Below are 45,489 nucleotides of genomic sequence, written 5' to 3' on the forward strand. Positions count from 1 at the left end.
TCGACCCGTGCGACGCCCGCGTCCGGCTCATCTCGGTGACGCCGTTCGGCAACGAGCGGCTGCAGATCGTCCGCTACCCGTTCGTCGACCGGCTCGAGCAGGCCACCGCCGAGTGGACGGTCGAGTCGATGGAACGCCTGTCCACCCTCGTGCAGGCCCTCGCCGCGACGATCATCACGCCGCAGGAAGACGACGCAGCACCCGACGCCCCTCACTGATCACCTCGGCGGCGACGGCGTCGAGCAGCGGCGACCGGAGGTTCCACTGCTGCCAGTAGAGCGGCACGTCGACGGGATCGCCGCCCAGACGCACGAGAGACCCGTCGGCCAACCCCTCCGCTGACTGGAACGGGGGCAGCAGCCCCCACCCCATGCCGAGCTGCACGGCCCGCGCGAAGTCACTCGACGCCGGAATGTACTGCCGCGGCGGCGCGACATCCACTCCCCGCCCCCTCAGCCACGCGGACTGCAGCTCGTCACGCCGGTCGAAATAGACCACCGGAGCCTCGCTCAACGCCTGCGCGGTCACGCCGTCGACGAGCCATGTCTGCACGAACCCCGGTGTGGCGACCGCCTCGTACCGCATCGCCCCGAGCGGTTCGACCCGGCACCCGGCCACCGGCTGCGCCCGGGAGGTGACGGCGCCCATCACCGTGCCGCTCTCGAGCAGGCTCGCCGTGAAGTCCTGGTCGTCGCGATGCAGATCGAACACGACGGGATGCCGCTTCATGAGCCGAGCCAGCGGATCGAGGAACCACGTGGCCAGCGAATCGGCATTGACCGCGAGCGGGATGCTCATCCGCGCCGCGTCGTCGCCGAGGCCGGCAAGGGCGTCGTGCTCGAGAAGCGCGAGCTGTCGGGCGAGGCGCACGATCGCGTCTCCCGCGGGCGTCGCCCGCGCCGGCTTGGTGCGGATGAGCACGACCTGCCCGAGCTGCTCTTCGAGCGCTTTCACACGCTGGCTGACGGCGCTCGGGGTCACGTGCAGGCGGCAGGCCGCGGCATCCAGCGTCCCCTCGTCGATGACGGCGGCGAGGGTCTCGGCGAGCTCGAACGGAATGCGCATCATCAGCCATGCTAATGGCACATAAGGATCATGAGCTGTACTTCATCACCCTGGGCTCGTAGCGTCGAAGAGTGCTCAGCTCCGCTCTCGCCGGCCTCGGTCTCGGCCTGTCGCTCATCATCGCCATCGGCGCGCAGAACATGTTCGTGCTGCGGCAGGGGCTGCGTCGCGAGCACATCCTCGCCGTGGTGCTGATCTGCACGGCGTCGGACGTCGTGCTGATCCTGCTGGGCGTCTCGGGCATCGGGCTCGCACTGCAGGCGCTGCCCTGGCTCGTGGAGGCGGTGCGCTGGCTGGGAGCGGCCTTCCTGCTCGTGTACGCCCTGCTCGCCGCGCGGCGCGCGATCCGGCCCACCGGCGAGGCGCTGCGCGCGGCATCCCCTTCTCCCCCACCCTCCTCCGCCGGCGGCGCGGTCGCCACGGCGACCCGCACATCCCTCGCCCCCGTCGTGCTGACCTGTCTGGCCCTCACCTGGCTGAACCCGCACGTCTACCTCGACACCGTGTTCCTGCTCGGCACGGTCGCCAACTCGCACGGCGACGGCCGATGGGCGTTCGCATTGGGCGCCGCCTGCGCGAGCACGCTGTGGTTCTTCGGTCTGGGGTTCGGGGCGCGCCTGCTCGGGCGCGCTCTGGCCGCACCGCGCGCGTGGCGGATCGTCGACGGCGTGATCGCGGTGATCATGGCGGCGCTCGCGGTGAACCTCGCGCTGGGCGCCTGACCGCTGGCACGATGGACCCATGCGACGGGTGCACGTGATCGTCTCCGGCGAGGTCCAGGGCGTCGGGTACCGCTACACGATGCGCATGGAGGCCGACGAGGCGGGCGTCGCCGGCTGGGTGCGCAACCGCCGTGACGGCACCGTCGAGGCCGAGGTCGAGGGCACCGACGAGCAGATCGACCTGATCCTCGCGTGGATGGCCGAGGGACCTCCGGGCTCGCGCGTCACGGGCGCGCAGGTGCGGGATGCCGCAGCCACCGGCGCCCGCGGATTCGAGGTGCGTGCCACGGCGTGAGGTGCGGCATCCACTCTCCGGACAATGCGAAACGCCGGCCCCGCCCGAAGGCGGAACCGGCGTCTCGTGAGAGTCAGACTCAGATGGCGTTGACGTCCAGCGGGATGCCGGGGCCGAACGTGGTCGACACGGCGCCCTTCTGGATGTAACGGCCCTTCGAGCTGGCCGGCTTCAGACGCACGATCTCTTCGAGCGCGGTCTTCAGGTTCTCGTCGAGCTGCTCAGCCGTGAACGAGGCCTTGCCGACGATGAAGTGCACGTTGGCGTGCTTGTCGACGCGGAACTCGATCTTGCCGCCCTTGATCTCCTCGACGGCCTTGGCCGGGTTGGGGGTCACGGTGCCGGTCTTCGGGTTCGGCATCAGGCCACGGGGACCCAGCACCTTGCCGAGACGACCGACCTGGCCCATGAGCTCGGGCGTGGCGACGGCGGCGTCGAAGTCGGTCCACCCACCGGCGACCTTCTCGATGAGCTCGGTCGAGCCGACCTCGTCGGCGCCGGCGGCCAGAGCCGCCTCAGCGGCCGGGCCGTTCGCGAACACGATGACGCGAGCGGTCTTGCCGGTGCCGTGCGGCAGCATGACGGTGCCGCGCACCATCTGGTCGGCCTTGCGCGGGTCGACCGAGAGCTTCAGCGCGACCTCGACGGTCGAGTCGAACTTCTTCGACCCGGTCTCCTTCGCGAGCGCGACGGCCTCGGTCGGGGTGTAGTACTTGTCCGCCTCGATCTTCTCGGCGGCAGCCTTGTAAGCCTTGGACTTGGTAGCCATGTTCGTTACTCCCCTCAGTCCTCGACCGTGATACCCATGGAACGGGCGGTGCCGGCGATGATCTTCGAGGCGGCCTCGATGTCGTTCGCGTTCAGGTCGGGCTGCTTCGTCTCGGCGATCTGGCGCACCTGGTCCTTGGTCAGCTTGCCGACCTTGACCGTGTGCGGCGTGGCCGAGCCCTTCTGCAGGCCGGCGGCCTTCTTGATGAGCTCCGCGGCCGGCGGGGTCTTCAGGACGAAGGTGAAGCTGCGGTCCTCGTAGACAGTGATCTCCACGGGGATGACGTTGCCGCGCTGCGACTCGGTCGCCGCGTTGTACGCCTTGCAGAACTCCATGATGTTGACGCCGTGCTGACCGAGCGCAGGCCCGATCGGCGGCGCCGGGTTGGCGGCGCCGGCGTTGATCTGGAGCTTGATCAGGCCGGTCACCTTCTTCTTCGGTGCCATGTGTTTTCCTTTCATCGAAGCGGATGCCGTCGGCATCCGTTCTCCCACGCATCCGGATGGACGGTGGTGTCTGTGGGACGCGCAGAGCGCGTCAGATCATCTTGGTGACCTGGTCGAACGACAGCTCGACCGGCGTCTCGCGCTCGAACAGCGAGACGAGGACGGTGAGCTTGCCACTGGCCGGCTGGATCTCGCTGATCGTACCGGGCAGGCCCGCGAACGAGCCGTCCTTGATGGTGATGGTCTCGCCGACCTCGAAGTCGACCTCGGCGGGGATGACGCGCGCGGCGACCGGAGCACCCTTGGCGGCACCGCCCTTGGACGGGGCGACCTCCTTGACCTCGACGAGCGACTTCAGCATGTTGAAGGCCTCTTCGAAGCGCAGCGGGGTCGGGTTGTGCGCGTTGCCGACGAACCCGGTCACGCCCGGGGTGTGCCGCACGACCGACCAGGTGTCTTCGTTCAGCTCCATGCGCACAAGGACGTAACCGGGGATGCGCACCCGGTTGACCATCTTGCGCTGGCCGTTCTTGATCTCGACGACGTCCTCCATGGGGACCTCGACCTGGTAGATGTCGTCCTCGACCTCGAGCGTCGACTTGCGCTGCTCGATGTTGGCCTTCACCTTGCGCTCGAATCCGGCGTAGGAGTGGATGACGTACCACTTGCCGGGCTGCAGACGCAGCTCCGCGCGGAAGGCCTCGTACGGGTCCTCTTCGTCGGCGTCGGCCTCGGCCTCGTCGACGACGGCTGAGGCGGCATCCACCTCTTCGACGAACTCGTCGTCGAGGACGGGGCGGTCTTCTTCGCCGTTCACGTCGGGACCGTCGTAGGGGGTCACCTCTTCTTCCGCCTCGGCGGCGCGGCGCTGCTGCTCGTCAGCGGCGTCGTCGCTGAGGACCTCGGCCGCAGCCTCGGCCTCGGCCGTCTCGTCGATGTGCAGTGCGTCGTTCACGATCGCGTCCGCCTCCGGGTCGTCGATGTCGATGTCGTCGAGTTCTGCCGAGTCGTCGTCTGCGCCCTCGTCCTCGACATGGAGAGCCGTGTGCTCGGCGGCGTCGGCAGAGCGCTGCTGCGCCTCGAGCACGTTGCCCTCCTGGGCCTCGTCGTCCTCACTGGACTGCTCGGCGGCGGTCGCCCAATCGGCGTCGTCGGTGTACTTCTCAGACACTTGGTTCTCTTCCGTTCGTAGAGGCGGCGGACCCGCGGGTCACACGCCGCCCGGGTTGCCGAACACCCAGTTCGTCACCATCGTGAACAGGAGGTCGAGCCCCCACACGATGGCCATCACCACGACGACGAACCCGATCGAGACCAGCGAGTACTTGATCAGCTCCTGCCGCGTCGGAACGACGACTTTGCGCAGTTCGGCGAAGACCTGGCGGATGAAGATGGCGATGCGTGCGAAGAAGTTGGGCTTCTTCTCGCCCTTCGCGCGCGGCCGGTCGGTTGCGGCGACGATCTCGCCGTTCGGCTCGTCCTGGACCATCGACTCCACCTGAATCGTCTTCGTGATGTCAGCATGCGCTGACGCGCAGGGCGGACAGGAATCGAACCTGCAACCTGCGGTTTTGGAGACCGCTGCTCTGCCAATTGAGCTACCGCCCTAGAGGCCCTCGCGGGCCTCACAGTGATCGCATTCCGGCGCCGTGTCGGTGACCTGCAGGGTGTTGCCCGAGACGCCGGGCACGGCGAAAGAATGCAGTTATCAACTGCCCCTCCAGTGTACGGCATGCCCTCGGTCGACGCGAACCGACCCGGGCCCGACACCGTCAGGGGCCGACGCGCACCAGCTTCTTGTTGACGAACTCGTCGGCCGCGAGCAGCCCGAGTTCGCGCGAGGTTCCGCTGCGCTTCACGCCGCCGAAGGGCAGCTCGGGGCTGTCGGCGAGCACGAGGTTCACGTAGACCATGCCCGCGTCGATGCCGTCGGCCACGCGCTGCGCCTGCTCCGGATCGGTGGTGAACACGTACGACCCGAGTCCGAACGAGGTGTCGTTGGCCAGGGCCACCGCCTCGTCCTCGCCGGCGACGCGGTAGACGACCGCGGCGGGCCCGAACAGCTCCTGCCGGTACACGTCCATCTCGGGCGTGACGTCGGCGAGCACGGTGGGCGCGAAGAACGTGCCCTCGCGCGTGCCGCCGGTCAGCACAGTCGCGCCCTGCGCCACCGCGGTGTCGATCTGCTCCTGCAGTCGCACGGCCGCCGCCTCGGACGAGAGCGGGCCGAGCACGGTCTCGGCGTCGGTGGGGTCGGATGCCGCCACCGCCGCCATCGCGGCGGTGAACTTCTCGGCGAACGCGTCGTAGAGCCCGTCCGCGACGATGAACCGCTTCGCGCCGTTGCAGCTCTGCCCGTTGTTGTCGAGCCGGGCGTCGACCGCGGCCTGCACGACCGTGTCGAGGTCGTCGGTCGAGAGCACGATGAACGGGTCGGAGCCGCCGAGCTCGAGCGCGACCTTCTTCAGGTTGCGCCCGGCGACCTCGGCCACCGCGGCGCCGGCACGCTCCGAGCCGGTCACCGAGACACCCTGCACGCGCGGATCGGCGATGATGCGGGCGGCCTGTTCGTTCGTCGCGTACACGTTGACGTACGCGCCGTCGGGCAGCCCTGCGGCCTCATAGATCTCCTCGAGCAGCGCCGCCGACTCGGGGCACTGCGGCGCGTGCTTGAGCAGGATCGTGTTGCCGAGCACAAGGTTGGGCGCCGCGAACCGTGCGACCTGGTAGGCCGGGAAGTTCCACGGCATGATGCCCAGCAGCACGCCCAACGGCGCGCGGCGCACCACGGCGGTGCCCTCGCCGAGGATGTCGATGGGCCGGTCGGCCGTGATCTCGTCGGCGTGGTCGGCGTAGAACTCGATGATGTCGGCGGCGAAGTCGACCTCGCCCTCGGCGGCGGCGATCGGCTTGCCCATCTCGCGCACGATGATCGCGGCGAACTCGTCGCGGCGCTCGCGGTGCAGCTCGGCGATGCGGCGCACGACCGCGGCCCGCTCGCCCACCGGCGTGCGCGCCCAGGTGCCGAAGGCGGTGTGCGCCTTCGCGATCGCCTCGTCGACCTGCTGGTCGGTGAAGGTGTCGTAGGTGGCGAGGGTCTCGCCGGTGGCGGGGTTGACGACGGCGTAGTCGGTCATGGATGCCTCCTGCTCTCAGTCCGTGGGGATCATGGTGTACTTCGTGGACAGGTACTCGTGGATGCCCTCGGCACCGCCCTCGCGGCCCAGGCCCGACTGCTTCACGCCGCCGAACGGGGCCGCCGCGTTGGAGATGACGCCCGCGTTCAGGCCCATCATCCCCGACTCGAGCCGATCGATCATCCGGTGGCCGCGGGCCAGGTCTTCGGTGAAGACGTACGACACGAGTCCGAACTCGGTGTCATTGGCCAGGCGCACAGCCTCATCCTCGTCGCGGAAGGTGGCGATCGCCAGCACCGGGCCGAAGATCTCCTCGCGGAGGATGTCGCTGCCGGCCTGCACGTCGCTGATCACGGTGGGCTGGAAGAAGGTGCCGTCGGAGGCGATGGCCTCTCCCCCGGTGCGCACGATCGCGCCGCGGGCCGCGGCATCCTTCACCAGGGCTCCTGCCTTCGCGACGGCGTCGGCGTCGATGAGGGGGCCGATGGTGACGCCCTCTTCGGTGCCGCGACCGATCTTCATGGCCTTCACGCGCTCGGTGATGCGGGTCGCGAACCGCTCGGCGACGTCCTCGTGCACGATGAACCGGTTCGCGGCCGTGCACGCCTGCCCGATGTTGCGGAACTTGGCGGCAAGGGCCCCCTCCACGGCCTTGTCGAGGTCGGCGTCCTCGAAGACGACGAACGGGGCGTTGCCGCCCAGCTCCATCGACACGCGCAGCACGTTCTGGGCCGCGTCGGCGATGAGGCGCTTGCCGACCTCGGTCGACCCCGTGAACGACAGCTTGCGCAGGCGCGGGTCGGCGATGATCGGGCCCGAGACCCGCCCCGACGTGGTCGTCGACACGATGTTGACGACGCCGGCGGGCAGACCCGCCTCCTGCAGCAGCGTCGCGAAGAACATCGTCGTCAGCGGCGTCAGCTGGGCGGGCTTGACCACGACCGTGCACCCGGCGGCCAGCGCGGGACCGATCTTGCGGGTGGCCATCGCGAACGGGAAGTTCCACGGCGTGATGAAGAACGACGGACCCACCGGGCGCTGCGAGACGACCATGCGGCCGGTCCCCTCGGGGTTCAGCCCGTAGCGGCCCTCGATGCGCACGGCCTCCTCACTGAACCAGCGCAGGAACTCGCCGCCGTAGACGACCTCGCCGGCGGCCTCGGCCAGCGGCTTGCCCATCTCGAGCGTCATCAGCAGCGCGAGGTCGTCCTTGTGCTCCTGGACGAGCTCCCACGCCCGGCGCAGGATGTCGCTGCGACAGCGGGGCGGGGTGGCCGCCCAGGCCTCCTGCGCAGCGACCGCGGCGTCGAGGGCCCGGATGCCGTCGGCGGGCGAGGCATCGGCGATCGTGCGGATGACCGCGCCGGTGCTGGGGTCGTGGACATCGAAGGTCTTGCCGCCCTCGGCGTCGACCCACTCTCCTCCGATGAAAAGCCCCGCGGGGATGCGGCCGAGCAGCTCTGCTTCCTGTTCGGCGGTCATTTGCTCTCCTTGCTCTCGGCGATGATCTCGGCGGCGACGCTGCGGCCCATGCGGATCGCGCCGTCGACGTGCTGGAAGCCCGCGCCCGCGATGTCGCTGCACGCGAAGTGGATCGGTCCCACGGCCGCGCGCACGTCCTTCTGATAGCGCGCGAGGCCGCCCAGGTCGAAGCTGGCCGCGTAGGCGCCGCGCGTCCACTCCTCGGTACCCCAGTCGCTCTCGTAGTAGACGACGGGGTTCTTGGCCTCGGGCCCGTAGTAGTGCGCGAGCGACTCGAGGATCCGCTCGCGGCGCTCGTCGGCGCTCAGCTCGAACACGTCGTCGGCGAGCCGATCGGAGACGAAGCCGACGAGGGTGCCACGCTCCTCTCCGTGGTTGGTGTTGTCATAGGCCTCGTGCACGAGCTCGTACGGGCTGAACGCCGTGGCCGACAGGCCCTGCTCGCGCCAGAACGGACGGTCGTAGACGGCGTGCACCTTGATGACCAGGCCCATCGACAGGTGCTGATGCAGCTGCTGCTGGCGGCGCGGCAGCGGCGGGTCGAACGAGATGCGGCTGTACAGCACGGGGGCATGCGCGAGGACCGCATGCCGGGCGCGCACGGTCATCCCGTCGGCGCGCGCCACGACGCCGTTCTCGTCCCACTCGAGGAAGCGCACCGGCTGCTCGAGGAAGACGTCGTCGCCCAAGCGCGCGGCCAGTCCCTGCGAGACGGACTGCATGCCGCCCACGACCCGCTTGTCGAGGATGAAGTCCGCGTCGACGAGGTCGGTGAAGCTGCCGGCGGATGCCGCCATCTGCAGCGCCTGCAGCGCCGAGAAGGCGTGCGGCGGCTTGGTGAGCATCATCGCGCCGATGAACAGTCCGATGTTGTCGATCGCCTCTTGGTCGGAGGTCTGCTCGCGCAGCCACGCCTCGAACGAGATCCTGTCGAGCGCATCGGCGTCGGGAGCCTCCCACACGCGATCGGGGTCGACCTCGGCGACCATGGCATCGAGCTTCTCGATGAGCGCGATCATGGTCTTCTCCGTCTCCGGCGCCACCGGGAAGATGTCTCCGGTGAAGCGCACGAGCCGGCCGTCACGGCCGATGTAGACCGACTCGCCCTCGCGGTAGCGGCTGTAGGTGCGCAGCCCCAGGTCGTCGATCGTCTCGAGCAGCGCGGTCTGATCGGGCGAGATCCACTGGCCGCCCAATTCGAGCCAGGCGCCGTCGACGGTGTTCGTCCAGGTGCGGCCGCCCACGCGGTCACGGGCCTCGAGCACCGCCACCGACAGGCCGGCCTCCTTCAACGCGGTCGCCGCGGTGGTGCCGGCGGGGCCGGCGCCGATGACGACGACGTCACGGGTGATCTCGGTCACGATGTCTTCCTTCATCCGATGCGCTGCTCAGTGCGCGGCCAGGGCTGCGGCGACGACGTCGAGGCCCTCGTTCAGCAGCGCGTCGTCGATCGACAGCGGCGGGAGGAAGCGGATGACGTTGCCGAACGTGCCGCAGGTGAGCACGACCACCCCCTGCGCGACGCAGTCCTTCGCGATCGCGCCGGTCAAGGCCGAGTCGGGAGCGCCGGTGGCCGGGTCGACGAACTCGACGGCCACCATGGCACCGCGGCCGCGCACGTCGCCCACGCGGGGGTCGGAGGCCTGGATCCCGGCCAGTCGCGGCAGCAGGATGTCGCCGATCCGGCGCGCCCGCTCGACGAGTCCGTCGTTCTCGAACACGTCGATCGCGGCGAGCGCCGCGGCACAGGCGACCGGGTTGCCGCCGTAGGTGCCGCCGAGGCCGCCCGGGTGCGCGGCATCCATGATCTCGGCACGGCCGGTCACGGCGGCCAAGGGCAGGCCCCCCGCGATGCCCTTGGCCGTCGTGATGAGGTCGGGCTCGATGCCGAACAGCTCGCTGGCGAACATCGCGCCGGTGCGGGCGAAACCGGTCTGCACCTCGTCGGCGATGAACACGACGTCGTTCGCACGGCACCATTCGACGAGCGCCGGCAGGAAGCCGTCGGCGGGGACGATGAAGCCGCCCTCGCCCTGGATGGGCTCGATGAGGATCGCGGCGAGGTTCTCGGCCCCCACCTGCTTCTCGATCTGCGCGATGGCGCGGGCCGCGGCATCCTGTCCGCTCAGTCCGTCACGGAACGGGTACGACATCGGCGCACGGTAGACCTCGCCCGCGAACGGCCCGAAGCCGCTCTTGTACGGCATCGACTTTGCCGTCAGCGCCATGGTGAGGTTCGTGCGGCCGTGGTAGCCGTGGTCGAACGCGACGACCGCCTGCTTGCCGGTGTGCTTGCGGGCGATCTTCACGGCGTTCTCGACGGCCTCGGCGCCCGAGTTGAACAGTGCCGACTTCTTGGCGAAGTCACCGGGGGTGAGGCGGTTGAGGGCCTCGGCGACCGCGATGTACGACTCGTACGGCGAGATCATGAAGCAGGTGTGCGTGAACTGCGCGACCTGCTCCTGCACGGCCGCGACGACCTTCGGGTGCGCGTTGCCGACCGTGGTGACGGCGATGCCGCTGCCCAGGTCGATGAGGGAGTTGCCGTCGGCGTCGACGATGACGCCGCCGCCCGCGGCGACCGCCGCGATCGGTGCGGAATGGCTGACGCCCGCCGCGACGGCCTCGGACTTGCGCGCGAGGATCTCCTGCGAACGCGGTCCGGGGATGGAGGTGACCAGGCGCCGCTCCTGGGGAAGGGTGGGGCCGCCGACGATGGTGGTGCTCGAAGCCGCAGTGCTCATATCTGGGATGCTAGGTCTCCCGCTTCCTCACCGTCACCCGCCCTCGAGTACAGTGAACGCGTACTGCTCGCCACGACGTACAAGGAGAGCGATGGATGCCACGACCCTGCGCGGTCTGATCGCGCACAGCGACCTGCATCTGAGGCTGGCGGTCGACGAGGGCGACCTGGCGCCCGGCGCACTCGACGAGCCGGTGCGCTGGGTGCACGGCACCGACCTGGCCGACCCGACACCGTTCCTCACCGAGCAGCTCGTGCTGCTGACCACCGGCACGCAGCTCGGCGACGACGCCGCTGAGATCGACGCCTACGTCGCACGGCTGGGCAGGGCCGGCGTGCGCGGGCTCGGATTCGGCACGGATGTCGTGCGTGCCGGCATCCCTCCCCTGCTCGTCGACGCCTGCCGCACCGCGCGCATGCCGCTGTTCGAGGTGCCGTATCGCACGCCGTTCATCGCCGTGGCCCGCGTGCACACCGAGGCCATCGCCGCGCAGGCGTTCGCACGGCGCAGCTGGGCGCTCGAGGCGCAGCGCGCGATCGCACTGGCGGCGCTGCGGCCCGACGGGCTGGGCGCGACGCTCGCCGAACTGGCGCGACAGCTCGACGCGTGGGTCGGGCAGTTCGACGCGGCGGGGATGCTGATCCGCGAGCATCCGGCCGGGGCGCTCGACGCCGAGACGACGGCGGCACTGGCCCAGGACGTCGCGCGCGTGCTGCGACGCGGGGCGCGTGCGGGCTCGTCGTTCGCGGTCGACGACACGCCGTTCACCCTGCAGACGCTGGGCCGCACCGGGCATCTGCGCGGCGTGATCGCCATCGCCGCCAGCGACCTCGACCAGGAAGGGCGCGGGCTGGTCACCTCGGTCATCGCGATGGCGGGGCTCGCGCTCGAGCAGGGCGCCGGCATCGCCCGCGCGCGGGCGCTCATGCGCAGCGGCGTGCTGCAGTCGCTGCGGTCGGGTGACACCACCCTCGCGCGCCGCATCGCGCGCGACATGTGGGGCGGGCTGCCGGCCGCCCCCGTGCTGGTGGCGGCGGCGGATGCGGCGGACGACGCCGTCATCGAATGGCTCGAGCTGCGCGCGGACTTCGAGCGCGGCACGGTCTTCTTCGGCCGCGACGACGAGGGCCTGGTGCTGGCTGCGACGCCGCGCGCGGCATCCCTCTTCGACGACGTCGCACGACGGTTCGGCCTGCAGCTCGGGGTGTCCACGCCGGTGCCGTACGCCGCGTTCGCGCGCGGGGTGGACGAGGCTCGCACCGCGCTCGTGCGCGGCACGGAGCAGGTCAGCCGCTTCGACGAGCTGCACGGATCGGTGCTGTCGGCGCTCGACACCGAGACCGGGCGCGCCCTGGCCGCCGCCGCGCTCGCGCCGCTCGACGGACACGCGACGCTCGTCGAGACGGCGCGGGTCTGGCTTGCGCACGACGCGCGCTACGACGTCGCCGCCGAGGCGCTGGGCGTGCACCGGCACACCGTGCGCGCGCGCATCGCGCAGGCACAGCAGCTGTTGGGCGTCGACCTCGGGACCTTCCCCGCGCAGGCCGAGCTGTGGGCGGCCCTGCAGGCGGTCAGCCCGCCAGCGGCACCGCAGACGCCGTCTCGGTGAGCGTCGCCGACACCGTGTGCTGCTCGCCGTCGCGCAGCAGGGTGATCTTCACCTGGTCGCCCGCGGTCTTGGTGATCAGCAGCAGGGCGAGGGCATCGGTGCTGTCCATCGCCCGGCCGTCGATCGACACGATCACATCGCCGGCCTTCACCCCGGCATCAGCCGCCGCGCCGGTCGCCGACTGCACGAACAGTCCGTGCGGGATGCCCCAGGCACGCGCCACCGAGGGCGGCACCGGGACCACCTGCACATCGAGGCTCGGATAGGCGATCGTCCCGTGCTCGATGAGATCGTCAGCCAGCCGCATCGCGAGGTCGACCGGGACGGCGAAGCCGATGCCCACCGACCCGCCGCCGTTCGCACCGGTCTCGTTGGGCACCGTGGCGATCGCGGTGTTGACGCCGATCAGCCGCCCCGCGCAGTCCACCAGCGGCCCGCCCGAGTTGCCGGGATTGATCGCGGCGTCGGTCTGGATCGCCCCCGACAGCACCGTCGTGCGCGTGTCGTCGACGGGCACCGGCACGTTGCGCCCGAGGGCGCTGACGATCCCCGCCGTGACGGTGCTCGACAGTCCCAGCGGCGCGCCGAGCGCCACGACGGGCTGGCCGACGGCGAGCCCCTCGCTGTTGCCCTGCCCGATGACGGGCAGCTTCTGGTCGACATCGGTCTTCACGACCGCGATGTCGTTGCGGATGTCGCGGCCGACGAGCGTCGCGGGAACGGTGTGCCCGTTCGAGAACGTGACGGTGATCGATCCGCTCGTCGCCGCCGCGGCGATGACGTGGTTGTTGGTGAGGATGTAGCCGGTGTCGCGGATGATCTCGCCGGTGCCGTTGCCGTTGCCCGCGGCGGAGGAGACGTCGATGGTCACGACGGTGGGCAGCACGTCGTCGGCGACGCGCTGCGCGTTGCACACGGCGTCGGGGGTGAATGCCGACACGATCGCGGTGACGCCCCACGCGGCCCCTCCCCCGACGACGAGGGCTATCGCGGCGACGATCGACCAGATCTTCACACTGACCTTGGGCATACCCCTCAGTGTGCCGTACCTGCTACGCCGGCGCGTGCGCTTGGAGGAACTCGTACACGTCGGTCGTGTCGACGCCCGGGAACGCCCCGGTCGGCAGCGTCGCCAGCAGCGTGCGCGGCGTGGCCACGTTCGGCCACGAGCTGCCGCGCCAGGTGGTCTCCAGCTGGGCGGGGGCCCGCCGGCAGCACACCTCCGTCGCGTGCGGCGAGACGCCCCGGTTGCCGGTGTCGCGCCCCAGGAACCACTTCGTGTCGTCGAAGCGCACGCCCACCGACACCGAGTGCGCCCCTTCGCTCGAGGACTGCACACGTGCCGTGCACCAATAGGTGCCGTTGCCGGTGTCGGTGTACTGGTAGTACGGGTTGAAGTAGTCGTCGACGTCGAAGACCACCCGGCTCGTCCACTTGCGGCAGCACATCTGGCCTTCGATGGAGCCGAGCCGATCGGTCGGGAAGTTCACGTCGTCGTTCTCGTACGCCTTCGTGATCGTGCCCGACTCGTGCACCTTGAGGAAGTGCACGCGGATGCCCAGGTGCACGGTCGCGAGGTTCGTGAATCGGTGCGCGGCCGTCTCATACGACACCGAGTAGGCGTCGCGCAGATCTTCGATGGAGATCGCCCGGTCCTTCTTCGCGTCTTCGAGGAACGGCACCGCGTGCGACTCGGGGATCAGCAGCGCCCCGGTGAGGTAGTTCGTCTCCACCCGCTGCCGCAGGAACTGGGCATAGCTGGTCGGCTCGTCGTGCCCGAGGATGCGGCTCGACAGCGCCTGCAGTACCGCCGTGCGCGGGTCGCCCTTGGCCGTCAGCCGGTTCGACAGATACAGGCGCCCGTTGCGCAGATCGGCGACACTGCGCGTGGTCTGCGGCAGGTCCGACACGTAGTGCAGGGTGAACCCGAGATGGGCGGCGATGTCGGATGCCGTGCGCTGGGTCAGTGGACCGCCCGGGTGGTCCACTGCCTCGAGGATCCGGGCCGCCTCGCGCTCGAGCTCGGGGAAGTGGTTGTCCTGCCGGCGCATGAGCCGGCGCAGCGCGACGTTGGCCCGGCGTGCCTCTTCGGGGGTGGCCGAGCGCTCATCCTTGAGCCGTTCGATCTCGCCCTGCAGCGCCAGCAGCGCCCGCAGCGCGTCGTCGGGCACGGTCCTGCCGATGCGGAACGGGGAGATCCCCAGGCTCTGGAAGGTCTGCCCGCCCATCGCGCGCTCGAGCGCGATCTCCATCTCCGCGCGCTCGTCGAGCGGCTCGGTCTCGAGCAGGGCGTCCAGCGTCGTGCCGAGCGCCTTGGCGATCGCCTTCAGCTGGGTGAGCTTGGGCTCGCGCTTTCCGTTCTCGATCATCGACACCTGACTGGGCGCGCGCTCGATCGCGGTGGCGAGGGCCTCCAGCGTCATCTGCCGGGAGGTGCGCAGCTGCCGGATGCGGCGGCCGATCGTGAGCGCGTCTGCGTCGTCCATCCCGCGATGATGTCACGAAAAACAGAAATACGCCAAAACTTCTCCCTCGAATTGGTCAAATCAACGCCTGGACTTCACCCAGAGTGGAACCACACCGACCGAGGCACACCGCCACCCGCTTTCGAAGGAGAACGCCATGACATTCACCTCCACTCCCGGCCCCCTCCGTGCGGGCGACCAGGTCCAGACCGCCGCAGAGCTGCAGGAGATCTGGGACACCGACCCCCGCTGGGACGGCATCGAGCGCACCTACACCGCCGAAGACGTCATCCGCCTGCGCGGCAGCGTCCGCGAGGAGTCGACCCTGGCCCGCCGCGGCGCCGAGAACCTCTGGAACCTCATCCACACCGAGGACTACGTGCGGGCCCTGGGCGCTTACACCGGCGGCCAGGCCGTGCAGCAGGTGCGTGCGGGACTGAAGGCGATCTACCTGTCCGGCTGGCAGGTGGCCGCCGACGGCAACCTCGCCGGGCAGACCTACCCCGACCAGAGCCTGTACCCGGCCAACTCGGTGCCCGCCGTCGTGCGCCGCATCAACAACGCACTGATCCGCCAGGACCAGCTCGAGCACGCCGAGGGCGCGCTCACGCAGGACTGGCTGGCGCCGATCGTCGCCGACGCCGAGGCCGGCTTCGGCGGGCCGCTGAACGCCTACGAGCTCGCACACGCCATGATCCAGGCCGGTGCCGCCGGCATCCACTGGGAAGACCAGCTGGCCAGCGAGAAGAAGTGCGGCCACCTCGGCGGCAAGGTGCTGGTGCCCACCCAGCAGCACATCCGCACGCTGAACGCCGCGCGCCTCGCAGCCGACGTGGCGGGCGTCCCGACGGTTCAGATCGCGCGCACCGACGCGCTGGCCGCCGACCTGCTCACCAGCGACGTCGACGAGCGCGACCGCGAGTTCCTCACCGGCGAGCGCACGACCGAGGGCTTCTACCGCGTGCGCAACGGCATCGAGCCGGTCATCGCCCGCGGCCTCGCCTTCGCCCCGTACGCCGACCTGCTCTGGGTCGAGACCGGCGAACCCGACATCGAGCTGGCGCGCGAGTTCGCGAACGCGATCCACGCCCAGTTCCCCGGCAAGAAGCTCGCGTACAACTGCTCGCCGAGCTTCAACTGGAAGAGCCACCTGGACGACGCGCAGATCGCGCGGTTCCAGGCCGACCTGGCCGAACTGGGCTACGCGTTCCAGTTCATCACCCTGGCCGGCTTCCACGCCCTCAACCACTCCATGTTCGACCTCGCTCGCGGGTACGCCGAGCGCGCCATGAGCGCGTACGTCGACCTGCAGGAGGCGGAGTTCGCCGCCGAAGCCGACGGGTACACCGCCACCAAGCACCAGCGCGAGGCCGGAACGGGCTACTTCGACGTCGTCTCCACCGCGCTCAACCCCGACAGCGCGACGCTGGCCCTGGCCGGCTCCACCGAGGCTGCACAGTTCCACTAGACCGACCGGCGATCCCGGTCACGGATGCCTCGACCTTCGAGTCGAATCCCTGGGTCGAGGCATCCGATTCTCTTTCCTTCTCAGACGAGGACCGATCATGACCATCACCACCACGGGCACCCCGCCCACGACCAATCCGATTCCCACCCAGCAGCCCTCGATCGAGGTCGAGGGCCCGATCCGCGAGCGGTACGACGAGATCCTCACCCCCGAGGCGCTGGACTTCCTCACCGAGCTGCACCACCGCTTCGGCGGCCGCCGGCACGACCGGCTCGCCGAGCGCATGCGCCGCCGCTTCGAGATCGGCAACGGGCACGACCCGCACTTCCGCGACGACACCGCGCACATCCGCAACGACCCCGACTGGCGCGTGGCCGGCACCGCCCCGGGACTCGTCGACCGCCGCGTGGAGATCACCGGTCCCACCGACCCGAAGATGACCATCAACGCCCTGAACTCGGGCGCCCGTGTGTGGCTCGCCGACCAGGAGGACGCCACCAGCCCCACCTGGCGCAACGTCATCGAGGGTCAGCTGTCGCTGTACGACGCGATCCGCGGGCGGCTCGAGTACACGAGCCCCGAGGGCAAGCAGTACCGGGTCACGGCCGAGCAGACGCCGACGATCGTCATGCGCCCGCGCGGCTGGCACCTCATCGAGGAGCACATCCGGTTCACCGACCGTACCGGGCGCCGCATGGCGGCATCCGGCTCCCTCGTGGACTTCGGGCTGTACTTCTTCCACAACGCGCAGGCGCTGATCGACTCGGGCACGGGTCCCTACTTCTACCTGCCGAAGATCGAGAGCGCCGAAGAGGCGAAGCTGTGGGACGACGTGTTCACCTTCAGCGAGCAGCGCCTGGGCATCGCGCACGGCACCGTCCGCGCCACCGTGCTCATCGAGACGCTCCCCGCGGCGTTCGAGATGGAGGAGATCCTGTTCGAGCTGCGCGAGCACTGCGCGGGCCTGAACGCGGGTCGTTGGGACTACATCTTCTCGATCATCAAGAACTACCGCGGCCGGGGGGCCCGCTTCGTTCTGCCCGATCGCAGCGAGGTCACGATGACCGTGCCGTTCATGCGCGCGTACACCGAGCTGCTGGTGAAGACCTGCCACAAGCGCGGCGCCTTCGCCATCGGCGGCATGAGCGCGTTCATCCCGAACCGGCGCGACCCCGAGGTGACCGCGCAGGCGCTCGAGAAGGTCGCCGCAGACAAGAACCGCGAGGCCGGCGACGGCTTCGACGGCACTTGGGTGGCCCACCCCGACCTGATCCCGGCCGCGCAGGCCGAGTTCGACGCGGTGCTGGGCGAGCGTCCGAACCAGATCGACCGGCAGCGCGACGACGTGCACATCGAGGCCGGGCAGCTGATCGACCTGCGCATCGGGCGCCCCATCACCGAGGCGGGCGTGCAGGGCAATGTGTCGGTGGGCATCCGCTACATCGAGGCCTGGCTGCGCGGCTACGGGGCCGTCGCGATCGACAATCTGATGGAGGATGCCGCGACTGCCGAGATCTCGCGCTCGCAGATCTGGCAGTGGATCCATCAGGACCGCGTCACCGCCGAGGGCACCGCGATCACGAAGGAGTACGTCGAAGAGCTCATCGACGAGGTGCTCTCGAGCGTGGCGCGCTTCGACGGCGACCGGTTCGACGACGCCGCCGACGTGTTCCGCGAGGTGTCGCTGCGCGAGGAGTTCCCCGCGTTCCTGACCCAGGGCGCCTACTCGCGGTCGCTGGTGGAGAAGGACTGACCCTCACCGCACGCGAGCGCGGCCTGTTCACCCGAGCGGGCCGCGCTCCGTCGTGTAACGCCGCGGCTTGCCCTCGCCCAGAGCGGCGAGTGTGCCGATCTGCTCGACCCGCACTTCGCCGCCCAGCAGCGCCCGCAGCGCGGCGTCGATCGCCGTGGTGTCTCCGCCGGCGATCCACGCCCGCACGGCACCCGCGGCATCCTGCGCCACCGACCAGCCGAGGGCCCCGTGGGCCTGCAGCTGCTGGGTGAGATCGACCGACGGCACCCGTCGACCGTCCGCTGCCCGGAAGACGACGTGCGCCCGCCCCTCGAGGTCGGCGAGGCCCTCGGGTACGCGCCGCGCGAAGTCGCCGGTCCGGTACCGCACGAGCGGCAGCAGCAGGTTCTCACCGGCCGTCACCGTGATCTCGCCGACCTCGCCGTCGGGCACCGCATCCCCGTCGGCGTCGAGCAGCTCGACGAGCACCCGCCGCTCGAGCACACGGAACGGTCCCGCGTCGGGCCGCCAGGCGATCGGCCGCGTCTCGTGCAGCCCGTACAGGTCGATGACGGGGCACTGCAGGGCGTCTTCGATGCGGGCGCGCAGCGGCGCCGACAGCTCCATCGCCGACGAGAACGCGACCTTCGGATGCAGCACGTCGCGCAGATCGCACGCGGCCTCGAGGCTCGTCGGATGTCCGGAGAGGATCTGCGGGTCCGCCTCGGCGAGGAAGCGGCGGCGGGATGCCGCATCCGGCCACGACGCCGAGTGCAGGTTCACCCGCGCCATCACGGTGTGCGCGAAGCTCGAGACGAGCGAGACGTAGGTGAACGCCTCGCGCTGGTGGACGAGATTGGCCAGCACCATCCGGCCGCGGTCGGGCTCGATACGCACGCCCAGGCGCGAGGCCAGGTCGCGCAGCAGGTGGAAGGTGCGCGCGACGTCCTCGACGTCGTCGGGGATCTGCAGGGCGGCTCCGGTCGAGCCCGAGCTGGTGCCGTGCACCATGCGGTCGAGGTCGGCGTCCAGCGGCACGAACGCCGCGATGTCGGCGGCCAGGTCGGCCCGCGTCACGGTCGGGAAGTCGGCGAGCGTGTCCAGCCCCGGCACGTCGCGGTAGCGCAGGGTGTTCCGCGCGGCGGCGAGGTGCGCATCGAGCCAGCCCTCGAGCGGCAGCGGCATGCGCACGCGCACGGTCTGGGCGGCGGTGAGACGGTCGCCGGTCGCGTGCGTCCATGCCGGCGCATCCGGATGGGTGCGCCAGTGCCGCAGCCGGTCGAGATCGGAAGAGGATGCCGTGGGCCACCGCTCGACGTCAGCCAGCACCGCGCTCGCCCCGGGGCGGTACTCCTCGAGCGCGAGCGCGCCGGCCAGATCGGGATCGCCCATGTCACTCCGCGCTGTACCGGGCCGCCGCCTCGCGCTGACGCGCCTCCTGGAGGCGCCGGGCGATCTCGGCGCGGTGCCGGTGCCCCTCGTAGGCGGAGGCCATCGCCCGGTCACGGGCCAGCGAGTCGCACGCGTCGAGCAGCGCGCGGGCCGTGGCGGCGTCCTCACCCGCCGGCCGCAGGCCGTCCCAGAGCAGAAAGGTGCGGGCGGCCTCGACGCGGCGCTCGTCGTCGACGAGCCAGGTCGCGGGGTCGACGACGGATGCCACGCGCAGCGCGAGCGCGTCGACGGCGACGCCGGCGCGCGCGGTGTTCAGCGGCGGATCGAGAGGCTCGATGAGGTCGTCGGCGGCCACCAGCCAGAGCGCGATGGCGGCGCCTGTACGCACGCGCGCGTCGTCAGCGAACGCGAGGCATGCGGGGGCTGCGACGGCGGGCAGGACGTCGCCGAACAGCGCGGGCAGCGACACGCGCTCGTCGAGGAAGTCGCGCGGCACCGACGCGAGCCGCGCCGTCACGGCGTCCAACGACGGCCCCGGCACCGTGTGCGCCCACGCCTCGTCGTCGGTGCTCGCCCGCTCGGCCCAGGCCTGCAGCAGCGTCTCGGTGTCAGCCATGGAGGGTCCTCGCAAGCTGTGCGCAGGCGCGGGGCGCGTCATCCATCGTCTCCAGGTAGATCACGTCGTATCCGGCCTGCGCCGCGAGGTCGGCCACCTGGTGCCAGCGGTCCATCAGCACGAGGGTCGCGGTGGTCAGCGTCGCGCGCACGGCGGCGGCGATGCCTTCGGCATCGGGGTTGCCCGCGCCGAACAGTGAGGTGAGGCCGTCGTCGGAGAGCACCACGACGTGCCGCTGCCGCGCCCCGGGAGCGGGTCGCGCGGTCAGGTGCCGCTGCGCATAGAGGTCGATCGGGAACGTGGTGCCCCCGGAGAAGAACGTGAGGATCGCACGGATGATCTCGTCGATGCGGCGGGAGTAGTCCGGGATACCGGCGACCTGCCCCGGTCCGGAGAAGCTCGTGACCCGCACCCGCCCGCCGCCGCGCAGCACGCTGAGCGCGAGGACCACGGCCGCGAGGACCGCGGGCGATCCCCTGTCGGGTCTCGGCATCGACCCCGACGAGTCGATGTACACGTCGACGTCGAGCCCCTGCGGCACCGGTTCGGTCTCGTCGACCAGCTGCGACCGGCGCTTGGTCGTCACACCGGGTACCACCGGCCCCGAGCGCAGCGTCGCCGCCCAGTCGATCACGGCGAGGTCGTCGCCGGTCTCCCAGGTCTCCAGCGGCCCCGGCAGTTCTTCGGCCTGCGGCGGCCGGGCGCGTGTGACGGGGCGGACCCAGGCGGCCGCCTGCATGCGGTACCACTCGGTGAGCACCGTGTCGGCATCCGTTGCCGGATACAGCCCGAGGGTCTCGGCGACCCCGAGTCTCTGCCCGCGCGACCGCCCGTCGGCGGACTCGTCGTCCGTCTCTCCCATCGAGATTCCGGGATGCTGCGGCAGGGGCTCGTCCATCCGCCGATCGGCGAGGATGCGCCCGATCTCCTGGGCCGACGCGGGCCTGGTGTCGTCGGCGCATTCCCCGGCGCTCGCGACGGCGGGCACGCGGCGCCCGCTGCGCTCGGCCCTGTCGCGCTCGGCGATGTAGGGCGCGGTCACCACGCCGAACCGCAGGGCACCGCCGACCGGGTCGGACGCGAACGTGCGCACGGCATCGGCCAGCAGCGCGGCGTCGGTCTCGGGCGCGGTGGTGATGACCGTAGCGAGCTCCGCTTCGATCTGCGCGGCTTTGCTGCGTGCCTCGCGCAGTGCGCGCTCCTTCTCGCGGAACCGTTCGAGCGTCTGCGAGAGGTCGCGTGCGTCCGCATCCTGCGACACGCGCACGGCGGGAGCGACGGCCGCTGGCGGCTGCGGTGCGCACAGTGTGCCCGGCACGAGGTGCCACAGCAGCTCATAGGTGCGGCAGTACACCCACCACAACCGGTCTTCTCCGCCGATCGAGGGCGCATAGAGAGCTCGGCACATGCGCACGATGCCCGGCTCGGCATCCCCGCTCCCCTCGGCGCGCTGCAGCAGCGCGACGCGCGTGTTCACGAGCAGGTCGGTCCACAGGTTCGACAGCAGCGCCACCTGGCCGTCCGAGACGTGCGCGAGCCCTGCCGCCTGTAGGGTGCGCCCGAGCTGATGTCGGATCTTCAGCGCATCGATGCGGGTGCTGGGCGCAAGCACATGGTGTCCGAGCTCGTGCGCGAAGACGCTGTCGAGCTCATCGGTGCCGCCGTAGGTCGCCACGGCCGCGGGGTCCACGGTGACCGATGCCGGAAAGGTGAACCACGCCGGGGCGCCACCGTGCTTCTCCCCTTCGCCGGGCCGCATGCGCGGATCGTGCATGCTCACGCCCCACAATGCGAGGGCCTTCTCCCACGCCGCGCGCTCGAGGTCGCTCAGCTCGCGGCTCATCCGGCACCGCCGGTGCGCAGGATCCACGCGAGGTGGGTGTCATCTCGCAGCACGGGCTGCGCGGCGGCGTGCGCGGCGGCCACGGGCTGGTCGTCGATCGGCTGCAGCGCCGAGCAGAACACATCGCAGTCCAGCCGCCACCAGCGGCCCGCCACGAGGAACGCGAACGCACCCGGCTCGTCGAGCGCGATCCCCCGCTCGGGAGGGCGGATCCAGGCGCCGCCGAGCCCGCTGAAGCCGCCGACCGACAGCATCCAGCCCGCGCCCGCCTGCGGCCACCAGAGCGGGTCGACCGCCTGATGCTCGGCGAAGGACGCCACGTCATCGGCCGACAGCCCGAGGACGGCGGCGGCGACGTCCGCCGGCACAGCCGGCAGCCGCCGCAGCGCATCGGCGCGGAGCGCGGCGGCGCCGGCCCGCCACGCCGCCAGCGCGACCAGGTCGAGGGCACGGGCGGCGTCGGGAGCGGCATCCACCGTCAAGGAGGCCGCCAGCGCACCCGCGAACAGGCCACGATCGCCGCCCAGAGCCGTGACCCGATCGGCGGCGGCCGGCAGATCCAGGCCGGCGAGCGCATCGGGCAGGGGCGCGTCGGCGAACGGCGCCGGCGCATTGACGACGTGCCCGGGCAGCCGGATCATCGCCGTTGCTCGAGCCAGCGCCGGTAGGCGGTGTAGCGCTGGTGCAGATATTTCAGGGCGACGACGTCGTCGAAGTCGCGGCCGTACAGCTTGCCCGCCTTGGAGATGCGGCGCAGCGCCGACTCGACCGCGGTGATGCGCCGCGAGACCTCGACCTTCGAGAGGCCGTCGAGACCGGCCGCGAACTCGTGCAGCAGGGCGCCGACGGGGTCGGTGTGGTCGCGGTGCAGCTGGTCGTACTCGCGGCACGACTGGGCGAACAGCCCGCCCAGCCAGCTCAGGCCGTCGCTGAGAAGCTCGGGCTCGGCACCGACGTCGAAGCGCGGGTGCGTCTCGTTGGGCAGCAGCTTGTCGTGCAGCACGAACGGGAGGACCGCGGCGACGTCCTGGAGCGTCACCTCGTCGACGCCGCGGAACCACGCCATGGCCTTCGCGTACAGGATGAGCGTCTGCAGCGAGCGCACCGACAGGCCGTTCAGCGTCTGCGCGCCCAGGTCGACCTCGAGATCGGCGCCGCTGTTGGCCTCGATGGCCTCGGCCACGCTGCGACCACTGGTGGCCACGACGTCCTTCGTGCGGTACTCGAGCCGCCTGCCACCGTGCTGCACGAACTCGAAGTGGCTGAAGAAGTGGCGCAGACGGCCGCGGACGCGCTCGGGGATCGGCATGCCGCGCACCGCGTCGCGCATGCGCCGCTGCTCGTCGGGGGTGAACACGAGCTCGGCGGGCACGTGCTCCTCGGGCTTCTCACCGGCCTCGACGCGCGCGATGAGCTCGTCGACGAAACGGCTGTTGAACCCCGCAGCCTGCACCGTGACGTCGAAGCGGTCGCGCAGTGCGCGGATCACCGGGAACGTGCCGCCGCCGGCGTCGTCGTTGGCGGTGAAGTACCAGCTCTCGACGGCCCCGTCGACGCCGGTGCGCAGCATCTGGTCGTGGCTCTCGACGTAGCCCTCGGCGACCATCGTCAGCAGTGCCGACTGCGTCTTGGTGGGAATGCGGTTGTACTCGTCGACGATCTTGACGGGGCGCGTCAGCCACTCCCGCCACGCGATGCGGATGTCGGCCAGTCGCTGCGCGTTCACGAGGTCGGCGGGCAGTGGAATGCCCACCAGATCGCTGACCGACAGCTGCGGCTGCCCCTGCTGCACACCGCGGCGCACGTCGTCGGGCGCGCCGCCGGCGAGCACCCCCATGAGCACGGCGACCGTCGTCTTGCCACGCCCCGGTCCGCCGATGAGCAGGCACTTGCCGCCGACCACGAAGGTCAGCAGCGGCAGCAGCACATTCGACGAGAACGAGGCCTCGTTCGGCAGGCTGACGGCGGCCCCGGCGTCGCCCACCGCGATCTCCAGCGGTGCGTCGTCGGAGAACTCGACGTCGTAGTACGGCGAGATGACGGCCTGGTTGACGATCCAGTAGTAGGTCTGCCGCGCCTTCTCGTCGAGCGGCAGCGCCGCGGGTGCCGCGTCACGGAAGAGGTCCTCGGCGCTGACCTGGACGACACCCGGACCGGCGCCCGGATTGGTGGGGGATGCCGACACCCGGCGCCATCGGTGCTCATTGTTTCACCCTAGCGGGGCGTCGGCCCGGTCCTCCCACGGCAGCGCCTCGAGCGGCGGTGGGAACGACCAGTGCTGGGCCAGCAGCGGCTGCAGCACCGGCAGCACGGCCGCGACCCGCTCGGCGACGGTGCCGCACACCTCGATCCACGGCACGGTGCCGGCGTCGAGCGCGCCGCGGAAGCGCTGCTGCATGTCGTGGCGGATGTGCTCGCCGTCGCGCATGCCGTCCTGCACGAACGGGATCTCGTCACCGGTGAGCACATACAGGACGGGGGGATGCGCGGCCGCCCGCGCGAGGATGCGCGGCGCCGGTGCGCCGACGTAGCGCTCGTGCCAGAGCGCGGTGGCGAGCACATCGGTGTCGCAGACGACGACCGGGCGCGGGCTGCGACGCGCGGCATCCCGTTCCGCGTCGAACTGCCGGTCCACGATGAGGTCGAACTCGTCGCTGCGCCAGGGCGCCTCAAGGCCGCCCTCGCGCACGATGCTGTGCTCACGCCCGTACTCGGGCACCCAGAGCGTGTGCAGTTCGGCCGCCAGCGCCTCGGCGAGGGTCGTCGAGCCGGTCGACTCGGCGCCGAGCACCACTACGCGCGCCGCGAGCGTCTCGCGCGCCGCCGCCCCCAGCTCTCCCCAGCGGCCGTCGAGGTCGGCGCGGATCGCGGTGCCCGAGACCGGGTTCATCCGTCGCCCCGGGTCGACCTGCACCCAGGCCGCGCCGAGCCGGTCGGCGAGCTCATGTCCGTACTCGTCGCTGGAGTACACGGTGTCGACGGGTGCGTCGAGCAGATCCTCGATGAGCCGCATGTGCGCCTGCCACGCGGCATCCGACCCGAAATCGACGGGGGCGTCGTCGAGTGCCGCCACGACGCGGGCGGTCGGGTGCTCCTGACGGACCCAGTCGGCGCGCACCGCGTATGGCACCGACTCGACGCTCGAGCCGAGCACCTGGACGGTCACGCGGTCGCTGCCGCGCAGCGCCGTCTGGATGAGGTGCGAGTGCCCGCGGTGCAGCGGGTAGAACTTGCCGATCACCAACCCGTGCGTCATGCCGCGACCTCGAGTGGTGCGGCGGGCACCAGTAGCCGCCGCCACGAGCGCAGTCCCAGCAGGCACAGACCGATGAACAGCACGTACAGCGCCGCGACGATCCACAGGCCGCTGACCGCCGAGAGCACCGTGAAGGCGACGTCGACGGCGATCCACACGAACCAGTTCTCGATCCACTTGCGGTTGAGCATGTACTGGGCCACCAGGCTCGCCGCGGTCGTGCCGGCGTCGGCGAAGGCGACGTGCGAGTCGGTGAACGTCGTCAGCACCCACACCAGCACCGCGCCGATCACGACGAACGCCGCGACCAGCCACACGATCGCTCGCCGCGGCGTGTGCACGGCGTAGGCGCGGTCCTGCTCGATGCGCCGCGTCCAGCGCCACCAGCCGTGCGCGCCGAGCACGAGATACACGAGCTGCAGACCCGCCGACGCGTACAGCCCCGCCGAGAAGAACACGGCGAGGAACACGAGGTTGTTCGCGATCCCGATCGGGTAGTTCCAGACGTTGCTGCGCCCCGCGAGGAACACGCACGCCGCTCCGGTGGCGAACCCGAGGATCTGATCCCCGTTCGCGATGATCCAGTCCAGCACCGTCCCAGCCTAGGAGAGGCGCGGAGCCTACTCAGCCGATCTCGCCGCCGGCGACCGTCTCGGCGAGCGCGTGCACGCGCGGCAGGTGGTGGGCGCCGTAGAAGTCCGCGAGCGTCAGGCGTGCGGCATCCTTCTCCTGCTCGGTCTCGTGCGCGAGAACCGCGACGACGGCCAGCGCGTGCATCCAGCCGCCCGACAGAGTGCCCAGCAGCATGAGGTACGGCACGCTGACGGCGGCCGCGTCACGCGGCGAGGTCGCGAAGCCGAGCAGCGCCTGCGTGGCGCGGCGCGATGCCTCCACGGCCCGTTCGAGACGGTCGGCGGTGCGCTGCGCCACCGGGTGCTCCGCCGCGCGCAGCGTCGCGATCGTCTCGTCGATCCGCCCCAGCAGCCGCTCGACGGTCGCACCGCCGTTGCGGATGACCTTTCGCCCGATGAGGTCGTTCGACTGGATCGCCGTCGTGCCCTCGTAGATGGGCATGATGCGGGCGTCGCGGTAGTGCTGGGCGGCGCCGGTCTCTTCGATGAAGCCCATGCCGCCGTGCACCTGGATGCCGTCGCTGGCGACCTGCACGGCGTCTTCGGTGGTCCAGCCCTTGAGGATCGGCACGAAGAACTCGGCGAGGGTCACATCCTCGCCGTCGAAGAGGTCGTCGACGTAGACGCCGAGCGCCCGCATCGCGAAGACATCGCTGGCCATCGACAGCAGCAGCCGACGCACGTCGGGGTGCTCGGCGATGGGCGTGCCGGCCGGACGGTCGAGCACGGCGCCCTGCAGACGCTGCGCGGCGTAGCCGGAAGCCTGCTGGAGCGCGCGGTCGGCGATGCCGGTGGCCTGGAAGCCCATGCCGGTGCGCGCCGAGTTCATCATCACGAACATGCCGGCCAGGCCTCCGCCGACCTCGCCGACGAGGTAGCCGGTCGCGTCCTCATAGGCGAGCACGCAGGTCGGCGAGCCGTGGATGCCGAGCTTGTGCTCGATCGCCACGGTCGTGATCGCGTTGCGCGCGCCCGGCGCGCCGGCGTCGTCCACCAGGAACTTGGGCGCGACGAACAGCGAGAGCCCCTTGGCGCTGGCCGGCGCGTCGGGCGTGCGCGCGAGGACGAGGTGCACGATGTTCTCGGCGACGTCGTGGTCGCCCCAGGTGATGAAGATCTTCTGGCCGGAGATGCCCCAGGTGCCGTCGGCGCGGGGCGTGGCCATCGTGCGGATCGCGCCGAGGTCGGTGCCGGCGTCGGGCTCGGTGAGGTTCATCGTGCCGGTCCACTGACCCGACACGAGCTTCGTGAGGTAGGTCTCGCGGAGTTCGTCGGATGCCGCGGCGTCGAGCGCGTGGATCTGCCCGGCTGTGAGCAGCCAGCACAGCGCGAATGCGGCGTTCGAGGCGTTCCAGATCTCCCCCAGGCCCGCGCGCACCGCGCCGGGCAGGCCGTCGCCTCCAGCCGAGGTCGGGGCACCCGCGGCGATCCAGCCCGCGTCGACGAACGCCTGGTAGGCCTCGGCGAAGCCGGTGGGCAGGTGCACCTGGCCGTCGGTGAGCGTGGCGCCGACGCGGTCGCCGACCGTCTCGAGCGGGGCCAGCACGGAGGCGGCGAACTCCCCGGCGCCGGCGATGATCTCGGTGGCGTCCTCGGCCGACAGCTCGCCACCGGTGGCACGGGCGACGAGGTCGAGGCCGAACGCCTCCGAGTACAGGAAGGCGTAGTCGTCGACGGGCGGAATGTACTCGGCCATGGAATCTCCTCGGGTGAAACTGCGGTCCATCATACGCGAGACTGAGTCTCACTCCCTGAATCCGCGAAACAGGCGGGCGGATGACGGACGCGACGCGTACCCTTGGGAGGGTGACCGAACGCGCTCCGCTGTCCCGCAAACTGTCCGCGATCGCCGAGTCGGCGACCCTCAAGGTCGACGCGAAGGCCAAGGCCCTGAAGGCCGAGGGCAAGCCCGTCATCTCGTATGCCGCGGGCGAACCCGACTTCGCCACGCCGCAGTTCATCGTGGATGCCGCAGCCGACGCTCTGCACGACCAGAAGAACTTCCGCTACACCCCCGCCGCCGGGCTCCCCGAGCTGCGCGAGGCCGTCGCCGCCAAGACCCTGCGCGACTCGGGCCTCGAGGTCGACCCCGCCCAGGTGATCGTCACCAACGGCGGCAAGCAGGCCGTCTACCAGGCGTTCCAGGCGGTCGTGAACCCCGGCGACGAGGTGCTGCTGCCCGCACCGTACTGGACGACCTACCCCGAGGCGATCCGCCTGGCCGACGGCACGCCCGTCGAGGTGTTCGCGGGCGCCGATCAGGACTACAAGGTGACCGTCGAGCAGCTCGAGGCCGCCCGCACCGAGAAGACGACCGCGCTCGTGTTCGTCTCCCCCTCGAACCCGACCGGCTCCGTCTACACACGCGACGAGACCGCGGCCATCGGGCAGTGGGCGCTCGAGCACGGCATCTGGATCATCAGCGACGAGATCTACCAGAACCTCGTCTACGACGGGGTGAAGGCCGTCTCGATCGTCGAGGCGGTGCCCGAGGTCGCCGGTCAGACGATCCTCGTCAACGGCGTCGCGAAGACCTACGCGATGACCGGCTGGCGGCTGGGCTGGATGGTCGGCCCGCGCGACGCGATCAAGATCGCGTCGAACCTGCAGTCGCACCTGTGCAGCAACGTCAACAACATCGCGCAGCGCGCGGCCATCGCGGCGCTGAACGGCCCGCAGGACGAGGCCGAGGCCTTCCGCCAGGCGTTCGACCGCCGCCGCAGGCTGATCGTGGCCGAGCTGTCGAAGATCGACGGGATGACGGTGCCGACGCCCCAGGGCGCGTTCTACGTCTACCCCGATGTGCGCGGACTGCTGGGGCGCACCTGGGCGGGCAAGACCCCGACCACCTCGCTGGAGCTGGCCGACCTCATCCTCGACGAGGCCGAGGTCGCCGCTGTCCCCGGCGAGGCGTTCGGGCCCAGCGGCTACCTGCGCCTCTCGTACGCGCTGGGCGACGACCAGCTGCTCGAGGGCGTGCAGCGCCTGCAGAAGCTGTTCGGCTGAGCTACAGCTCGACGCCGACGAGCACGGGTTCGGGCTGCAGCATCAGCCCGAACTCGGCGTGCACGCGGATGCGGATGTAGCGCGCCAGCTCGGCGAGCTCGCCGGCCGTGGCGCCGCCCCGGTTCGTGAGGGCCAGCGCGTGCTTGGTCGACAGCCCCGCGCGCGAGCGCGGGAGCCGGAACCCCTTGCCGAACCCGGAGTGCTCGATCAGCCACGCCGAGCTCACCTTGACATCGGGCTCGGGCGTGGCGGGCATCGGCGAGAGCCCGGCATAGTCCTCGAGCGGGATCACCCGGTCGCGCACGCGGTCGGGAGCGACCGGCCAGCGCGGGCATTCGGCGGGGAGGGTGCGGGCGAAGGATGCCGGGACCACCGCGTTCTGGAAGAACGACCCGGCGCTGTACGTGTCGGGGTCGGCGTCATCGAGCACCATGCCCTTGCGCGCGCGGATCGCGAGGATCTGATCGCGCACCCAGCGCAGCGTGACCGCGTCGTCGGGCGACAGCCCGAGTGCCGCACGCAGCTGGGATCCGGCGACGGTGTGCGCGGCATCCCCCCACTCCGCCAGCTCCAGCGTGAGCGAGACGATGACCGCCCGGCGGCGCGCCTCGGACCCGTAATGCGCCTTCAGCACCGAGGTACGGAAGCCCAGCTCGAGTTCGGACGCGGGCACCGTCGAGACCTCGCCGGTGTCTTCGTCGAGCAGATCGACCTCGACGAGGGTCTGCACGATCTCCTGTCCGTACGCGCCGACATTCTGCACGGGGGCGGCGCCGGCGGAGCCGGGGATGCCCGACATCGCCGTGATGCCGGCAAGGCCGTGGTCGACGGCGTAGGCGACGAGCTCGTCCCAGTTCTGGCCGGCCTGCACGCGCAGGCGCTGATACCCGTCACGCGCGCCCGCGACGGGCGCGATGCCCTGGGTGAGGATGCGCACGACGGCGCCGTCGAACGGCTCGTCGCCGACCAGCAGGTTCGATCCGCCGCCGAGGACGAACCAGTCGTCGCCGTCGTCCCAGATGCGGCGCAGGGTGTCGACCAGCTCGTCGGCGGTGTGCGCCTCGTACATGCGCGCGGGGGCGGCGCCGGTGCGCAGCGTCGTCAGCCGCGACAGCGGAACGGGAGTGACCTCGGGCATGTCAGGGCACGCGCACGCGCACCTGGGCCTTGCCCAGCACGGTGGTGTCGACGCAGGTGACGGTCAGATCGATGCGGGCGACGCCCTCGTCGAGCGCGCCCACCTTCGCGGTGACGGCCACGTCGGCGCCGTTCTCGGGGTCGACGACGACCGGGCGGGTGAATCGCACGCCGTACTCGAGGATGCGGCCGGCGTCTCCCAGCCACGGCACGATGGTCTCGACCGACAGCCCCATCGTGAGCATGCCGTGCGCGAGCACGCCGGGCAGACCCACGCGCGCCGCGACGTCGTCGCGGTAGTGGATGGGGTTGAAGTCGCCGGACGCGCCCGCGTAGCGGACGAGCGACTCGCGGGTGAGGTGGACGGTGCGCTCGGCGACGACGTCGCCGACCGAGAGCTCGGCGGCGGTCATTCGTCTCCCCCGATCAGCAGGACGGACGTCGCCGTGACGACGTGGTCGCCCGCGGCATCCCGGATCTCGGCCTCACTGGTCACCATGGCGTTCTTGCCCACGGCCCGCACGCCGGTGATCGACAGCCGGCCGGTGAGCTCATCGCCCGCGACGATCGGGCGCGTGTAGCGGAAGCGCTGCTCGGCGTGGATCGTGCGCTCGAGCGCGATGCCCGAGTCGGGTTCGGCGAGCAGCTGCTGCAGGGTGAGGTCCTGGATCACCATCGCGAAGGTCGGCGGCGCGACGACGTCGGCGTAGCCGAGCGCGCGAGCGGCTTCGGGGTCGGTGTGCTGCGGGTCGGTGGCGAGCACGGCGCGGGCGAACTCGCGCACCTTCTCGCGACCCACGAGATAGGGAGCGGTCGGGGCGAACGCGCGGCCGACCAGATCGGGATTCACGGGCACCCGCTCAGTCTACCGAGGCCCGCCGCGCCCGCTGGGCGCGCACCGTGCGCACGGCCATCTGCGCGGCGATGAACACGATGAAGACGGCGAACAGCAGGTTGGCGACGAACGGGTCGAGCAGGCTCGCGATCCAGGCGCCCAGCGCCGTCGTCGTGCAGGCCGCGACGCCGACGAGCGCGGCGGCGGGCAGGTCGACGTTGTTGCGGCGGATGTTGCCCACCGTGCCCGAGATCGCGGTGGGGATCATCATCAGCAGCGAGGTGCCCTTGGCGACCAGGTCGCTCGCACCGAACCCGAGGATGAGCGCCGGGACGACGATGATGCCGCCGCCCACACCGAGGAGACCGGAGAGGATGCCGGTGGCCAGACCCGTGGCGACGAGCCCGACGATCGACAGCGCCGTCAGATCGACGTGCGCCTCGCGCGAGGGGATCACGAAGAACAGGGCGACGACCACCACTCCCAGGAACGCGATGAACGCCCAGCGCAGTGCGAACAGGGGGATGCGCGCCAGCAGCCAGGTGCCCACCTGCGCACCGATGACGGCGGCCGCGGCGAGGATCAGCGCGGGGATCCACGCGACCGCGCCGTTCACGGCGTAGGAGATCACCCCGACGGTCGCAGTCGGCACGATGGCCGCCAGCGAGGTGCCGGCCGCACGGCGCTGGTCGAAGTGCGCCAGCAGCGTCAACAACGGCACGATGACCGTGCCGCCGCCGACTCCGAACAGGCCGGAGAGCAGCCCCGCGGCCAATCCGATCGCAAGGAACAGCAGGGCGGACCGGGTCGTCAGGCGGTGCGTGGTCATCGTGTCGAATCTATCGCGGCGGGCGGGTTCCGCCCGCTCAGTGCTGCGGCTGGGTGCAGGTGACCTCGGCGGCGGTGCTGCCGGTGATGCTGCTGGGCAGCTCGACCGCGTCGGGATCGGTGGTCGGGCTCGCGCTCGGGTCGGGTGAGCCCTCGGCGGTTCCGGTCACGTCGACACCGTCGACGGGACTGGCCTTGCCGGTCAGGCTCAGCGACTTGTTGGCCTTCAGCGCGGCGAACAGGGTGTCGGCGGCGCTGGTGACCGGCAGCACCCGGGACTCGTCCGCCGGGTCGTACACGGTCGGGTACTGGATGAACACGATGTCCTTGTAGGGCACCGACTTCACCGCCATCGCGATCTGCACCATCCGGGTCGGGTTGGCGAGGTTCTCATCGAGCACGAGCTGCCCGTTGCTGACCTGCTGCAACGCCGTGGTCGCCAGAGCGAACAGCTTCGTCGGGTCGGCGAGCACCCCGCCGGACTGCAGCTTGCGCACCAGCGACGACATGAACTGCTGCTGATTCGAGATCCGGCCGAGGTCCGACCCGTCACCGATCCCGTGCCGGATGCGCAGGAACTGCAGCGCCTTGGTGCCCTTCAGAGTGTGCTCGCCCGCCTTCAGATGCAGGCCGGTGTTCGAGTCGTTGATGTCGCCGGCCACGCACACGTCGACCCCGCCGATCGCGTCGGACATGTTGATGACCCCGGTCCACCGGATCGCGGCGGCGAACTGGATGTCGACCCCGGTCAGGTTCTCGATCGTCAGCGCCGTGCACGCCAGTCCCCCGTACTCGTACGACGAGTTCAGCATCTGCGCGCTCATCGCCGAGTACCGGCCGCCGTCGGCGGACGGGCACGACGGGATCGGCACGATCATGTCGCGCGGGAAGGAGACCACCGTCACCCGTCGCGGGTTGTCGCCGATGTGGATGAGCATCGTGACGTCGTTGCGCTCACCGCCGTCGTCGTGCGCGCAACGGGGGAAGATCTTCACGTCCTGCCCCTCGCACGAGTCCGTGCCCACCAGCAGCAGGTTCACCCCGCCCTCGATCTCACCGATCGACGGCGGCAGCGGCGTGCTCGACTCGAGCGTGATCGCCTTCTCCTGCACGAGGTCGGTCGCACTCCACGCCGCGAACACGGCCGTGCCGCCCACTCCCACCACGACCACCGCGACGACCGCGACCAGGAACGTCGCGATCTGCGCGAACGCCCCGGGCGACCGCAGCCGCCCATGCCGCGCCAACGGCACGCGAGGAAGCTTCCGACTCATGCAGGGGCCTCCGGTTCAGCCGCGCGTCTCGTATCGTCGCACGTGGTCGACGACCCCGGCGAAGCGGTAGGGGCCGGGCGTCTCGGCGGCCGTCTCGTAGTCCGATCCCTGCACGGCGTCGACGGCCTCGTGCAGCGCGCGGTAGCGCGCGTGCGCGATGGCCACCCGGTCGTCGAGGGTCGCGGCGTCCCGCGCGGTCCGCAGCAGCTCGCGGTACCCCGGACGCACGACGCCCGTGAAGAACTCCGAGACGCTGCCCGAGCCGTAGCTGAAGAAGCCGATGCGCTCGCCGGCGAGGTCGGCCTCGTCGCGCTCGAGCAGCGACAGCAGGCCGACGTAGATCGACGCCGTGTAGCTGTTGCCGGTGCGCCGATTCATCTGAAGGCTCGCCGCGATCTGGGCCAGGCGCTGCTCCTTGTCGAGCTCGGCGCCGGCGACCTTGCACAGGCGGTCATGCGCCTTGACCGCCATCTTGGTGAACGGCTGGTGATAGCAGAACCGCGCGATGTCGGCGAAGGCCGCACCGCCGCGCGACCGGTACTCGCCCCACGCACCCTCGAGCGCGCCGAGATAGGCGGCCAGCGAGTACTTGCCGTCGACCAGGGCCGTCGACAGATAGTTGGGGCGCCAGAAGTCGTGGATGTCGTCGGTGTGCAGCCCCGTGACCGGCTCGATCTCGAGCAGCGCCGGGTCGGCGGTGACGAGGAAGGCGACCGCGGCGGCGCCCTGCGTGGGCTCGCCGCTGGTGTCGAGTGCGTAGCGGGCGACGTCGCTGGCGATGACCAGCACCTTCTCGCTCGCGTCGCGCGCAACGATGCCGAGCGCGAACTGGAGGGCCGCGGTGGCCGAGTAGCAGGCCTGCTTGAGCTCGACCACGCGGCAGCGCTCGCCCATGCCGAGCAGTCCGTGCACGAAGACCCCGGCCGACTTGGACTGGTCGATGCCCGACTCGGTGGCGAAGAGCAGGGTCCGGATGCCGTCGGCACCGTGCCGTGCGATGATCTGGGCCGCGGCATCCGCCCCCATCGTCACGATGTCCTCGTCGGGGAACGGCACGCTCATCTCGCTCTGGCCGATGCCGATGTAGTACTTGCCGACGTCGATGCCCTGGGCGTCGGCCAGCTGCTGCAGGTCGAGCACCTGGTAGGCGGTGGCGAAGGCGATGTCGCTGATGCCGATCGTCATCGCGCGGACTTCCTCTCGATGTTCACGTGGGCGGCCATGAGCTCACCCGGGTTGGTCTGCGCGGCCATGAGCGAGAGCTCTCCGCACAGCACGGTCGCGGCGCACAGCACGGCCAGGCGCCGGGCGTTCTCGCCGGGCGCGCGGTCTTCGGCGCAGCCCAGTCGCGCGATGTTCTCCTCGACGAACGCCAGGTCCTTGCCGTTGCCGACGGTGCCCACGATGAGGTTCGGCAGCGTGCACGAGAAGTACAGATCGCCGTCACGGACCTCGGCGTGGGTGACGCCCTGCGAGCCCTCGACGATGTTCGCGGCATCCTGCCCCGTCGCCAGGTAGAACCCCAGCAGCATGTTCGCGTAGTGGGCGTTGGCGCTGCGCAGCCCGCCGGCGGTGATCGTGCCGATGAGGTTCTTGCGCACGTTCAGCTGCGCGATGGCCTCGGGGCTCGTGTGCAGACGACGGGTGACCACCTCGCGCGGGATGAGCAGCTCGGTCACGACGTTCTTGCCGCGTCCGAGGATGCCGTTGACCGCGGTGGCCTTCTTGTCGGAGCAGTAGTTGCCCGAGATCGACTCGTAGCGCAGGCCCGGCACGACGGTGAGGATGTGGTCCATCAGATTGTCGGCGGCAAGCGTGACCATGTTGTGCCCCGACGCGTCGCCGGTCGACAGCTCGAAGCGCAGGAACAGCAGGTTGCCGACGATCTGGTGGTGCAGGTCGAGCAGCTGCGCGAACCGGCTCGCGCGCGCGATGACCTGCTGCAGCTCGTCGCGGTGCGCGTCCAGGTACTGCACAGCGGCCAGGGCGGTGGCCGCGTCGTCGGCCTCGAACAGGACCGATCGCGCCATGCGCTCGTCGACGAGGGTCGCCACGATGCCGCGCTCGGTGAGCGTCGAGATCTTCGCGCCGCGCCCGACCGAGGGCCACAGCGGGGTCTCGTAGGTCGCCAGCGGCACCTCCTGCAGGCCCGTCATGACGTTGCCGCTCACCGAGATCGGCCCGACCCACTTCATCGGGATCGGCGCCGCGCCGACCGTGCTGTTCCTCATCCGAACTCCTCGATGTGGCGCTCGCTGCGCCGGCTGAAGACGGCCGCGTCGACACCGCGCAGCTCGCAGAACTCGCGGACGCCGCCGCGCAGCAGCACATCGGTGTGCACGAGGGCGGCGGGAGTGGATGCCCCGAGCAGCGCCTGCAGCTGCGCGATCTGCTCGAGCCACGCGCGGATGCGGGCGATGAGCGCCTCCGCTCCCCCGTTCAGCACCGCATGCAGGAACACGCCCGACACACCGACGGCCCGCGCGCCGAGAGCGAGCGCGCGGACGACGTCGAGCGGAGTGCGCACGCCGCCCGAGGCGACGAGAGCGGGGATGTCGCCGGGTGCGGCATCCGTCGCATCCAGCAGGCACGAGACGGCCGACTGCCCCCATCCGGTCATGAACGCGTAGTCGTTCTCGGATCTGCGGGCGTTCTCGATGCGCGCGAAGTCGGTGCCGCCCGCGCCGCTCACATCGGCGACGGCGACGCCGAGGTCGGCGAGGCGCTCGAGGGTGGGGCGGCTGAGGCCGAACCCGACCTCCTTGACGATCACCGGCACCTCGAGCCGGTCGACGATCGCGGCGATGTTGCCGGGCCAGGCGGAGAAGCCCCGGCTGCCCTCGGGCATGACGGTCTCCTGCACGCTGTTCAGATGCACCTGCAGGGCATCGGCCTGCAACAGGTCGACGACGCGGGCGGCGTCGTCGGGCGTCGCGTCGGCGCTGAGATTGACCATCACGAACCCGTCGGGGTTCTCGTCGCGCATGACGCGGAAGGTGCCGACCGTGTCGGGGTCGCGCAGGGCGACGCTCATCGACCCGGTGGCGATCGGAATGCCGGTCTCACGCGCGGCGACGGCCAGCTGCCGGTTGATCTCGCCGGTGCGGGTGCTGCCGCCGGTCATGCCGTTGACGTACAGCGGGACGGGCCATTCGACGCCGGCGAACGAGGTCGTCAGACGCACGCGCTCGCGGTCGATCCCGGCCAGCGCGTGGTGCACGAAGCGCACGTCGTCGAAGTCGTTGCGGGCAGGGCGGTCCTGCTGCTGCGCATCGGCGAGGTCGACGTGCTGGTCCTTTCGTTCACTGCTCATCGATGGCTCCCTGGGCATCCTGCACCTTCAGGTCGAGGTGGCGGATGTCGTTGCGCTCCCACTCTGTCAGCATCCGATGCACATCGGCTGAAGACGGGGCGAGCACGATGCCGCAGTCACCGCCGCCGGCGCCCGACGACTTCGCGGCGGCGCCGGCCGCGGTCGCGATGTCGCACAGTGCGGTCAGCGCGGGCGTCTCGATCTGCAGCCCCGCGTGGCGGGCCAGGTCGCCGAGGGCCGCGCGGGCGGCGCGGATCGCCTGCAGGGTGGCGGCGGCATCCTGCTCCTCGAGTGCGGCGATGAGCCGCTCGACGGCGGTGCGGCTGTCGGCGAGGAACTCGCGGTACCGGCTCTCGCTCGCCGGCTTGCGGTGCTGCACGCTGCCGACGAGGCGCTCGGTCGAGGCGGGCTGGCCCGTCCATCCGACGAGCAGTCGCAGCCCCTCGGGCGCGGGCAGGCGGCGCACCGAGAGTCCGGGCCACTCGCGGTCGAGCAGCACCTGGACCCCGGCGGCGTCCGCGGCCGCACGCAGGCGGGCGCGGTCGGGGGCGCTGTAGGCGATCCATCCGCCGAAGGCGCTGGCGGCGACATCTCCGCCCGAGGCCTTCGGCGAGACGCGGACCGTGGCGATGAGCGCGACCTTGAACAGCTGCAGCGGCGTCAGCTCGAGGCCGTAGAGACGGTCGAGCGCGCGCACGGTCGCGACCGTGACCGCGGCCGATGAGCCGAGGCCGAACTTGCGGCCCGACACGTCGTCGAGCTCACTGGTGATGCGGATGTCGCAGAAGAGCGGAGGGATGCCGCGCTCGGCGGCGAGCTGATCGACGGTGCCGATCGCCGAGAGCACGTAGTCGTAGGGCGCGTGGTCCTGGTCGAGCACGACGACGCCGTCGTCGCGGGTCCACAGCAGCGGAGTGCGGCCGTACTGGTCGGACGAGATGCTGCCGTGCAGCTCGGCCGGCTCGACCTCGACCGTGATGTGACGGTCGACGGCGACGAGCACCGAGGGCTCGCCCGGCTCGACGACCGCGTACTCCCCGGCGATGAACAGCTTGCCGGGCGCCTGGGCGCGGATCATGCCGCGGCCTCGACGAGGTGCGCGCCGGGGCCGGCCTGGGCGGCGATGAGGCGATCGGCGGGCATGCCGGCCGCGTCGTCGACGGTCAGGGCGTCGCGGACCGCGCCCACGTCGGCCGCACGGCACACGAACACCACGTTGGGGCCGGCGTCGGCGGTCGCGTAGGCCTCGAGGCCGGCCGCCCGCAGGCGCGCGGCCGCGTCGAACAGCCCGATGGACTGCGGTGCGAGGTAGCGGATCGGCGGGCGGCAGCCCATGATCGCCGCGTGCATGCGCAGCGCGTTCGACTCGGTGAGCTCGCCGATCGCGGTCAGGTCGCAGGCGGCGAACGCCCGCTGCATGAGGGCGAGGTCGGCCTCGGCCGCCTGCACCCATGCGTCGGCGTACGGCGAGGTGTCGCGCGTGCGGCGCATGGCCTCACGGCTCGAGACGGCCTTGGCCGCGGCATCCACCACCGCGATCACCATGCCGAGGTCGGGGCCTGCGATGTGCTCGGCGTAGGAGGTGGCGTCGTCGGTGCCGGCGTGCCAGATCGCGGTGCCGCCGATGATCGAGCGGCAGGCCGAGCCCGATCCGCGGCGGGCGAGACGGCTCAGGTCGCGCTCACCGAGGTCGAGCCCGTACGCGTCGGCGGCGGCCACCGCGAGGGCGGCGAACCCCGAGGCGCTGGAGGCAAGGCCGGCCCCGGTGGGCACCGAGTTGCGGGTCTCGACGCGGGCGCGGGCGGCGGTGCCGGCCTGCGCGCGCACGAGGTCGAGGAACGCGGTGATGCGGGCGGCGGGCGATCCGGTCGCGACGGCGCCGTCGAACACGATCTCGTCGGCGGCCAGCGCGGGATCGACCGTGACTCTCGTGGTCGTCGGGAACACGTCGAGCGTCAGCGACAGGCTGCCGGTGTCGGGCAGGATCAGCGCGTCGTCGCGCTTGCCCCAGTACTTGACGAGCGCGATGTTCGGATGCGCGACCGCGGTGCTGGTCATGCGGCGATGTCCTCGGGGTGCAGCATCCACGTGCGCTCGGCTCCGTTCTCGCGTATCGCGGACGCCACCCGCTCGGCGACGTCGTCGGTGTCGGCGAGCGCGAGCACGCAGCCGCCGCGCCCGCCGCCGGTGAGCTTGGCGCCGAGGGCACCGGCGGCCTCGGCCGACGCCACGAGCCGATCGAGCTGCGGGTTGCTGACCGTCAGCGCGCGCAGCAGCGCGTGCGTGTCGCTCATGCGCGCGCCCAGCGACGCACGGTCGTCGGCGGCGAGGTCGGCGACGGCCGCCTCGGTGTGCGCCCGGATGCGGGTCAGGATGTCGGCGACCTTCTCGGGCTCGGCCGCCTTGAGCGCCGCGACGTCGCCGACGGCCTCGCGCGTGCGCCCGCGCAGCCCGGTGTCGGCGATGACGAAGACGCCGCCCAGGGCGCTGGCCAGCGCGCGGGCCTCACCGGCCTGGAACCACACCGGCGTCTCGGAGACCACGGAGCGCGCGTCGAGGCCGCTCGGGCGGCCGTGTGCGACGCGTTCGGCGGCCTGCGTGAGGTCGAACCGTGCGGCGTCGTCGAGCACGACACCGCAGCTGCGCGCGACGGCGGTCGCGATGGCGGCGGCCACCGCGGCACTCGATCCGAGGCCGCGCTCGGCGGGGATCTCTCCGTCGATGCGCACGGCGAGGCCGGTCGCGGGCGCGCCGACGTGGCGCAGGGTCTCGGTGATCGCGGTCACGGGGGCGGCGAGCAGCTCGGGGGCGCCTGCGATCGGACCGCGGTAGAGCACCGAGTCGATCCACAGCGGGCGGGCGGTGCGCGTGGCGGTGGCGGTCAGCGTCAGACCGTGGACGGGCAGCGCGATCGCGGGGGCGCCGTGGACGACGGCGTGCTCGCCGAGCAGGATGACCTTCGCGTGTGCCGATCCGGTGGCTTCGGCAGGGGCGGCGCTGACGGTCGGAGACGGGCGCGTCCACGCGTCCCAGACGCGACCTGACAAGGCGGCCATGTGTCGTCTCCTGGATGTCGGGATATCGCGGATGCGCGTCACACGCGCCAACGACCGATTTTATCCACTCTCCGGATGTGTTCGCTGAGTCCGGGCCGTGCGAATGCCCTCCACCGTGCTCTCGGACGCGGTGAGCCGCGCGCCGACGCGCCGCGATGCGCGGAAAGCCCACCACGCCAGCGGGTGTTTGCTTCCCTTGCGGTAGACGCGGTGCGGCACGACGGCGTCCTGCGGTCGCGGGTAGCCGGCCGCCGCGCACACGCTGGGCAGGATCGCCGCGGCGGCGGCCCGGTATCCGGCGTCGGAGGGGTGCAGGTGGTCGTGCACCGAGAACATCCCCTCGGGGTCGCGGCGGAACAGCGGCCCGAGCGTGTCGGCCAGCGAGACCGTGCGCCCCCCGGCGCGCAGTGCGACGATCGCCTGGCCGGTCGCGGTGAGCCGGCTCGACCAGTGCGCGAAGAACCGCAGCGGCTGCGAGAACGGCTGCACGGTGCCCAGGTCGGGGCACGTCGCCACCACGACCTGCACGTGACGGCGACGCAGATCGCGCACCGTCTCGGACAGCGGCCACAGTGCGTCGGTGAGGCGCTTGAGGTGCATGACGTCGTTGGCGCCGACGACGATCACGACGACATCGGGTTCGGGCACCTCTTCGAGCAGCTGGGCGAGCTGCGCGATCAGCGCGGTCGACTCCGCGCCGACCACCGCGACGTTCGTCAGCTCGACCGGCCGGTCGGCCGCGTCGGCCAGGCCCATCGCGAGCAGGGTGCCCGGCGTCTCGTCGGGGTCGACGGCGCCGTAGCCGACGGCGAGCGAATCGCCCAGCATCCCGAGTCTCAACGGCGACCCCGGGCGATGCGTGCCGTAGCGTCCGCTGCGGGGCAGCACCGATCCCATCCGAGTGGGCGCGAGCTTGTCGCGCACCATGAGTCCTTCGGCGGTGGTCAGCGCCATGACGGCGAGGGCGAGACCGAGAGTGGATGCCACGGCCACCCCGGCCGCGCGCAGCACAGTGCGCCCCACTCCCCGTGTCTGCGATCGCCCGCGTGTGCCCATGAGACCGTCCCCGATCTCAGGGTAAGCCCGCGCGTCACCCCGCGGAGGTGCCGAACAGCGTACCCACAGCGAAGGTCGCGGCCAGGGCCAGCGCTCCCCCGATGACGGTGCGCGCCATCGCCCGCCAGCGCACGGCGCCGCCGATCCACGCGGCGACGCATCCGGTGACGGCGAGCGCGATCAGCACCGCGACGAACGTCCACGCGACACGCACCGCGGGCGGGGTGAGCAGGATCGTCAGCAGCGGCAGCAGCGCGCCGATCGTGAACGAGATCGCCGAGGCACCGGCCGCCGCCCACGGGCTCACGACGTCATCCTGATCGATGTTCAGCTCCATCGACAGGTGGGCCTTCAGCGCGTTCTTCTCGGTGAGCTCGGTCGCCACGGTGCGCGCGGTCTCGCGGCTGAGGCCCTCCTGCTCGTAGAGGCCCACGAGCTCTTCGAACTCCGCATCGGGATCGTCGGCGAGCTCGGCGCGCTCCTTGGCGATGAGGGCGCGCTCGGTGTCGCGCTGACTCGAGACCGAGACGTACTCGCCGAGCGCCATCGAGATCGCCCCGCCGACGAGGGCCGCCGCTCCCGCGAGGAAGACGGGGGCCACGGCATCCGTCGCGCCCGCCACGCCGACCGCGACCGCCGCCGTCGAGACGATGCCGTCGTTGGCGCCCAGCACGCCGGCGCGCAGCCAGTTCAACCGTTGCGCCAGGCCCGGCTCGTGCGGTTCGTCAGCGTGTCCGCTCATGCGCGTCTCCAGACGTCATCGCTGCTGTTCGGCTCGTCGCAGCGCCACTCGATACGATCGCCCTCCCACTCGCGGGCGCGGTCGGTGAGCCAGATCGTGAGGTCGGGGCTCCAGCCCGCCAGCACGCTCGAGCGCTCGTCGTCGACGACGATCTCGCGAGTGGCGGCACGCAGGTATCCGCGGCAGCTCAGGTGCACGGCATCCCACTGGGTCGCCACGCTCTGCCAGTCGGGCATGACCCACCGCCCGTCGCGCCCGGTCGTGCGGAACCAGTCGTGACGACGGGATGCCGTTACGTCGAGGGGATGCCGGCGGCACAGCTGCGCCCACGCCTCGGCGTCGTGGATCTCGTAGGTGCGACCCGCTCCCCGCACGGGGATGGCGGTCGCGCTCGCCCACCCGAACCCGTCTTCGACGTGACGCAGGCCGGCAGGCCGGCCGGTGTCGGTGACGCCGGTCGTGGTCAGCACGCCGTGCGGAGTCGTCCACCAGGTGCCCGACCACGCGGTATCGGGATGCTCCCGAGCCTCCCGCACTGACCAGTCCTCCTGCTCTCGCGTGTTATCGCGCCATTCGGCGAGCACCGCCGCCGGGTCGATGTTCAGCGGCACCGGGTCGCCCGGGCCACGCCACTCGATCGCCCACTGCTCGACGCGGCGATCGGCACTCCACCAGGCGGGGGCGGTTTCTGCGACGGCATGGGCGATCGGCGCGAGCGCCGCGATGACCTCGGGTCGGGCGGCGAGGATGTCTTCGCCCGAGGGCTCCTGCCAGTACCGGGCGTCATCCACTGAGCGCGCGAGAGCTTCGTCGAGCAGGTCAGGCGTGATCCCGCTCGGTTCGAGCGCGGCGAGCGCGCGGGTGAGGTCGTCGATCGTGTGAGGCGCAGGCTCTGGGGTGCCATCGTCGTCGCTGCGGAAGGTCAGGATCGTGCGAGACGTGCCCGCGCCCGGATCGAGCTGGTACCCGAGGTCGAAGACGGCCGACATCACCTCGTCGTCGAGCGCCGTCGCGACGTGGAGGAACAGCCCGCGCCCGCGCGGCCCCTCGAGCAGTTCAGCGGCAGACACCATGATCGCGACTGTAGCGCGAGGGTGCGACCTCAGCCCTCTTCCCCTTCCGCGCACTGGGTCTCGATGTGCATCCGCACGAACCCGTCCGTGTCGGTCGTATCGTGCAGCGTCATCCTCTTGATCGGGAGCAGGTCGCTGTACCGGACGGCATCCTGCCCGTCACGATCATCGTCGTAGCCCGCCTCATCCCATGCGGCGAGGATGTCGGCTGCCGCGTTCGGGTCTGCGGTGCGCAGCGTCAGGTCGGCGTACTGGGTGACGTCCCCGAAATATCTGTCGCCCTGGCAGGGCGAGGACGTGACGCGAACGTCTCCCATCGCGAGGCGGTGACCGTCGGCATCCCGCGGATCGACGACGGCGTCGAGCGATGCCCCGACCATCAGATCGATCGCGACGCGGGCGTCGCGGCGTGTCGGCGGCTCGAATCGCGGCGGTGTGCTCGTGCCGTACTTCTCGAACGACGCCATCGCCGCGTTCACCCTCGGCACGAACGAGGCCCAGGACGCTCCCGCGTTGAACAGGACCAGCAGGCTGAATGTTCCGATCACGATGCCGAGCGACATCCATCCCCCACGATCACGACGCGCGGTCACGACGGCGAGCACAATGGCTGCGACCAGGACGAGGCCCGCGATGAGAGACACCCGGCCGACGGCGATGCCTGCACTCGCCAGCCGGCGCCGCCAGGCTTCCGGGCTGTCGGAGACGTACGTGGTGTCCGTGCTGCCCCAGACGACGAGCATCGTCCAGAGGATCCACACGAGGAGCACGAAGACGACGAGGATGTACCCGAGCGCCGCCGCGATGCGGCCGACGAGCTTCACCCCTCGGGCTCCCACCGCAGGATGTCGCCGGGCTGACATTCGAGCACACGACAGATCGCGTCGAGCGTCGTGAAGCGCACGGCCTTAGCACGACCGTTCTTGAGTACCGACACGTTGGCCGGCGTGATGCCGATGGCGAGGGCGAGCTCGTTCACGCCCATCTTCTTGCGGGCGAGCTGCACGTCGAGGTCAATGATGATGGGCATCACACGACCTCCGACATGTCCTGCTCGAGCTGCGCCGCCTGTCGCAGCAGCTCCTTGAGCACGACGACGACGAGAGCGATGCCGAGCCCGACGATGATCGCCAGGATGCCGCAGATGAGCACGAACGGAGACCCTGCCTGCGCGCGATCGATGAGGATCATCCCCGCGATCACCAGCACGACAGCGGCGAGCACCGCGATGATGATCGCGTTGACCCAGCCGAACGCGCGGGGCTGGAAGATCTCGTCGCGGTCGACCAGCGACAGCAGCCGCCACACGCACACGAGCACGATCTGAACGCACACGAGCAGCAGAACGGTCAGCACGATGCCGGGCACTCGGAGCCCCGCGAACTCGGGAGCGGTGGATGCCGCATCCTCCGCCATCGCCGGGACGATCCAGACCTGCCCGACCAACAGCACGGCGAACAGCAGAACGATGAGCACCTTCGTGAGCAGGACGGCGGCGTCGCGCATGTTCGAATCACCTATCGTTTCTCAGTTGGAACCTATCGAGAAACGATAGTAGACTCGATGTCTTTCAGCTGGCAGGCGATTCCGTCAGAAGGGCGCGGAGTGCTTCCCTGTGCGCGTCATCCATCTCAGCCCCGACAAGCACCCAGAAGAGCAACGCCGAGAGCGCGACGTCGGCGTGCGCCTCACCCCGCCCGCCAGACCCGGCCAGTTGCGAGACGGCGAGACGAGCGGGCCCGAGAGTTCCGTCGTAGAACCGGCGCCCGGCATCCTGATCCACCGCGACCGCCCCCAGGAGGGCGCGAATCGCCGTTGCCGTCTCCGGGTCGGAGAGCGCCGCAATCGATCGGTCAATCCAGCCGTCGACATCCGCCCTCCGGTCTTTCGAGAGCACGACGGTTGCTGGGACGGGCGGCTCGTAGCCGTCGAGCACGGCGTCGGCGATGATCGCCGACTTCGACGGCCACCACCGATACAGCGTCTGTTTGCTCACGCGCGCGCGCGCGGCGATGGCGTCCATCGAGATGGCGCCCACATCGGAGTCACTGAGGAGCTCGCGCACGCCCTGCAGGATGCGCTGCCGCGACTCCTCACTGCGAGGACGGCCGGGTCGGCTGGTCATGTCCCCCACTGTACGGCGAGCGCTAGACTTACGGAACGATTCGTTCCATATTTGGACGTCATTGATACAAAGGAGGACGCCATGCGTCTGGAAGGCAAAGTCGCCATCATCACCGGAGCGGCCGGCGGGATGGGAAAGGCGGCGGCCCTGCTGTTCGCGGCAGAGGGCGCGAAGGTCGCGGTGGTCGATCTGAGGGAGGAGACCGCACAGCGCACGGTCGATGAGATCGTCGCCGCGGGCGGCGAGGCGATCGCGATCGGCGCCGACGTCTCAAACGCCGACGATGTCGCGCGCATCGCGGACCGCACGAAGGACGAGCTGGGCCTGCCCACCGTGCTCTACAACAACGCGGGCGTCGACCTCGAGAACAAGTTCCCGATGCTGAAGGTCACCGAGGACGTTTTCGACAAGGTCATCGCGGTCAACCTCAAGGGCCCTTGGCTGTTGATGAAGGCCGTCGCGCCCCTCATGAGCGAGGCGGGTGGAGGATCGATCATCAACACCGGATCGATCGGCGCCCTGCGCTCGGCCAGCACCGCTGTCTACTGCGCCTCCAAGGGCGGCCTGCTCGCCATGTCACGCGTCGCGGCGACCGAGCTGGGTCAGTACGGCATCCGCGTCAACGGACTGAACCCCGGCGCAACCATGACTCCGATGGCATACCAGCAGGCCGAGGAGCTTCGTTCGCGCGGTGTCGAACTGCCGCCGGAGTCGGAGTCGTCGAAGCAGTTCTCGGTTCTCGGCCGGTTCGGCCAGCCCGAAGACATCGCCCACATGGCGCTCTTCCTCGCCAGCGACGAGTCGTCGTACATCACCGGCGCCGACTTCAACGTCGACGGCGGCATGAACATCATGACGGCCGTCGCCACGCACGACTGACCCATCCGGCCCACGCTCAGAAGGGTGGCTTGTCGGGCAACTCGGGCGTGGGCCTGGTGCGATGGCCGGTGGGGAACTCGAGTTCGATGCTCGCGTCGGTCCGACGTCGGTGCTTCACCTTGGTGACGTCTTTGGTCGCGTGATCGGGGTCGCACTCCGGTTGGAGGTTGCCGATGTTCGTGGGGCCCCGGTCGGGGCCGTGGTACTGGCAGTAGTGGTCGATGTCCGCGTCGATCGCGAGCCGGTCGCATCCGTCTCGCACGCAGGTGCCGTGCCAGAGTGCCAGCCATGCCCGCTGCGCGGGGGTGGCTGTGCGGGAGCGGCGGTCCATGTCCAGGATCACCCCGGTGACCGGATCGGTGATCACCCGGGTGAACGCGCCCTCATCGAGGAGGATCTGCCGCGCGGTCGCATCGTCGATGGGGCCCTCGCCGGGGATCTGCGCCTTACGGTTCAGGTTCAGACCCTTGCGACCCGGAACGTGACCGCGCA

Annotated in this window: 45 protein-coding genes, 1 tRNA gene and 1 pseudogene (1 of these 47 only partly in view); 8 read left to right on the forward strand and 39 right to left on the reverse strand. The window is 70.8% G+C overall.

From position 1 onward, the window contains the following. Positions 1–218: the 3' portion of a MarR family winged helix-turn-helix transcriptional regulator gene (locus tag ABMQ42_RS09145; protein ID WP_349722663.1), read on the forward strand. Its footprint begins 310 nt before the window's first position; only the last 218 of its 528 coding nucleotides appear in the window; its start codon lies beyond the left edge, outside the window; it ends in the stop codon at positions 216–218. Here ABMQ42_RS09145 and ABMQ42_RS09150 read toward each other — a convergent pair. Then, a complete protein-coding gene (locus ABMQ42_RS09150; protein ID WP_349722664.1) occupies positions 175–1,065 on the reverse strand; it encodes a LysR family transcriptional regulator ArgP in 891 nt (296 codons plus the stop codon). The two genes, ABMQ42_RS09145 and ABMQ42_RS09150, sit on opposite strands and share 44 nt — an antisense overlap. A gap of 71 nt (positions 1,066–1,136) precedes the next feature. Between ABMQ42_RS09150 and ABMQ42_RS09155 the strand changes: the two genes are divergently transcribed. After that, on the forward strand, positions 1,137–1,787 hold the full coding sequence (locus tag ABMQ42_RS09155; protein WP_349722665.1) for a LysE/ArgO family amino acid transporter: 651 nt from the start codon (positions 1,137–1,139) through the stop codon (positions 1,785–1,787). A gap of 19 nt (positions 1,788–1,806) precedes the next feature. Beyond that, positions 1,807–2,082 carry an acylphosphatase gene (locus tag ABMQ42_RS09160; protein ID WP_349722666.1) on the forward strand — a complete coding sequence of 92 codons (276 nt, stop codon included), beginning with the start codon at positions 1,807–1,809 and terminating at the stop codon, positions 2,080–2,082. Positions 2,083–2,161: 79 nt separating this feature from the next. On the opposite strand, the gene rplA is transcribed toward ABMQ42_RS09160, so the two are convergent. The 9 genes from rplA to gabT all read right to left on the reverse strand — a co-directional run bounded on the left by rplA (position 2,162) and on the right by gabT (position 10,660). Further along, positions 2,162–2,851 carry a 50S ribosomal protein L1 gene (gene rplA, locus ABMQ42_RS09165; protein WP_349722667.1) on the reverse strand — a complete coding sequence of 230 codons (690 nt, stop codon included), beginning with the start codon at positions 2,849–2,851 and terminating at the stop codon, positions 2,162–2,164. Between the two features lie 14 nt (positions 2,852–2,865). After that, entirely contained in the window at positions 2,866–3,297 is a 432-nt protein-coding gene (gene rplK, locus ABMQ42_RS09170; protein WP_349722668.1) for a 50S ribosomal protein L11, read from the reverse strand. A gap of 91 nt (positions 3,298–3,388) precedes the next feature. Further along, positions 3,389–4,468: a transcription termination/antitermination protein NusG gene (gene nusG / locus ABMQ42_RS09175; protein ID WP_349722669.1), complete on the reverse strand. Its 1,080-nt coding sequence runs from the start codon at positions 4,466–4,468 to the stop codon at positions 3,389–3,391. 39 nt (positions 4,469–4,507) lie between these two features. Next, on the reverse strand, positions 4,508–4,786 hold the full coding sequence (secE, locus tag ABMQ42_RS09180; protein ID WP_349722670.1) for a preprotein translocase subunit SecE: 279 nt from the start codon (positions 4,784–4,786) through the stop codon (positions 4,508–4,510). A gap of 46 nt (positions 4,787–4,832) precedes the next feature. Continuing rightward, positions 4,833–4,905: transfer RNA gene (locus ABMQ42_RS09185), tRNA-Trp, on the reverse strand. Between the two features lie 164 nt (positions 4,906–5,069). Next, entirely contained in the window at positions 5,070–6,434 is a 1,365-nt protein-coding gene (locus ABMQ42_RS09190; protein WP_349722671.1) for an NAD-dependent succinate-semialdehyde dehydrogenase, read from the reverse strand. 15 nt (positions 6,435–6,449) lie between these two features. Further along, positions 6,450–7,916, reverse strand: a complete 1,467-nt coding sequence (locus ABMQ42_RS09195) for an NAD-dependent succinate-semialdehyde dehydrogenase (RefSeq protein WP_349722672.1) — start codon at positions 7,914–7,916, stop codon at positions 6,450–6,452. Further along, positions 7,913–9,292 carry a flavin monoamine oxidase family protein gene (locus ABMQ42_RS09200; protein ID WP_349722673.1) on the reverse strand — a complete coding sequence of 460 codons (1,380 nt, stop codon included), beginning with the start codon at positions 9,290–9,292 and terminating at the stop codon, positions 7,913–7,915. Before ABMQ42_RS09200 ends, ABMQ42_RS09195 begins: the two co-directional genes overlap by 4 nt. Before the next feature lie 12 nt (positions 9,293–9,304). Further along, complete coding sequence (gene gabT / locus ABMQ42_RS09205) at positions 9,305–10,660, reverse strand: 4-aminobutyrate--2-oxoglutarate transaminase (RefSeq protein ID WP_349722674.1); 1,356 nt, start codon at positions 10,658–10,660, stop codon at positions 9,305–9,307. A gap of 91 nt (positions 10,661–10,751) precedes the next feature. Here gabT and ABMQ42_RS09210 point away from each other — a divergent pair, with 91 nt between their 5' ends. After that, on the forward strand, positions 10,752–12,269 hold the full coding sequence (locus ABMQ42_RS09210; RefSeq protein WP_349722675.1) for a PucR family transcriptional regulator: 1,518 nt from the start codon (positions 10,752–10,754) through the stop codon (positions 12,267–12,269). On the opposite strand, the gene ABMQ42_RS09215 is transcribed toward ABMQ42_RS09210, so the two are convergent. Together ABMQ42_RS09215 and ABMQ42_RS09220 are read right to left on the reverse strand one after the other, a co-directional pair. Then, on the reverse strand, positions 12,232–13,299 hold the full coding sequence (locus ABMQ42_RS09215; RefSeq protein ID WP_349722676.1) for a S1C family serine protease: 1,068 nt from the start codon (positions 13,297–13,299) through the stop codon (positions 12,232–12,234). The genes ABMQ42_RS09210 and ABMQ42_RS09215 overlap by 38 nt on opposite strands. 22 nt (positions 13,300–13,321) lie before the next feature. After that, positions 13,322–14,755: a helix-turn-helix domain-containing protein gene (locus ABMQ42_RS09220; protein ID WP_349722677.1), complete on the reverse strand. Its 1,434-nt coding sequence runs from the start codon at positions 14,753–14,755 to the stop codon at positions 13,322–13,324. 136 nt (positions 14,756–14,891) lie between these two features. Between ABMQ42_RS09220 and aceA the strand changes: the two genes are divergently transcribed. Together aceA and aceB are read left to right on the forward strand one after the other, a co-directional pair. Further along, a complete protein-coding gene (gene aceA, locus ABMQ42_RS09225) occupies positions 14,892–16,202 on the forward strand; it encodes an isocitrate lyase (RefSeq protein WP_349722678.1) in 1,311 nt (436 codons plus the stop codon). A 97-nt stretch (positions 16,203–16,299) separates the two neighbouring features. Further along, entirely contained in the window at positions 16,300–17,955 is a 1,656-nt protein-coding gene (aceB, locus tag ABMQ42_RS09230; protein ID WP_349722679.1) for a malate synthase A, read from the forward strand. A 27-nt stretch (positions 17,956–17,982) separates the two neighbouring features. Here aceB and ABMQ42_RS09235 read toward each other — a convergent pair whose 3' ends face one another. From ABMQ42_RS09235 to ABMQ42_RS09270, 8 genes are read right to left on the reverse strand one after another with little or no spacing between them, the layout of a single operon-like run. Next, positions 17,983–19,326, reverse strand: a complete 1,344-nt coding sequence (locus ABMQ42_RS09235; protein WP_349722680.1) for an AMP-binding protein — start codon at positions 19,324–19,326, stop codon at positions 17,983–17,985. Position 19,327: 1 nt separating this feature from the next. Then, positions 19,328–19,942, reverse strand: coding sequence for a phosphohydrolase (locus ABMQ42_RS09240; protein ID WP_349722681.1), 615 nt, complete (start codon positions 19,940–19,942; stop codon positions 19,328–19,330). Beyond that, a complete protein-coding gene (locus tag ABMQ42_RS09245) occupies positions 19,935–21,785 on the reverse strand; it encodes a VWA domain-containing protein (RefSeq protein ID WP_349722682.1) in 1,851 nt (616 codons plus the stop codon). Before ABMQ42_RS09245 ends, ABMQ42_RS09240 begins: the two co-directional genes overlap by 8 nt. Further along, positions 21,782–22,426: a potassium transporter Kef gene (locus ABMQ42_RS09250; protein ID WP_349722683.1), complete on the reverse strand. Its 645-nt coding sequence runs from the start codon at positions 22,424–22,426 to the stop codon at positions 21,782–21,784. Before ABMQ42_RS09250 ends, ABMQ42_RS09245 begins: the two co-directional genes overlap by 4 nt. Further along, positions 22,423–23,970, reverse strand: coding sequence for a MoxR family ATPase (locus ABMQ42_RS09255; protein WP_349722684.1), 1,548 nt, complete (start codon positions 23,968–23,970; stop codon positions 22,423–22,425). Before ABMQ42_RS09255 ends, ABMQ42_RS09250 begins: the two co-directional genes overlap by 4 nt. Before the next feature lie 24 nt (positions 23,971–23,994). After that, a complete protein-coding gene (locus ABMQ42_RS09260) occupies positions 23,995–25,041 on the reverse strand; it encodes an AAA family ATPase (RefSeq protein WP_349722685.1) in 1,047 nt (348 codons plus the stop codon). Then, positions 25,038–25,634 (reverse strand): nicotinamide riboside transporter PnuC, encoded by a 597-nt coding sequence (gene pnuC, locus ABMQ42_RS09265; RefSeq protein ID WP_349722686.1) that lies wholly within the window; start codon positions 25,632–25,634, stop codon positions 25,038–25,040. The genes ABMQ42_RS09260 and pnuC overlap by 4 nt, the downstream gene beginning before the upstream one ends. Before the next feature lie 31 nt (positions 25,635–25,665). Continuing rightward, positions 25,666–27,369, reverse strand: coding sequence for an acyl-CoA dehydrogenase family protein (locus ABMQ42_RS09270; RefSeq protein WP_349722687.1), 1,704 nt, complete (start codon positions 27,367–27,369; stop codon positions 25,666–25,668). A gap of 110 nt (positions 27,370–27,479) precedes the next feature. On the opposite strand from ABMQ42_RS09270, the gene ABMQ42_RS09275 reads away from it, so the two are divergent. Beyond that, a complete protein-coding gene (locus ABMQ42_RS09275; RefSeq protein WP_349722688.1) occupies positions 27,480–28,679 on the forward strand; it encodes a pyridoxal phosphate-dependent aminotransferase in 1,200 nt (399 codons plus the stop codon). A 1-nt stretch (position 28,680) separates the two neighbouring features. Here ABMQ42_RS09275 and ABMQ42_RS09280 read toward each other — a convergent pair whose 3' ends face one another. From ABMQ42_RS09280 to ABMQ42_RS09365, 18 genes are all read right to left on the reverse strand, one after another. Further along, the gene (locus tag ABMQ42_RS09280; protein ID WP_349722689.1) at positions 28,681–29,817 is read right to left on the reverse strand and encodes a UDP-N-acetylmuramate dehydrogenase; all 1,137 of its coding nucleotides are present in this window, start codon (positions 29,815–29,817) and stop codon (positions 28,681–28,683) included. Position 29,818: 1 nt separating this feature from the next. Next, positions 29,819–30,229, reverse strand: coding sequence for a MaoC/PaaZ C-terminal domain-containing protein (locus ABMQ42_RS09285; protein WP_349722690.1), 411 nt, complete (start codon positions 30,227–30,229; stop codon positions 29,819–29,821). Further along, positions 30,226–30,672, reverse strand: a complete 447-nt coding sequence (locus ABMQ42_RS09290; protein WP_349722691.1) for an FAS1-like dehydratase domain-containing protein — start codon at positions 30,670–30,672, stop codon at positions 30,226–30,228. The genes ABMQ42_RS09285 and ABMQ42_RS09290 overlap by 4 nt, the downstream gene beginning before the upstream one ends. Before the next feature lie 4 nt (positions 30,673–30,676). Next, the gene (locus tag ABMQ42_RS09295; RefSeq protein WP_349722692.1) at positions 30,677–31,480 is read right to left on the reverse strand and encodes a sulfite exporter TauE/SafE family protein; all 804 of its coding nucleotides are present in this window, start codon (positions 31,478–31,480) and stop codon (positions 30,677–30,679) included. A gap of 37 nt (positions 31,481–31,517) precedes the next feature. Next, complete coding sequence (locus ABMQ42_RS09300) at positions 31,518–32,753, reverse strand: LCP family protein (RefSeq protein WP_349722693.1); 1,236 nt, start codon at positions 32,751–32,753, stop codon at positions 31,518–31,520. Between the two features lie 15 nt (positions 32,754–32,768). Then, positions 32,769–33,938, reverse strand: coding sequence for a hydroxymethylglutaryl-CoA synthase (locus ABMQ42_RS09305; protein ID WP_349722694.1), 1,170 nt, complete (start codon positions 33,936–33,938; stop codon positions 32,769–32,771). Then, positions 33,935–34,984 (reverse strand): hydroxymethylglutaryl-coenzyme A reductase family protein, encoded by a 1,050-nt coding sequence (locus tag ABMQ42_RS09310; protein ID WP_349722695.1) that lies wholly within the window; start codon positions 34,982–34,984, stop codon positions 33,935–33,937. The genes ABMQ42_RS09305 and ABMQ42_RS09310 overlap by 4 nt, the downstream gene beginning before the upstream one ends. Beyond that, positions 34,981–36,066 carry a type 2 isopentenyl-diphosphate Delta-isomerase gene (fni, locus tag ABMQ42_RS09315; protein WP_349722696.1) on the reverse strand — a complete coding sequence of 362 codons (1,086 nt, stop codon included), beginning with the start codon at positions 36,064–36,066 and terminating at the stop codon, positions 34,981–34,983. The genes ABMQ42_RS09310 and fni overlap by 4 nt, the downstream gene beginning before the upstream one ends. Then, positions 36,056–37,144: a phosphomevalonate kinase gene (locus ABMQ42_RS09320; RefSeq protein ID WP_349722697.1), complete on the reverse strand. Its 1,089-nt coding sequence runs from the start codon at positions 37,142–37,144 to the stop codon at positions 36,056–36,058. Before ABMQ42_RS09320 ends, fni begins: the two co-directional genes overlap by 11 nt. Continuing rightward, positions 37,141–38,124: a diphosphomevalonate decarboxylase gene (gene mvaD, locus ABMQ42_RS09325; RefSeq protein WP_349722698.1), complete on the reverse strand. Its 984-nt coding sequence runs from the start codon at positions 38,122–38,124 to the stop codon at positions 37,141–37,143. The genes ABMQ42_RS09320 and mvaD overlap by 4 nt, the downstream gene beginning before the upstream one ends. After that, positions 38,121–39,122 carry a mevalonate kinase gene (gene mvk, locus ABMQ42_RS09330; protein ID WP_349722699.1) on the reverse strand — a complete coding sequence of 334 codons (1,002 nt, stop codon included), beginning with the start codon at positions 39,120–39,122 and terminating at the stop codon, positions 38,121–38,123. Before mvk ends, mvaD begins: the two co-directional genes overlap by 4 nt. A gap of 60 nt (positions 39,123–39,182) precedes the next feature. Next, complete coding sequence (locus tag ABMQ42_RS09335; protein WP_349722700.1) at positions 39,183–40,145, reverse strand: SGNH/GDSL hydrolase family protein; 963 nt, start codon at positions 40,143–40,145, stop codon at positions 39,183–39,185. Positions 40,146–40,212: 67 nt separating this feature from the next. After that, on the reverse strand, positions 40,213–40,920 hold the full coding sequence (locus ABMQ42_RS09340; protein ID WP_349722701.1) for a VIT1/CCC1 transporter family protein: 708 nt from the start codon (positions 40,918–40,920) through the stop codon (positions 40,213–40,215). Next, on the reverse strand, positions 40,917–41,993 hold the full coding sequence (locus ABMQ42_RS09345) for a hypothetical protein (RefSeq protein WP_349722702.1): 1,077 nt from the start codon (positions 41,991–41,993) through the stop codon (positions 40,917–40,919). Before ABMQ42_RS09345 ends, ABMQ42_RS09340 begins: the two co-directional genes overlap by 4 nt. A 29-nt stretch (positions 41,994–42,022) precedes the next feature. Beyond that, complete coding sequence (locus tag ABMQ42_RS09350) at positions 42,023–42,817, reverse strand: hypothetical protein (RefSeq protein ID WP_349722703.1); 795 nt, start codon at positions 42,815–42,817, stop codon at positions 42,023–42,025. Beyond that, positions 42,814–43,023: a helix-turn-helix domain-containing protein gene (locus tag ABMQ42_RS09355; protein ID WP_349722704.1), complete on the reverse strand. Its 210-nt coding sequence runs from the start codon at positions 43,021–43,023 to the stop codon at positions 42,814–42,816. Before ABMQ42_RS09355 ends, ABMQ42_RS09350 begins: the two co-directional genes overlap by 4 nt. Next, entirely contained in the window at positions 43,023–43,499 is a 477-nt protein-coding gene (locus ABMQ42_RS09360) for a DUF2975 domain-containing protein (RefSeq protein WP_349722705.1), read from the reverse strand. The genes ABMQ42_RS09355 and ABMQ42_RS09360 overlap by 1 nt, the downstream gene beginning before the upstream one ends. A gap of 64 nt (positions 43,500–43,563) precedes the next feature. Beyond that, positions 43,564–44,058, reverse strand: a complete 495-nt coding sequence (locus tag ABMQ42_RS09365) for a TetR/AcrR family transcriptional regulator (protein ID WP_349722706.1) — start codon at positions 44,056–44,058, stop codon at positions 43,564–43,566. A gap of 141 nt (positions 44,059–44,199) precedes the next feature. On the opposite strand from ABMQ42_RS09365, the gene ABMQ42_RS09370 reads away from it, so the two are divergent. After that, complete coding sequence (locus ABMQ42_RS09370; protein ID WP_349722707.1) at positions 44,200–44,997, forward strand: SDR family NAD(P)-dependent oxidoreductase; 798 nt, start codon at positions 44,200–44,202, stop codon at positions 44,995–44,997. 16 nt (positions 44,998–45,013) lie between these two features. Here the strand turns inward: ABMQ42_RS09370 and ABMQ42_RS09375 are convergent. Then, positions 45,014–45,489, reverse strand: a pseudogene (locus ABMQ42_RS09375) (hypothetical protein); the annotation flags it as partial.

The organism is Microbacterium sp. KR10-403 (genome assembly GCF_040196215.1).
Lineage (GTDB): Bacteria > Actinomycetota > Actinomycetes > Actinomycetales > Microbacteriaceae > Microbacterium.

What these genes read in the sequence shown, in the direction of transcription:
- ABMQ42_RS09360 (WP_349722705.1), bottom strand. Translation starts at nt 43,499, where the DNA reads ATGCGCGACGCCGCCGTCCTGCTCACGAAGGTGCTCATCGTTCTGCTG.
- ABMQ42_RS09190 (WP_349722671.1), bottom strand. Translation starts at nt 6,434, where the DNA reads ATGACCGACTACGCCGTCGTCAACCCCGCCACCGGCGAGACCCTCGCC.
- ABMQ42_RS09370 (WP_349722707.1), top strand. Translation starts at nt 44,200, where the DNA reads ATGCGTCTGGAAGGCAAAGTCGCCATCATCACCGGAGCGGCCGGCGGG.
- ABMQ42_RS09270 (WP_349722687.1), bottom strand. Translation starts at nt 27,369, where the DNA reads ATGGCCGAGTACATTCCGCCCGTCGACGACTACGCCTTCCTGTACTCG.
- ABMQ42_RS09150 (WP_349722664.1), bottom strand. Translation starts at nt 1,065, where the DNA reads ATGCGCATTCCGTTCGAGCTCGCCGAGACCCTCGCCGCCGTCATCGAC.
- rplA (WP_349722667.1), bottom strand. Translation starts at nt 2,851, where the DNA reads ATGGCTACCAAGTCCAAGGCTTACAAGGCTGCCGCCGAGAAGATCGAG.
- gabT (WP_349722674.1), bottom strand. Translation starts at nt 10,660, where the DNA reads ATGAGCACTGCGGCTTCGAGCACCACCATCGTCGGCGGCCCCACCCTT.
- ABMQ42_RS09210 (WP_349722675.1), top strand. Translation starts at nt 10,752, where the DNA reads ATGGATGCCACGACCCTGCGCGGTCTGATCGCGCACAGCGACCTGCAT.
- fni (WP_349722696.1), bottom strand. Translation starts at nt 36,066, where the DNA reads ATGAGCAGTGAACGAAAGGACCAGCACGTCGACCTCGCCGATGCGCAG.
- ABMQ42_RS09260 (WP_349722685.1), bottom strand. Translation starts at nt 25,041, where the DNA reads ATGACGCACGGGTTGGTGATCGGCAAGTTCTACCCGCTGCACCGCGGG.
- ABMQ42_RS09235 (WP_349722680.1), bottom strand. Translation starts at nt 19,326, where the DNA reads ATGGGCGATCCCGATCTGGCCGGCGCGCTCGCGCTCGAGGAGTACCGC.
- ABMQ42_RS09200 (WP_349722673.1), bottom strand. Translation starts at nt 9,292, where the DNA reads ATGAAGGAAGACATCGTGACCGAGATCACCCGTGACGTCGTCGTCATC.
- ABMQ42_RS09305 (WP_349722694.1), bottom strand. Translation starts at nt 33,938, where the DNA reads ATGACGATCGGCATCAGCGACATCGCCTTCGCCACCGCCTACCAGGTG.
- ABMQ42_RS09215 (WP_349722676.1), bottom strand. Translation starts at nt 13,299, where the DNA reads ATGCCCAAGGTCAGTGTGAAGATCTGGTCGATCGTCGCCGCGATAGCC.
- ABMQ42_RS09250 (WP_349722683.1), bottom strand. Translation starts at nt 22,426, where the DNA reads ATGATCCGGCTGCCCGGGCACGTCGTCAATGCGCCGGCGCCGTTCGCC.
- ABMQ42_RS09295 (WP_349722692.1), bottom strand. Translation starts at nt 31,480, where the DNA reads ATGACCACGCACCGCCTGACGACCCGGTCCGCCCTGCTGTTCCTTGCG.
- ABMQ42_RS09340 (WP_349722701.1), bottom strand. Translation starts at nt 40,920, where the DNA reads ATGAGCGGACACGCTGACGAACCGCACGAGCCGGGCCTGGCGCAACGG.
- ABMQ42_RS09355 (WP_349722704.1), bottom strand. Translation starts at nt 43,023, where the DNA reads ATGCCCATCATCATTGACCTCGACGTGCAGCTCGCCCGCAAGAAGATG.
- aceB (WP_349722679.1), top strand. Translation starts at nt 16,300, where the DNA reads ATGACCATCACCACCACGGGCACCCCGCCCACGACCAATCCGATTCCC.
- ABMQ42_RS09310 (WP_349722695.1), bottom strand. Translation starts at nt 34,984, where the DNA reads ATGAGGAACAGCACGGTCGGCGCGGCGCCGATCCCGATGAAGTGGGTC.
- ABMQ42_RS09300 (WP_349722693.1), bottom strand. Translation starts at nt 32,753, where the DNA reads ATGAGTCGGAAGCTTCCTCGCGTGCCGTTGGCGCGGCATGGGCGGCTG.
- ABMQ42_RS09345 (WP_349722702.1), bottom strand. Translation starts at nt 41,993, where the DNA reads ATGGTGTCTGCCGCTGAACTGCTCGAGGGGCCGCGCGGGCGCGGGCTG.
- rplK (WP_349722668.1), bottom strand. Translation starts at nt 3,297, where the DNA reads ATGGCACCGAAGAAGAAGGTGACCGGCCTGATCAAGCTCCAGATCAAC.
- ABMQ42_RS09160 (WP_349722666.1), top strand. Translation starts at nt 1,807, where the DNA reads ATGCGACGGGTGCACGTGATCGTCTCCGGCGAGGTCCAGGGCGTCGGG.
- aceA (WP_349722678.1), top strand. Translation starts at nt 14,892, where the DNA reads ATGACATTCACCTCCACTCCCGGCCCCCTCCGTGCGGGCGACCAGGTC.
- mvaD (WP_349722698.1), bottom strand. Translation starts at nt 38,124, where the DNA reads ATGACCAGCACCGCGGTCGCGCATCCGAACATCGCGCTCGTCAAGTAC.
- secE (WP_349722670.1), bottom strand. Translation starts at nt 4,786, where the DNA reads ATGGTCCAGGACGAGCCGAACGGCGAGATCGTCGCCGCAACCGACCGG.
- ABMQ42_RS09285 (WP_349722690.1), bottom strand. Translation starts at nt 30,229, where the DNA reads ATGACCGCCGCCGAGCTCTCGGTCGGCGACGTCGTCGCCGAGCGCACC.
- ABMQ42_RS09220 (WP_349722677.1), bottom strand. Translation starts at nt 14,755, where the DNA reads ATGGACGACGCAGACGCGCTCACGATCGGCCGCCGCATCCGGCAGCTG.
- ABMQ42_RS09195 (WP_349722672.1), bottom strand. Translation starts at nt 7,916, where the DNA reads ATGACCGCCGAACAGGAAGCAGAGCTGCTCGGCCGCATCCCCGCGGGG.
- ABMQ42_RS09320 (WP_349722697.1), bottom strand. Translation starts at nt 37,144, where the DNA reads ATGATCCGCGCCCAGGCGCCCGGCAAGCTGTTCATCGCCGGGGAGTAC.
- ABMQ42_RS09280 (WP_349722689.1), bottom strand. Translation starts at nt 29,817, where the DNA reads ATGCCCGAGGTCACTCCCGTTCCGCTGTCGCGGCTGACGACGCTGCGC.
- mvk (WP_349722699.1), bottom strand. Translation starts at nt 39,122, where the DNA reads ATGGCCGCCTTGTCAGGTCGCGTCTGGGACGCGTGGACGCGCCCGTCT.
- ABMQ42_RS09240 (WP_349722681.1), bottom strand. Translation starts at nt 19,942, where the DNA reads ATGGCTGACACCGAGACGCTGCTGCAGGCCTGGGCCGAGCGGGCGAGC.
- ABMQ42_RS09245 (WP_349722682.1), bottom strand. Translation starts at nt 21,785, where the DNA reads ATGAGCCGCGAGCTGAGCGACCTCGAGCGCGCGGCGTGGGAGAAGGCC.